This is a genomic window from Halorubrum kocurii JCM 14978, assembly GCF_000337355.1.
GTDB classification, from domain to species: domain Archaea; phylum Halobacteriota; class Halobacteria; order Halobacteriales; family Haloferacaceae; genus Halorubrum; species Halorubrum kocurii.
Genome location: NZ_AOJH01000082.1, coordinates 1 through 54555 on the forward strand (window position 1 = coordinate 1; position 54555 = coordinate 54555).

Sequence of the window (54555 nt, forward strand, 5' to 3'; positions counted from 1 at the left end):
GACCGGCGCCGAGTCGGTCGTCGCCGCACTGGAGGCCGCCGGCGCGCAGACCGCATTCGGCGTGCAGGGCGGCGCGATCATGCCGGTGTACGACGCGCTGTACGACTCGTCGATCCGCCACGTGACGATGGCGCACGAGCAGGGCGCGTCCCACGCCGCCGACGCCTACGGCGTCGTGGCCGGAGAGCCAGGGCTCTGTCTGGCGACCTCGGGGCCGGGCGCGACGAACCTCGTCACCGGCATCGCCGACGCCGACATGGACTCCGATGCGATGTTGGCGTTGACCGGGCAGGTCCCGACCGAGTTCGTCGGCAACGACGCGTTCCAGGAGACCGACACGGTCGGCGTCACCCGCCCGATCACGAAGCACAACTACTTCGCGCACGGCGCGGACACCGTCGGCGACACCGTCGGCGAGGCGTTCGAGCTGTCGCGCGCGGGCCGTCCCGGCCCGACGCTCGTCGACCTGCCGAAGGACGTGACGCAGGCAGAGACGGACGAGACGCCCGGCCCGGCGGCGCCGCCGGCCGGCACCGACCCGGACCCGAACGCCGACCCCGACGCGGTCGAGGAGGCCGCCCGCGCGATCGAGGCGGCCGAACGCCCCGTCTGCCTGTTCGGCGGCGGCGTGATCAAAGCCGAGGCGAGCGACGCCGCGCGGACCTTCGCGCGGACGTACGGGATCCCGGTGACGACGACGATGCCCGGCATCGGGTCGTTCCCCGAGGACGACGAGCTCTGCCTCTCGTGGGCGGGGATGCACGGCACCGGCTACGCCAACATGGCGATCACCCACACCGACTGCCTGATCGCGGTCGGCACCCGGTTCGACGACCGGCTGACGGGCGGGATCGACACGTTCGCGCCGGAGGCAGAGGTCATCCACGTCGACATCGACCCGGCCGAGATTTCGAAGAACGTCCACGCCGACTACCCGCTGATCGGCGACGCGGAACGCGTCCTCGACCAGCTGACGGCGGCGGTCCGCGAGGCGCCCGACGCCGAGGCGTGGCGCGAGCGCTGCGCTGAGTGGAAAGAGACGTACCCCCTCACGTACGTGACCCCCGAGGACGAGCCGCTGAAGCCCCAGTTCGTCGTCGAGGCGTTCGACGAGGCGACCGGCGACGACACCATCGTGACGACCGGCGTCGGCCAACACCAGATGTGGGCCTCACAGTTCTGGACGTACACGGAGCCCCGGACGTGGGTCTCCTCGCACGGGCTGGGAACGATGGGATACGGCGTGCCCGCCGCGGTCGGCGCGCGCGTCGCCGCCGACACGATGGGCGAGCCGGACCGCGACGTGGTGTGTTTCGACGGCGACGGCTCCTTCCTGATGACGATGCAGGAGCTGTCGGTGGCGGTCCGCGAGGACCTCGACATCACGATCGCCGTGTTGAACAACGAGTACATCGGCATGGTGCGCCAGTGGCAGGACGCCTTCTACGAGGGGCGCCACATGGCCTCCGACTACACGTGGATGCCCGAGTTCGACAAGCTCGCCGAGGCGTTCGGCGCCTTAGGGCTCCGCGTCGACGACTACGACGAGGTCGCCCCCGCCGTCGAGGAGGCCCTCGACTACGACGGGCCGGCCGTGATCGACTTCCACGTCGACCCCGAGGAGAACGTCCTGCCGATGGTGCCGAGCGGCGGTGCGAACGGGAAGTTCGCCACCGCGGAGGACCAGCTATGAGCGGCGACTCGCCCGCGTCCCCCGGCGCTCCCGAGGCCGACTCCCGGCCCGCACCGAGCGAGCAGCCCGGACCCGAGGAGCGCGACCACCCCGAGGGCCGACGGAACCTCGAAGGGATCCGCATCGACCCCGTCGTCGAGGCGGAACACGAGTCGCGCCGCGCCGTCATCTCGGCGCTGGTCGAGGACGAGCCGGGCGTGCTGGCGCGCGTCTCCGGGCTCGTCTCCCGCCGGCAGTTCAACATCGAGAGCCTCACCGTCGGGCCGACGACCGTCGACGGCCACTCGCGGATCACCATGGTCGTCGAGGAGACGGACCCCGGCATCGACCAGATCGAAAAGCAGATGGCGAAGCTGAAGCCGGTCATCTCGGTCGGCGAGGTCGCCGGCGACGCGGTCACCTCGGAGCTCGTCCTGTTGAAGGTGCAGGCGGACGACCCGGCCGCGGTTCACGCGGTCGCCGAGATGTACGACGGCCGGACGGTCGACGCCGGCCCGGAGACGATCACCGTCGAGCTCACCGGACACAAGTCCGCGATCGACAACGCGATCGGCGCCTTCGAGCGGTTCGGCATCGTCGAGATCGCGCGCACCGGACCGACCGCCCTCGCGCGCGGTAACACCCCGACTGCGCCCGGAGAGAAGCCCGGAACGGCCGGCGAACCGACCACGCACGACGACTGACACGCGGAGCGACACCGAACTCACACGATACACATGACCGAAGACGACACGCAGACGTTCGATTCGACAGTATACTACGACGAAGACGCCGATGAGGAGGCGATCGCCCACAAGACCGTGGCCGTGCTCGGCTACGGCTCGCAGGGCCACGCGCACGCGCAGAACCTCTCCGAGAGCGGGGTCGACGTGATCGTCGGCCTCCGCGAGGACAGCTCCTCGCGGAGCGCCGCCGAGAGCGACGGACTCCGGGTGGAGGCACCCGCGGACGCGGTCGCCGAGGCCGACATCGTGAGCGTGCTCGTGCCCGACACGGTCCAGCCGGACGTGTACGAGAACGCCATCGAGCCCAACCTGGAGGCGGGCGACACGCTCCAGTTCGCGCACGGGTTCAACATCCACTACAACCAGATCCAGCCGCCAGAGGACGTCGACGTGACGATGGTGGCGCCGAAGTCGCCGGGTCACCTCGTCCGCCGCAACTACGAGAACGACGAGGGGACGCCCGGCCTGCTCGCGGTGTACCAGGACGCAACCGGCGACGCTCACGACGAGGGGCTCGCGTACGCGGCCGCGATCGGCTGCACTCGCGCCGGCGTCGTCGAGACGTCGTTCCGCGAGGAGACCGAGACAGACCTGTTCGGCGAGCAGGCCGTCCTCTGTGGCGGCGTCACCTCCCTCGTGAAACAGGGGTACGAGACGCTCGTCGACGCCGGGTACTCCCCGGAGATGGCGTACTTCGAGTGTCTCAACGAGCTGAAGCTCATCGTCGACCTGATGTACGAAGACGGGCTCGGCGGCATGTGGGACTCCGTCTCCGACACCGCGGAGTACGGCGGGCTCACGCAGGGCGACGTAGTCGTCGACGAGCACGCCCGCGAGAACATGGAGGAAGTGCTTGAGAAGGTCCAGAACGGCGAGTTCGCCCGCGAGTGGATCGCGGAGAACCAGGCCGGACGCCCCTCCTACACCCAGCTCCGGACCGCGGAGAAGAACCACGAGATCGAGGCCGTCGGCGAGGAGCTGCGCGGCCTGTTCGCGTGGCAGGACGAGGGCGAAGAAGACGAGGAGGAGAGCGCCGAGGTGACCGCCTGATGGGCGTACGCGGCGGCGAGAACCGGACGGACGAGACCGCGCGGTCGGCGCGCCACGCGGGTGAGCGCCGATGAGCGAGGGGACGCTGTACGACAAGGTGTGGGACCGGCACAAGGTGACTCGGCTGCCCACCGGACAGGACCAGCTGTTCGTCGGGCTCCACCTCGTCCACGAGGTCACCAGCCCGCAGGCGTTCGGCATGCTGCAGGAGCGCGGGCAGGAGGTCGCGTTCCCGGAGCGCACGCACGCGACGGTCGACCACATCGTGCCGACCGGCAACCGCGACCGCCCCTACCGCGACGACGCGGCCGAGAGCATGATGGCGGAGCTGGAGGAGAACGTCCGGGGCTCCGGCATCGACTTCTCCGATCCGGACTCCGGCGATCAGGGGATCGTCCACGTCATCGGGCCGGAGCAGGGGCTCACCCAGCCGGGGATGACGATCGTCTGCGGCGACTCGCACACGTCGACGCACGGCGCGTTCGGCGCGCTGGCGTTCGGCATCGGCACCTCGCAGATCCGCGACGTGCTGGCGACGGGCTGTGTCGCCATGGAGAAACAGAAGGTCCGCAAGATCGAGGTCACGGGCGAGCTCGGCGAGGGCGTCACCGCGAAGGACATCATCCTCACGATCATCGGGAAGCTCGGGACCGACGGCGGCGTCGGCTACGTGTACGAGTACGCCGGCGAGGCCATCGAGGACCTGGGGATGGAGGGGCGGATGTCCATCTGTAACATGTCGATCGAGGGCGGCGCCCGCGCGGGCTACGTCAACCCCGACGAGACCACCTACGAGTGGCTGAAAGAGACGGACGCGTTCGAGAACGACCCCGAGGAGTTCGAGCGGCTGAAGCCCTACTGGGAGTCGATCCGGACCGACGACGACGCCGAGTACGACGACGTGGTCACCATCGACGGCTCGGCCATCGAGCCGACCGTCACGTGGGGGACCACGCCCGGACAGACGGCGGGTATCACCGAGCCGATCCCGGACCCCGACGACCTCCCCGAGGAGGACCGCGACACGGCGCGACGCGCGCAGAAGCACATGCGCGTCGAGCCCGGCGACACGATGGAGGGGTACGACATCGACGTGGCGTTCCTCGGCTCGTGTACCAACGCGCGGCTGAAGGACCTCCGCGAGGCCGCGGCGTTCGTCGAGGGCCGCGAGGTCGACGACGACGTGCGCGCGATGGTCGTTCCCGGTAGCCAGCGCGTCCGCGACGCCGCGGAGGTCGAGGGGCTCGACGAGGTGTTCAAGCAGGCCGGCTTCGACTGGCGCGAACCCGGCTGTTCGATGTGTCTCGGCATGAACGACGACCAGCTTGAGGGCGACGAGGCGAGCGCCTCCTCGTCGAACCGGAACTTCGTCGGCCGGCAGGGCTCGAAGGACGGGCGCACCGTGCTGATGAGTCCGATCATGGTCGCGGCCGCGGCGGTGACCGGCGAGGTCACTGACGTCCGCGAGATGGAGGAGGTGGCGACCGTATGAGCTCGCCCGAGTTCAGCGCCGGAGAGGCGCCGGCGGAGAAGGTCACCGAAGTCTCCGGCACCGGGATCCCGGTCCGGGGCAACGACATCGACACCGACCAGATCATCCCGGCGCGGTTTATGAAGGTCGTCACCTTCGACGGGCTGGGCCAGTTCTCCTTCTTCGACCAGCGGTTCGACGACGACGACAACGAGAAGGACCACCCGTTCAACGAGGAAAAGTACCGGGGCGCGAACGTGTTGGTCGTCAACGCCAACTTCGGCTGCGGCTCCTCGCGCGAACACGCCCCGCAGGCGCTGATGCGCTGGGGGATCGACGCGGTCGTGGGCGAATCGTTCGCGGAGATCTTCGCGGGCAACTGCCTCGCGCTCGGGGTTCCGACCGTCACGGCCGACCAGGACGACATTGAAGCGCTCCAGGACTACGTCGAGGCCAACCCGGACGCCGAGGTCGACATCGACGTGGCCGCGGAGACGATCACCTACGGCGACACCGTGATCGACGCGGAGGTTCACGACGCGCAGCGGAAGGCGCTCGTCGAGGGCGTCTGGGACACCACGGCGCTGATGGGCGCGAACGAGGGCGCGGTCCGCGAGACCGCCCGGTCGCTGCCGTACGTCCCGGCCGAACACGTCGCGGAGGACGAGGCGTGAGCCACGAGGTCGTCGTCATCGAGGGCGACGGGATCGGTCGCGAGGTCATCCCCGCGGCCGTCGAGGTGCTGGAGGCGCTTCCCGTCGACTTCGAGTTCGTCGAGGCGGACGCGGGCGACGCGACGGAGGAGGCCACCGGCGAGGCGCTCCCAGCGGAGACGTACGATCTCGCGGCCGACGCGGACGCGACGCTGTTCGGCGCGGCCGGCGAGACGGCCGCCGACGTCATCCTGCCGCTCCGGGACGCCGTGGACTCGTTCGTCAACGTTCGGCCCGCCAAGGCGTACCCGGGCGTCGACGCGCTCCGCCCGGAGACGGACGTCGTCTTCCTCCGGGAGAACACCGAGGGCGTCTACTCCGGCCACGAGGACCGCCTCTCCGAGGACCTCTCGACGCTGACGCGGGTCGTCACCTCGTCGGCCTCGCGGGAGCTGGCCGAGTTCGCCTGCGAGTTCGTCGAGGATGGACGTGGTCCCGCGGGCGACCCCGACGAGGGGTTCACCGTCGCGCACAAGGCGAACGTGATGCGCGAGACGGACGGTCGGTTCCGCGAGGAGGTGCTCGCGGTCGCCGAGGAGCGCGGCGTCGACGCCGACGAGGAGCTGATGGACGCGTTCGCGACGAAGCTCCCGCTCGACCCGGGCCAGTACGGCGTGATCGTCTGTCCGAACCTCGCGGGCGACGTGCTCTCCGACCTCGCCGCCGGGCTGGTCGGCGGGCTCGGTCTGCTTCCCTCGGCGAACGTCGGCCACGACAACGCGCTGTTCGAGCCGGTCCACGGCACCGCGCCCGACATCGCCGGCGAGGGGATCGCGAACCCGACGGCCGCGGTCCTCTCGGCCGCGATGCTGTTGGAGTACCTCGGCCACGTCGACGAGGGTCGGCGCGTGCGCGACGCCGTGGAGGGCGTCCTCTCCGACGGTCCGCGCACCGGCGACCTCGGCGGCGACGCGACGACCGAGGCGGTCACGGCCGCGATCGTCGACCGGCTGTAGGCGGCGACCGCCGTCACGTCTCCGCCGCGCGGTTCTGACGCGTGACCGCGGGCGAACCACAAGAAAGGAAACCCTGCGGCCCGTCCGCTCAGGTATGAGCAACTACGAAGTCGCGATGGAAGCAGCCTGGTTGGTCCGTGACGTCGAGGAGACCGACGACGCCATCGGCGTCGCGGTCAGCGAAGCCGGAAAGCGACTCAACGAGACGGACAAGCAGTACGTCGAGGTCGAACCCGGCGTCACCGGCTGTCCGGCCTGCGGCGAGCCGTTCGACGCGGCGTTCCTCGCTGCGAACACGGCCCTGGTCGGGCTCCTCTTGGAGATCGACATCTTCAACGCCGACAGCGAGGAGCACGCCGAGCGGATCGCGAAAAGCGAGGTCGGCGGCGCGCTCCGCGACGTTCCCCTCGAGGTCATCGAGGTCATCGAGACCGACGGCGACGAGGAGGACGCCGACGTCGACGCCGGGCAGTGAACGGTCTGACGGGCGACTGCCGCGGAGGGTAGCCCCGGGAGCCTCCGGTTGGGGCGCGCCGGCTCCGGTTGGGGCGCGCCGATCTCGCGGTTCGATGGGACGACCGTCGCCGCCGCGATATCGATCGTTGCCGAAAGCTTTTCTAATAACCTCTAGTTATTCATCGTATGGAACTCCCGACGCCACAGGACCTCCGCGAGCGGCGGACGACGCTGGAGCTGACGCAGAGCGAGCTCGCGGACGCCGCGGACGTCTCGCAGCCGCTCATCGCGCGTATCGAGGGCGGCGACGTCGACCCCCGGCTCTCGACGCTCCGGCGGATCGTCAACGCGCTGCAGGAGGCGGAGGGCGAGGTCGTCCGCGCGAGCGACCTCATGAACGAGACGGTGATCAGCGTCGCCCCCGACGACGCGGTGCGCGAGGCGGTCGACCTCATGGAGGAGGAGGCGTACTCGCAGCTCCCGGTGCTGCAGAACGGCGTCCCGGTCGGGTCGATCAGTCAGGGCGACGTGGTCCACGCCGGTGAGAACGTGGGCGATCATCCGGTGAGCGACGTGATGAGCGAGTCGTTCCCCACGGTCGCGCCCGGCGCGACCGTCGACGAGGTGCGGAACCTCCTCGACCACTACAAGGCGGTGATGGTGACCGACGGCGGCGAGACGGTCGGGATCATCACCGAGGCCGACATCGCCGCGCACCTCTCGTAGTCAGCTCTCCCGCCGCTCCGAGAGCCGTTCCCAGATCTCCGTACAGCCGGCGCCGTCCTCGATGTCGTCGAGGTGACTCGCGTCGGGCTCCGCCTCTCCCTCCGCGTTCGGCTCCGTTTCCGCGTCTTCTCGCTCCTCGTCGGTGGCCTGAGCGTCGCCTCGCTCGCTCATCGTCGCTCCGGACGGTGAGCGAAGAGTTCGGGCGCCACGTCCGCGGACGCGTGCTGTCGGTGCTCGCAGCGGTCGGGCGGGCTGCTGGTCCGATCGTCGGTGGGGCCGGGAACCGAATTCGTCATCACGACGAGGTACGCAGACGCGATTCATAAGCGTCGGCACACCTGTAAATCGGACCTCCGCTCTCCGATACCGGAGTTCACTTCCGGTACTCCGGAGACCGGTTCCGGGCGATATCCCGGCGCGGTCCCTCGATCGCGCGACCGCGAGGCGTCACCGAAACGGTCGCCGATTGCGACCACCGCCACCCATTGGGTCGCGGCGGGCGAACTGGGGGTGTGACCACTCGACTGCGCGTTCTCGACGACGGGGCGTGGATATCCGTCGACGACAGCCGCGAAGTGCGTGTCAGTGAACTGTGGCGACTCGACGCGCCGGATCTGTGCGAGTGCGCGCTCACCGATCTGGTCGTCGAGAACTTCCAGTCCGTCGGCGTCGACGGCTCGACGGTGGAGGTACAAGTCTACGGTCAGTGTATCGCGTGCGGGGAGGCGGGAACCACCGGCTGGGTTCCGGTCGGGCGGGTACGCGGGGGCGAGTTCGCCGAACTCGCCCGGTCCGCGGTCCGGTCCTCGCGGGCTCGGCCCCCTCGGCAACACGTGCCGGATCGCTGAAGCATCGGGGAACGTTGACTCGAGGCGGTCGCCTATGTGGGCGTCGGGTGTAGGGGCTCTCGATGGTAACGGACGTCGAGAACTGGAAATCGGAGGTGTACGGGAACGAGATCCGCGACCGCTTGTTCGAGTTCGCGGAGGCGGGATTCGACTCGATCCCGGACGACGAGCGAGACGCGTGGTTCGAGCGGTTCAAATGGTGGGGGCTGTACCACCAGCGGAACGGACAGGAGGGGTACTTCATGATGCGGATCGGCACCCCGAACGGCGTGCTCGAACCGGGACAGCTCCGGGTCGTCGGCGAGATCGCCGACGAGTACGCCCGCGGCCCCGGTACGAACCCGATCTTCGGCGACGCGTACGCGGACTTCACCACCCGGCAGTCGATCCAGCTCCACTGGATCGAGCTGTCGGACGTGCCGGCGATCTTCGAGAAGCTGGAGGAACACGATCTTTCGACCCAGCAGGCCTGCGGGGACTCGTGGCGGAACATCGTCGGGAACCCCGTCGCGGGCAAGGACGGGCAGGAGGTGATCGACGCGTGGCCCGTAATCCGCGAGCTCAACGAGACGTTCAAGGGGAACGACGACCACGCGAACCTCCCGCGGAAGTGGAAGGTCTCCGTGACCGGCTCCGCCGACGGCTCCGGACAGGGCGACATCAACGACCTCGCGTTCGAGCCCGCGTACAAGACGGCCGGCGGCGACGGGGCCCCCCGCGGAAGCGAGGCCGGGGACGCCGTCGGCTTCAACGTTCGGGTGGGCGGCGGGCTCGCGCGCAACGAGCCGCGCCTCGCCCGCGACATCGACGTGTGGGTGCCACCGGAGCGCGTTCCGGACGTCGCCGGCGGGCTCTCCGCGCTGTTCCGCGACCACGGCGACCGCGAGGACCGGTACAACGCGCGGGTGAAGTTCCTCGTCGACGAGTGGGGCGCAGCGGAGGTCCGCGAGACGCTCCAGGAGGAGTACGTCGACTTCGAGCTTCAGACGGCCGGCCGCGACGTCCGCGAGGAGTACACCTACAACGCCGGCGAGGGCGAGCGCAACGACCTGATCGGCGTCCACGACCAGAAGGACGGGCGGAACTTCGTCGGGCTGAACGTGCTCGTCGGGCGGATGGGCGCGGACGACGTGCTCGAACTGGCCGACCTCGCCGCGGAGTACGGCTCCGGCGAGGTTCGGCTCTCGCAGCGGCAGAACGTCATCGTCACCGACGTGCCGGACGACGCCCTCGACGAGTTCCTCGACGAGCCCCTCTTAGAGCACTACTCGCCCGACCCCTCGCCGTTCATGCGCGGCTCGGTCGCGTGTACCGGCACGGAGTTCTGCTCGCTGTCGATCGTCGAGACGAAGAACCGCCAGGTCCGGTTCGCGCGCTGGCTGAAGGCCAACGTCGAGCTCCCCGACGACGTCGACGAGTTCCACGTCCACCTCTCCGGGTGTACGGCCTCCTGCGCGCAGCCGCAGATCGCCGACGTGAGCCTGCGCGGCATGAAGACCCGCAAGGACGGGGACCCCGTCGAGGCGCTCGACGTGGGGCTCGGTGGCGGGCTCGGCGAGGACCCGCAGTTCGCCCGGTGGGTCACCCAGCGCGTGCCCGTCGACGAGGTGCCGGGCGCGATCGCGAACCTCGTCGAGCGCTTCGCCGCCGAGCGCGACGCGGGCGAGTCGTTCCGGGCGTTCGTCGCCCGCCACGACGACGACGAGCTGGACGCCTTTGTCGACCCCAAGGAGACAGACTACGAGGACCCGATGATGCACAACACGAAGCGCACGTGGTACCCGTACGCCGAGGACGACGGGATGGAAGACGCGCCGTCGCCGCCGGCGGACGACTGACGATGCGGGCCACGGCCCCGGAGGCGACCCGATGAGCGACCGCCTGCTCCGCGTGAACGCCTACACGACGCTCGACCTCGTCGACGGCCGCGCCCGCGGCCACGAGTTCGAGGCCGACGCCCCGGGCGTCGTGAACGTCACCGCCCCCCGCGAGGCCCCCGACACCGTCACGCTGGAGGTCGAACTCGATAACACCGCGATCGACGACCTCCCCGCTCACGCCGACGAGATCGACCTCTCGCCCGCGCAGGCGCGGACGCTCGCCGAGGCGCTGGAGTCGACGGCGGACCGCGTCGAGGCCGCGCGAAACGGCGACGACTCCTTATAAATGAGCGGTGCGGTGGCGCGTGCCGACGAGCGGCCGACAGGCCGCGAGTCGCACGCGCGAGGGACGCGGTGAGAGAGGGGCGACCGTAGGGAGCCCTGAACGAACCGCGAGGCTGGGGAGGTGTGAGGTGCGGTCGCTGTGCGGTCGGGTGGGACTCAAAGGGGCAGTCACGAGGACGAAGCACGACGACGCAAGCACCGCAGCGAAGGAGCGTCAGCGACTGAGCGAGGAGCACAGCGAGTCGCGCGAGGAGCACAGCGAGTCGCGCGAGTCCTCACGACTGGGGCTTTGGCGGTGTTCACCGTTGATCCGCTATTAACTATTTATAAATGACCGAACGAGAATTCGAAACAGTTCACCGCGCGAGCAACGATTTATGAGTGAACGCCCGGCGCCCCTCCGGATGAGGTCCCCACGCCAGCGCCTATTTATAAGCGATCGGCCACAGTGTCGACAGCAACCGGATTCCCGCCGACAGCGACCATTTATAACTCCAGTCCGCGGATCGCGACGCTCCCCTCGCCGTCCTCACCGTCGCCCTCCTCAACGCGCCCGATCACGCGCCCGCCGGTTTCGTCAGCCAACGATTCGGCCACATCCGGATCGACCGCCGCGACGAACCCCGTCCCCATGTTGAACGTCCGGTGCATCTCCTCGTCGGAGACGCCGCCCTCGGACTGCACGAACTCGAAGACCGGCTGGGGGTCGAAGGCGTCGTCGACGACGTACCGGTTCGCGCCGAGCCGCGTCAGGTTGGTCCAGCCGCCACCGGTGACGTGGGCCGCACCGCGGACGCCGTGTTCGCGCATCGGGTCGAGCAGGTCGGTGTAGATCCGGGTCGGCTCCAACAGCGCCTCGCCGAGCGTCTCGTACCCCTCGAACGGACACGGGTCGGTGTACGCGTGCTCGCGCGTCGCGGCCTCGCGAGCGAGCGTGAGCCCGTTCGAGTGGATCCCCGACGACTCCCACCCGACCAGCGCGTCGCCCGGCTCGGCGGCGCCGTCGAAGACGGCGTCCTTGGCGGCGAGCCCGGCGCAGGTCCCCGCCAGGTCCAGCCCGCGGATCACGTCGGGCATCACCGCGGTCTCGCCGCCGACGAGCTCCATGGCGGCGAGGTCGGCGCCGCGGGCGAGCCCCTCACCGACCTGCTCGGCGAACCGCTCGTCCGGCTCGTCGACGGCGAGGTAGTCGACGAACGCGACCGGTCTAACGCCGGCGGCCACGAGGTCGTTGACGTTCATCGCGATGCAGTCGATTCCGACCGTCGAGTAGTCGCCGAGCGCCTCGGCCACGAGGAGCTTCGTGCCGACGCCGTCGGTCGCCAGCGCGAGGTAGCGGTCGCCGATGTCGAGCAGGCCGGCGTAGTCGCCCTCGCCCTCGCCGACCGCGCCGATCAGCGCCGCGGTGGCGGCCTCGCTGGCGTCGATGTCGACGCCGGCGTCGGCGTAGGTGAGCTCGTCGCCGTCGTCGCTCGTCGGGTCCTCGTCGCCTCCGATCGCGTTCCCGTCGTCTCCGCCGTCGCCCTCGGTCATGTGTGTCGAGGGACGCCCGCGGAGCAAAAGCGCACCGTTCCCGCGGAGGCCGCGGGAACCAACGGCGTCGGTGGCGGTCGGTGGCGGCGACGACCCCCGTCCTCAGAACGGCCCGCCGAAGCCGAGGTTACCGACGAACACGAGTCCGACCGTGAGCAGGACGGAGAGGGCGAAGAAGCCGGCCCACACCGGCTTGCTCCATCCCATGACGGTCTTCCCGTCGAGGGGGCCGTACGGGATCAGGTTGAACGCCGCGAGGAAGACGTTGATCGCAATCCCGCGGGAGCCGATCAGGGTGACCACGGGGCTCCCGACGACGGGGCCGAGAAGCAGCGCCGGCAGGAACACGAGCGTGAGCAGGAGGTTGACGACCGGGCCGGCCAGCGCGATGTGGCCGTGCTCGCGGGGCGTCAGCCGGCCGCGGTGGTGCACCGCGCCCGGCGCGGCGAAGATGAAGCCGAGGAGCGAGCTCATCACGGCCAGGAACAGCATGCCGTTGTCCGCGCGGAACTCGGCGACCTGGCCGTAGTGGACCGCGACGACTTTGTGCGCGATCTCGTGGAGGAGGAACGCGACGCCCGCGGTGAGCAGCCCGACCAGGAGCGGCGGGACGACCCCCGCCGCGAGCAGCCGATCGAAGCCCGCGGTGCCGTTCACGAAGAAGAACGTGAACGCGACGCCGAGCGCGAGCCACGCGACCAGCAGGTCGCGGATCTCGGTCCCGCTGAAGTAGAGGCCGGCGACCCGGCGGCCCCGAACGAGCCCGCTCATGCCCCACCCGTGACCGCGCTCCGGACCAGTTCCGCGCCGGTGCGCGCGCCCTCGATCAGCAGCCGCCCCACCTCGTCGACGCCCCCCACGTCACCGAACATCGCGGGGATGACGTACACCGCGAACAGGAAGCTCGCGACGATGCTGCCGATGTTCGTCATCGCGACGACGACGATGAGCTTGAACAGGGGCACGTCGAGCATCGACGAGACCAGCTCCGAGGGGGACCGCGTCTCGTCGGAGAGCAGCTCGTTGAGCCGGCCGATGTCGCCGACGTTCACCGTCAGGCTCCGGAGCTCGACGTAGCCGGTGAACCAGCCGGGCGCGAGCACCGGGTTGATCGAGGTCATCCACGCGACGGCCCCGCCGACTCCGGCCGAGGTCCAGCGCGCGCCGGCGAGCTTCGCGAACGCGAACGCGAACGCGCCGTTGATCAGGAACCACGCGCCGAACAGCCGGAAGAGGAAGGCGTTCTCCACGCCGGCGAGCGCGAGCAGGAGGAAGAAGCCCACGAACGCGACGGTGATCGCGTAGCCGATCGCCTTCTTCCACGGGAGCCCCCGCCCGCTCTCCTTCCCGACGAGGCCCTCCATCGGCGGGAGCGACGCGGGGTCGGCGAGGTACCCCTCGATCCCCGCGCGGTGGCCCGCGCCGACGACGGCGACCACGTCGTACCCGGACTCCCGGAGCGCGACGAGCCGGTGGGCGATGAAGGCGTCGCGCTCGTCGATGAGCGCCTCCGCGCCGCCGGGTGAGAACTGTCGGAACTCCTCCATCATCATCGTCACCACGTCGGTGTCGGTCAGGTCCTCCATCCCGAGTTCCTCGATCCCGCCGTGTTCGGGCTCGGTGGCTCCCCGCCCGACGACGCTCATCGCGAGCGACGCGAGCACCCCGAGGGTCAGGCCGAGCGAGATCCCGAGCCCGAGGCTCCCGACCGCGCGCACGGTGAACCCGCCGAGGTACGTCGCGACGACCCCGTCGAGCGCGCCGACCGCGGCGGCGGTGATCCCGGACGCGACGCCCAGTATCGCCGCGGCGTAGAGGCGACCGTCGGGCGAGAGCGCGACCTTGCCGACCTGATCGACCGCGATAGCGACCACGACCGCGGCCAGCACGCCGCCGGTGACGCTCGTTAACAGCGCGTCGGAGACGCCGACACTCCCGCCGAAGAGGCCGATCACCGGTCCGGCGAGGATCCCGACGAACAGCCCGACGAGCACGCCGACGACCCGAGAGTCGGTGACGCCGAACGCGAGCCCGCCGACCATCCGAAGCTTCTCCGTGACCGACATCCGGGCCCAGAAGCGCTGGATCGTCGTCTGGATGTCCCGGTCGACCAACGCGACGTCGATGCCGAGCCCCTCGGCCACGTCGATGGCGGCGCGCATGTCGGCGCCCGGCTCGATGTCGAAGCGGTCGCCGAGCTGGGTCTGGACGTACGACAGCATCCAGTACGCGAGGAACTGGAAGACGGTGTTCCCCCGAAGGAGGTCGCTCGCGTCGAGGTCGTCCGGGCTCTCGCCGTTCATCTGCCGGTACCGACCCTCGTCGAGCTCGACGGCGACCACGTCCGGTCGCTCGCGCTCGATCGTCTCCTCGACCTCGTCGACCGACCGCTCGGAGACGTGCGCGGTGCCGACCACGGTCACCGAGCCGGACTCCTCGCCGGAGGGCGCTCCGACCGCGGCGCTCGCGGGGGCACCGTCGTCTCCGGCGGCGGCCGCCGCCGGATCGCTCGCCGTCGGGGGCGGGGACGCGCCGTCGGATCCCCCTGGCGTCTCTGTCATTGCCACGACGTACTCCGTCGCCGCGTTTAGGGTTTGTGAGTCGGTGAGCCGACTTCGCGCCTCGATGATCCAACAAATTTGTATCCTCAGGGGGTGGAGTGGCTGGTATGTCGCGGCTGTTGCCCTCCCTCCCCGACGCGACCCCCGAGGACCGAGAGCCCCGGGTGGTCGGCGTCGACGACGACGACGCGGACGAGCTCATCGCGGCCCTCGGCTCCGAGACCGCGCGCGAGATCCTCACGCGGCTCCACGACGAGCCGGCGACCAAATCGGAGCTCGCCGACGCCGTCGACACCTCGCTCCAGAACGTCCAGTACCACCTCTCGAAGCTCGACGGGGCCGACCTCGTCGACGTCGTCGACACGACTTACTCCGAGAAGGGCCGAGAGATGGACGTGTACGCGGCCGCCGACGAGCCGCTCGTGCTGTTCGCCGGCGGGTCGGAGGAGTCCCACGGGATCAAGTCGGCCCTGATGCGGCTGCTCGGCGGCTACGGGCTCATCGGGCTGGCGGCCGTCGCGGCCCAACAGGTGCTCTCCGTTGCAGGGCCGACCGCTCGCGTGTCGACGAGTACGGGCGGAAGCGGCGGCGACGCCGGCACCGCCGGGACGGAGGACAGCGCGGACGGCCCGTCCATCGAGACGGCCCCGGAGACGGACGGCGGCGGGGGCGGAGAGATCGACGGGACCGTCGAGTACGTCGTCGAGCCACTCGCCGACTACGCCGTCTCGCTGGTCGAGCCCGGGATCGTCTTCTTCCTCGGCGCCGCGCTCGTGTTCACGATCGGCTGGGCGTACTGGTACTGGGGCGGCCGCTGACGGGAGCGCTCGCGATCGTCGTCCGGCCGCGGCGGACCGCGGCCGCGCTCGCGTGGGACAGCTATTCATGCGGCCGCCGCCACGGTCCGATATGGAACACGAAGCCGAGGTCGTCGGGGTCGGAGCGGGCTCCGCACCCGGCGGCGACGTGCCGGCGGTCATCCTCTCCGCGCGCGACGAGTACGTCCCGATATTCGTCAGCGCCGATCAGGCCCAGTCGATCGGGATGGCGCTCGAGGGCGAACCGTTCGACCGACCGCTGACGCACGACCTCCTCGTCGACATCCTCACCGAGTTCGGCGGCGCGATCGACCGCGTCCGGGTCGACGACCTGCGAGACGGCACCTTCTACGCGAAGGTCGACGCCGAGCGGTACGAGGACGGCGAGCCGGAGCGGTTCGTCTTCGACGCGCGCCCATCCGACGCGCTCGCGCTCGCGGTCCGGATCGACTGTCCGATCGTCGTCTCCGACGAGGTGATCGACGAGGCGGGGCGCTCGCAGGACTCGGTCCGGTTCGACGACGAGCCCAGAGGAGGCGAGTGACGGCGGCGGCGGTCAGGCGATCGGAATCTCGCCCGCCGGACAGGCGGTCGGAATCTCGCCAGGCCGGTCACGAGGTTCAAGTCGCCCGCCGCCTCACCGACGACATGGACGAGACGTCGACGCTCGCGAAGTCGTACACCGAGATGACCGAACTGTTGTTGCCGAACGACACGAACAACCTTGGGCGGGCGCTCGGGGGCGCGGTCCTCCACTGGATGGACATCTGCGGCGCTATCGCCGGGATGCGCTTCTCGAACCGGCAGGTCGTCACCGCCTCGATGGACCACGTCGACTTCATCGCGCCCATCGAGATGGGCGAAGTGGCCGTGATCGAGGGATACGTGTTCAACGTCGGGAACACGAGCGTCGACGTGAAAGTCCACGTCAGCGCGGAGAACCCCCGGACCGACGAGCGCCGCCGGACGACGACCTCCTACTTCACCTTCGTCGCACTCGACGAGGAGGGGACCCCGGCGAGCGTCCCGGACCTCGCCGCGCCGACGGCGGAGGAGGAGTCGCTGCGCGACGACGCGATCGAGGGGCGGCGCGAACAGCTCCGGAGCGTGGCCGAGCGGTACGATCTGTAGGCGGCGAAGCAGCTTTTTTCCGGTTCACCGAGTCGGGCCCGCGTCGTCGACCGCCGCCCTGGCCTCGGGACGCACGTCGACCCGACCGTCGGTCCCCGCGACGGCGGCCTCGTGGGCTTCGCGGACCGATTCGAGGAGGTCGGCGGTCGCGTCGGGGCCCGCCGCGAGGTGACTCTCGCAGTCGCAGTCCGACGCGCCGAACCCGTCGACCGGGCCCGCCGGAAGGCGGTCCGCGACCGCGCACTCCACCTCGGCGCCGACACTCCGAACGACGCGGTCGAGCCGGGCGTCGGGGTGACCGAGCAGGTGATCGACGTGCCAGTGGCGAACGTCGTGGTCGCCGCGGGCGGTCCGGCGGTGCCGGTCGACGCGGGCGAACCCCCCGGCGCCGAGCGCGCTCCCCGTGTACGCGTAGCTCCCGGGATCGAACCGGTGCTCGCCGAGCGCGCCGACCTCGATCGCCGCCGGCGCCGCGAGTTCGACGAGGAGGGTGTAGGTGCCGCCCGCGTCGCTCCCCGGACCGGCGTCGCCGCTCGCGTCTCCGCTCACGACAGCGCCTCCGGCCGCTCGCTCGCCGCGGGACGGAGGTCGTCGACGAGGTCGCTCGCGGCGTCGGTCAGCTCGTAGGTGTCGTGCACGTCGGCGGGGTCGCGACCGCGCCCCGAGAGGGTCCCGACGACGCCGGCGATCCGGTCGTAGTTGTCGCGCACGAGCCCGCCGACGATCCCCGGGGTGCCGGCGCGCTCGGCGAGCTCCTGCGCCGCCGAGCGCCCGGCGTACACCCGCCGCTCGCCGGGGTCGACGAGCACCATCGCGAACGGGCGCGAGCCGAACTGCGCGTCGAGGAACGGGCCGACGGGGTCGGCCGCCCACGGGACCGCGACGACGCCCTCCAGCCGCCGGAGCGCGACGGCCGCCACTGAGCAGTACGGGCAGTCGCCGTCGAAGATCAGCACCGGCGCGTCCGGGTCGGAGTCCATAGATATGGTACGCGCTCCGGCGGCTTAAGCGGCCGGCCGGAGCGGCTGCGGTAGTAACAGATCGACCGAGCGGACCGTTCAGTGCGAGTGACCGAGCGCGTCTTCGAGCGACTGGCCGAAGCGCTCCTCGAACAGCTCCGCGGCGGTGTCGTTCATCTCCGCGATGTCGTCCGGGACCTCGCCCTCGCTGTGGTGGGCGATGACGTGCGCCTGCTGGGCCATCGCCTGCACCACCACGTCGCTGACGACGCGGGTCGGCTCCTCGCCCTGCTGGCTGAGCACGTCGACGAGGCCGGCGGGCAGTTCGAACGACTCCTCGTTGCCGTCGGGGTCGGTGACCGTGTAGGTCTCAGTGTCTCCCATACCCCTGGGACGGGGGCCGCACATAAGGCTCTGTGGAAAGCGCGCGCATCGCCCGCACGGGCGCCGCCGAGGCCCGTGGGGTCCGGCGGTTCCACCGCGATCTACTCACCCGTGCGCCGAGATGGCCTTCACCGAGAAGCCCGAGCCGACGATGCTCGCGAGGTACACCGCGATGGCCGTGACGACGATCGACCCGCCCGAGGGGAGCCCGAGACCGATCGAGACGGCGAAGCCGCCGATCACCGACAGCTGTCCGAAGATCACCCCGAGGTACATCGTCTCGCGGAAGCTCCGGGCGATCTGAGAGGCCGCCGCGACCGGGACGACGAGCATCGCGGCGACGAGGATGACGCCGAGCACCTGCATCGCGCCGACGACGACGACCGCGGTCAACACCACGAGCAGGGTGTTGTAGCCGGTGACGTTCAGCTGCGCGACCCGCGCGGCCTGTTCGTCGAAGGTGATGAACAGCAGCTGTTTGTACGTCAGCGCCACGCCGGCGACGACGAGCAGCGAGAGCGCGCCCATCAGGCGCGCACCCTGCGGCGTGACGACGGCGAGGTTCCCGAACAGGTATCCCCGGATGTTGACCCCGGTGAGCCCATCGCCGTAGCTGATGATCAGGGTGCCGACCGCGAAGCTCCCGCTGAGCATGATCGCGATCGGCACGTCGCCGTAGGCATCGGTGCGCTCGGTGAGCCACTGGACCACGAGCGCGCCGAGGATCCCCACGACGAGCGCGACGAGCAGCAGCGAGCCGTTCCAACCGGTCGCGGACGTGACGAGGATGCCGATCGCGACGCCGGCGAAGGCGGTGTGCGCGAGCGTCTCGCCGATCAGGGCCATCTCGCGGTGGACGAGGAACGAGCCCACGAGCGGGGCGACGACGCCGACGAGCACGCCGGTCGCCATCGACTGCCACATGATCGGGTGCCGGAACACGTTCGTGCCGAACGCGGCGTCCATCCCGCGTCCGAGCGAGCGGAACGCGCCGTACAGCTCGCTCGCGACCGGGAGGTCCTGCGCCCAGTAGAGCGCGACGAACCCGAGCATGACGACCGCGACGAGGGCCGTGATCCCGATCCCGACGAGCTCTACGGTCCGCCGGAGTCCCCGGTCGGGCCGCGTTCGATGGCCGCCGTCCGCTGGCGTTTCCCCGCTCATCAGTGGTGGTGGTGGACGACCTGCCCGGTGCTGCCGTACGCCTCCGCGAGAGCGTCGCTCTCGACGAACGACTCCGTGTCCCCGTGGTGGTACAGCTCGGTGTTGATACAGGCGATACGGTTCGCGCGGTCGGTGACGACGCCGATGTCGTGTTCGATGAGGATGATGGTTATCCCCTCGTCGTTCAGCTCGTCGAGGAGGGCGTAGAACGCGTCGCGCGACTCCGCGTCGACGCCGACGGTCGGCTCGTCGAGAGCGAGCAGGTCGGCGTCGCTCGCGAGGGCCCGCGCGATGTACGCCCGCTGTTTCTGGCCGCCTGACAGCTCCGAGACGAGCCGGCCGGCGAGCTCGCCGATACCGACCGTCTCGATCGCGTCGGCGACGGCCTCGCGGTCGTCCTCGGAGAGGCGCCCCCGGCCGGCGTGCGCGAACCGGCCCATGGTGACGCACTCGCGGACGGTGACCGGCATCGCGCCGCCCCGGCTCGTCGCCTTCTGGGAGACGTAGCCGATCCGGCCGCCGTCGTCGAACTCGTCGACCGGACGGCCGAACAGCTCGACGGAGCCCTCGTCGGGCTCGTGGAGCCCGAGCATGAGGTGGAGCAGGGTGGTCTTCCCGGAGCCGTTCGGTCCGACGAGCCCGAGGAAATCCCCCTCGTCGACCGTCAGAGAGACGTCGCTCACGGCGACGGTGTCGCCGTAGGCGAACGTCACGCCGTCGAGATCGACAATCGGAGTCACTGCGTGTGTCCGACGTGGGTCGTCCGCACGTTTAGCTCTTTTAGTCCGTCGTCGCGCCTCAGGTCCGGCCGGCGGCTCGCCGCCCGTCCCGCTCACTGCGCGTCGAACGCCCGCTCGAAGGCGGGGACGTTGATCTCGGTCATCTGCTCGAGGTAGCCGTACCCGGCGTCGTTCCACTCGCGGGTCGTCCCTCCGGCCGGCGAGACGGGGATCGCCTCCGTCGCGTCGCTGTTCTCGACGATCGACTCGGCGAGCGTCGACGACTCGAAGCGATCGTACAGCACCGCGTCGATCCCCGCATCGTTCACGAGTTCGATCGTGTCGGCGATCTCGCTCTGGGTCGGCTCGTTCTGTGGGGAGACCCCGACCGGAGAGTGGAGGCGGAACCCGTAGCGCGCCTCCAGGTACTGGAAGGAGTTGTGTCCCGCCATGACGGCCACGTCGCGCGCGGCGTTCTCGGCGATCGACCGGAAGGCGTCGTCGACGGCGTCGAGCTCCGTCGCGTACTCGGCGGCGTTGTCGGCGTAATCGTCGGCGTTGTCCGGGTCCGCCTCGCCGAGCCCCGCGGCGATCGTGTCGACGACGTCGGCGGCGAGCACCGGATCGACCCAGACGTGGGGGTCGTACTGACCGCTCTCGTCGTGATCGTCCTCCTCGTCGTGGCCGTCTTCCTCGTCGTGACTGTCTTCCTCGTCGTGACTGTCTTCCTCGTGATTCTCTCCCTCCTCCTCGTGCGAGTGGTCCCAGCCGAGGAGGTCGTCTTCCAGCCCGTCGAGCCCGTCGATCACGGCGACCGTGTCGTAGTCGTCTTCGAGCGTCGCGGCGAGGTCCTGCGCCCACGAGAACTCCGAGCTGTCGAGGTAGACGAACGCGTCCGTCGACGCGACGTCGGCCGCGAGATTCCCGTCCGGGTTCCACCCGTGGCCGAGCCGTCCCACGTCGACCGGGTCCTCGAACGTCGCGTGGTCGCCGGCGACCTGATTCGCCCAGTCGTGGAGCGTGAAGAAGGCGGCGTAGCCGGAGTCGAACTCCCCCGACCCGCCGCTCGCGGCGTCGGAACAGCCCGCCAACGACGCCGCCGATCCAGCCACCGCGAGCCCGGCGCCGCGCCGCAGCACCGACCGTCGTGAGTGTGTCATACCGATCGATACCGCGGATTAACAGAAAAAGGTTGTTATTTCACAACTCTAAATTAATAAATCGGGCGCGGAGAGCGCCGCCGATTAACAACTCGGCGTCGGAACTCCGGCGGCACCGCCCCCGGCGGCGATCGCTCGGAGCCGCTCTGCTTTGCGAAGATCTGTCCGGGAGCGACTCGGTCGGCGCTGACTCGGTCGGCACTGACTCGGTCGGCACTGACTCGGTCGGCGCTGACTCGCCCGACGCCGATCCCAATTCAACACGAACGGACGCTCACTCGGTGACGTCGACGACGGTCGCGCCGGCGAGGTCGGCGAGGTCGTCCGGATCGATCGCGAACACCGCGCTCGGCGTCCCCGCCGCGCCGTAGACGGTGTCGTAGCTCGCGAGCGTCGGATCGAAGACCGTCGGGAGCGCGGCGTCGTGACAGACGGGGGGAACGCCGCCGATGCTCCAGCCGACGACCTCGCGGATCCGCCCCGGGTCCGCCATCTCCGCCGAGGCCGCGCCGAACAGCTCCGCGACCGCGTCCAGGTCGAGCCGGTTCGCGCCGCTGGTGATCGCCGCGACGAGGTTCTCAGGCCCCGTCTCCCGCTCCGGCTCCGCGAGCGACACCACGATGGTGGAGGCGATCGCCGCGGTGTCACAGCCGACAGCGTCGGCGGCCGCGGCCGCCGTCTCCGTCCCCGCGTCGAACTCCAGCACGTCGAGGTCGACGCCGTGTCGGTCCCGGGCCAGCTCCGCGAACTCCGCCGCGCGCTCGTGCATGGGAGAAGGGGAACGGGAGCCGGCATCAACCTCCCGGATGCGGTACTATGCCGGTCGGTCGAAAAGCGTGTCCGAACTCGCTCGCCCGCTCAGCGCGTCCGCAGCTCGTCCTTGTCCTTGATCACGCGGGCGTCGCCCTCGCCGGACGTGACCTCGTTGACGAGGTCGTAGAGGTCGTTCTGGAGCCCGGCGGGGAAGGTGAGCACGCCGACCCAGGAGCCGTCGTTCTGCCACTCCTCGCGTTCGAGGTCGCCGAACTCGCGGATCTGTGCCTGTCCGGAGCCCGCGTAGTCGGCCGGGAGCTGGACCGCCATCGTCACCTCTTCGAAGCGGATCGGGATCACGGGGCGGAGCGCTTCGAGCGCGTCGTCGACCTGGTTCTCGACCGGCTCCATCGGGTCGACCTGGAACCCCGCCTCGTCGAGGGCGCGCTCGATGCGCTCGGGCGGATGCGGCGAGTCGTCCATCTGCGGGTTCACGGCGTTGCGCGTGATGGTGGTGACGAGCTGGTTGTGCTTCCGTTCCAGCATCTCCTCGCGCTGCTCGGCGGTGATCTGGATCTCCCCGCGATCGACGACCTCCGGGATGATCTCGAGCGGATCGGTCGTGCCGAACACCGTTTCCAGGTCCTCCTCGGCCGGGCGATCGCCGCGAGACGCGTTCTCGAACACGTCCTCGGCGGCGATCACGTCCTCCAGCTCACCCTCGAACTCTCCCCGTTTCATCGCGAGCGCGGCGTCGGGGTCGATCAGCACCTCGAACCGTTCGCCGTGCGACTCCAGTCGGGCCGTCACGGCTTCGTCGAGCGATATCATACCTCCCGGTACCACCCCCGTCGTGAAAAAGCCTCCCGCGTCGCGGTCCGTCCCACCGCTCCCGCTGGCTCCGGTGGTCAGCGCTCCGCCGACGGCCGCTCGTCCGCCCAGTCGCTTCGACAGGCCTGCGAGCAGAAGTGTCGATGCACCGCGTCGTCACCCTCGACCCACGTCACCGTCCGCCGACCGGAGCCCAGCGCCGGTTCCCCACAGGTCACACAGCGCGGCGCGGACTCCTCGTCGACGTCCTCCTCGAGGTCGGAAGTCGGATCTACCATACCCGTCCGTACACCTCCGGACACTTGAACCCGCGAAGGGCGGCAGTTCTGGCCGTTCGACCCCGGGTCATCGACCGACGGGGCGGCCGCCGCTCCCGTCGGCTCGCCCGCGTCGCCCCCCGGCCGACCCCGTGGTCTGCGAGGGGTGTTCGACCGTGAGCTCCGCGTTCGCGGCCGGGTCGGACAGCGTCCGATCGCGGCCGTCCGGCCACCGAACGTCGACGCGGACCGGGGTCGCCCCGCCGAGCCCGAAGTGCGCCACCGGCTCCGTCTGGCAGAGGCAGCCGCCGCCGGCGTCGACGGTGCGGCGCTGGACGCCGTCGGTCGTCTCGAGCCGGACCACGGCGCCCCGTGCGGGCGCCCCGTGGCGCGTGGTCGGGCGGACGCGGAGCCATCCGGCGGCCGCGGCGGTCGGATCCTCGTACACCGTGATCGGCTGGGCCGCGACCTCGCCGTGGACCACGATCAGTTCGAGGACGCCGTCGCCGTCGATGTCGGCCGCGACCGCGCCGGTCCCGAACCCGTCCGGCTCGGCGGCCGGCCCCGGATCGACCCGGTGCCAGTGCGCGCCGCGATCGCCTTCGGCGTCCTCGCCCCGCGGCGTCTCACCGTCGCGCGCGAAGAGGCGGTTGGGCTCCCCAGAGGCGTTGAAGAACAGCTCCTCGCGGCCGTCGTTGTCGAAGTCGGCGGCGACGACTGTCCGGACGCGACCCGTGTCGCGGAGCGCGGGCGGCGCCGCGTCGACGAACCGCTCATCGGGAGCCCGACGGAGGAGCCGGTTGGGGCCGCTCTCGTTCCCGACCGCGAACGCGAACCGCCCGCCTTCGTCGACGAGGGCGGCCCCCCGCGTGTCGCCGGCCGGGTCGGAGAGTGCGGCGTCGCCGTCGGCGCGGTCGTAGTGGCCGCCGTCGTTCCGGAACAGCCGGTTGGGGCCGCGTTCGACGCCGGCGAACAGGTCCCCCTCGCCGGAGCAGTGCGGGACCGCGAGCAGCGACCGACACCCCCCGTCGACCTCCAGCCCCACCGCGTCGGCCATGTCCGTTATCTCGCCGTCGTCGCCGATCTCGTAGAAGGAGAGCGGCGCCGCGTACCCGGAGACGGCGACGCCGTAGCGGCCGGTCCCGAGGCGGTCGAGCGCGGCGACCGACCGCCCGGCGCGCACCGCGAGCCGGTCCGCGTTCACGTCGAGCGCGAACAGGTCGATCCAGCGGTACCGCTCGGACTCGAGCCGATTCAAGAGGAGGTCGGGATCGCCGCCGCCGTCGACGCCCTTGGTGCAGTTGTGGACGTACACCTCCTCGCACCCGTCGGCGTCGAGGTCGGCCGCGCACACGCCCATCCCGTGGCGAGTCCCGTCCGCGACGATGCCGCAGGCCGTGTCGACGAAGCGGTCGCCGTCGCGCGCGTACAGTCGGTTGGGCTCTCCGTACCCCGCAACGAAGACGAGCGGCCCCTCCCGGCCGGGCGTCACCGCGACGCCGTAGCCCCGAACGGGGTCGTCGTCCGCGACGAGGTCGGACCGCTCCGTGAACATGGCCGTCCGTCACCGCTCGGGGAATAAGAACTCACGGGTCCGATCGGCGACGAGTTTATAACTGCGCTCGCGAGCGAGCGCTGTCGGTCGCGGCGGCCCGCCGGGACTTATAAATCGGCTCGCGCCGCGCTAGCTGAGCACGAACACGAACAGCGCGACCCCGGCAGTGAGCGTCAAGAAGAGGACGCTCCGGCCGATACCGGTCCGGATCTCGACGTCGACGCCGGCGCGCGCGAGCGCCTCCCGCGGGTGCATCCCCGTCCACTCGGCGGTCGCGATCGTCCCCATCACCGCGCGGTCGACGGCGGCCCACAGCTCGGTGACGCCCCAGATCGACCCGCGAGCGAGGTAGAACACCGCCGGGTACGTCACCGCGTCGACGTCCGGCATCCGGTGCGCGAGCCAGCCGAGCGGGCGCTTCAGCGTGAAGAAGCCGACGAACCCGGTGACGAGCAGCGCCGCGCTCTCGGTCAGGTGGCTCGTGCTGTACGGCTTGAAGTACACATCTTCGCCGAGGATGATCTCCGTGAACGGCATCAGCTCGATCAGCTGGTAGTAGAACACCCCGAAGAAGACGCACGCCCCGCCGGCGAGCACCATGCCGGCGGTCTGGAACGGCGTCGCGTCCTTCGGCGTCAGCGTCGCCGAGCCGTGGAAGAACATGTAGTAGCCGAGCTTGATGAACGACATGAACGTCCCCACGCCGCCGAGGATCAGGAGCCACCAGAGCAGCCCGCTGTCCAGCAGGAGCACGTAGTTGTGGACCTCGTGTGCGGAGTCGATCACCATCCCCTTCGAGATGAACCCGTTGAACCCCGGCACGGCGGTAATCGAGGCCGCGCCGACGACGTAGACGAGGAACGTGACCGGCATCACCCGCCAGAGCCCGCCCATCTCCCGGATGTCCTCGACGCCAGTCCGGTAGATCACGACGCCGACCGCCATGAACAGGAGGCTCTTGTAGAGGACGTTGTTGAACAGGTGCGCGAACCCGCCGGTGACGGCGAACTCGCCGCTCGGGGCGGCGAGCGTCGCGAGCCCGAGCCCCGCGAGCATGTAGCCGACCTGCGCCTGGATGTGGTACGACAGCAGGCGACGCGGGTCGTACTGCAGCAGCGCGAAGAAGGCGCCGTAGACGGCCATGAAGCCGCCGAGGTACGCGAGCCACATGCCGCCCTCGGGGAACGCGCGGTACATCACGTACACCGCGGTCTTCGTCGTGAACACCGAGAGGAACACCGACGCCGCGACGTGCGGGCGCGGGTAGGTATCGGGGAGCCACGTGTGCAGGAAGATGAACCCGCAGTTGACGCCGATCCCGATCGCCGCGAGCAGCGCCGCGCTGGCGTGGATCCCGGTCGTCGCCGAGAACAGGAAGGTTCCGGCGTTCGCGAAGTGAACGACCACCGCCCCGAGCAGGAACGTCCCGCCGATCCCGTGGAACAGCGCGTAGCGGTAGCCGGCCCGCACCGCCGCCCCGCCGTACTGCCACACCAGGAGCGTCGAGGTGACGGCCATCAGCTCCCAGAAGAATATCAGGGTGAGCCAGTCGCCGGCGTAGATCGTCCCGACTGTCGTGGCGACGTAGATCAGCGCGAACGACGTCACCCACGTGGGCGCCTCCGTGCCGTACGCGTACAGCACCGCCGCGGTCGCGAGGAAGCCGACGACGACGCCCATCAGCAGCGAGAACTGGTCGACGTTGAACCACACCACGTCGAAGCCGAGGAACTGCGTCGCGAGGTGCGCGCCCGTCCCGCCGTCGCCGAGCAGAACCGCCTGCGCGAAGGTGAACGTCGTCGCCAGCGCGGCCGCCGCGTGGCCGAGCCGGCGCGGAAGCGCGAGCACGGCGAGCGCGGCGAACGCGAGCAGCACGTACGGCGGCACCGACGTGAGTATCGAGTTCACGGCCGCATCACCCCCTCGGGGAGCCGCGTGTCCACGATGAGCTCGACCAGCTCCAGGAAGCCCATCTCGTAGGGGATCACGCCGAGCAACACCGCGAGCCCCATCGCGGTGAGGATCGGCCCGAGCGTGAACCACGTCGACTCGTGACCGCGGAGCGCGTCGAGGCCGTCGATTCGCTCCCAACCGCCCGCGGGCGGCCCGCCGGCGTGACCGTGGTCGTCGTGGTCCGCGTCGTCACGATTCGCGTCGTCGTGGTCCGCGTGATCGCCGGACTCGCCGTCGTCGTGAGCGGTCTCATCGCGGTCGCCGTCGGCGTCGTCCGGCCCGCTGTCGTCCCCCGCGGCGTCGCCGCCGCGACCCACGCCGAACGGCACGTCGGCGTCGGAGGGGCGCGAGTCGACCGCGTAGTCGCCGGTGTCGACGCGCTCCGCGGGCTCGGAGAAGTCCCGGTCGCTCGTGTCGAAGTCCGGGCGGACCACGCCCTCCTCGTCGGTCGGGAGGTCGTCCATCTCCGCGTCGGGGATGTCGGAGTCGTCCGGCACCTCCGCGTCGTCGCCGGCGGAGGTGGCGTCCTCGGCGTCGACCGCCGAGTCGCCCTCGGCGCTCTCGACGACGTCGTCGATGTCGGTCTCGTCGGCGTCTTCCTCTTCATCTCCGTCCTCCGGGCGGCCCCCGTCCGTCGCCGCGTCGTCAGCTGCGCGGCCACCGTCCGTCGCCGGCAGCGTCGACCGCGACTCGCCGCCCAGCCGGAAGTCGACGAGCGGCTTCGCGTCGTGGGCGTCCTCCGCCTCGAAGAAGGCGGTGTAGATCACCGGCCAGAAGTACGCGATGTTGAGCACCCCCGAGAGCAGCAGCGCGCCGACGAGGTAGTAGGCGATCGGCGTGAGCTCGGCGCCCATCCGGATCCCGCCGATCAGCATGTAGTACTTGCTGACGAAGCCGGCGAGTAAGGGGATCCCCGCCATCCCGAGCGAGGCGACGGTAAAGGCCCCCATCGTCAGAGGCATCCGCTTTCCGATCCCCGCCATCTCTGAGATGTAGTCGGTGTGCGTCGAGACGTGGAGGTTCCCCGCGCAGAAGAACAGGGTGAGCTTCATGAACGCGTGTGCCGGGATGTGCAGCAGCGCGCCGACGAGCCCGTACCAGCCGAACAGCCCGAGCCCGAGGATGATGTAGCTCAGCTGGCTCACCGTCGAGTAGGCGAGCCGCTGTTTCAGGTGGTCCTTCCGCATGGCGATGATCGAGGCCGCGGTCAGCGTGATCGCTCCGATGGTCGACAGCACGAGCCCGGCCGAGAAGCCGAAGGGGAGCGAGAGATTAAAGACGAGCTCCGGCCCGAACACGTCGAGGACGACGCGCGAGACGCCGAACGCGCCGGACTTGACGACCGCGACCGCGTGGAGCAGCCCGGAGACGGGCGTCGGCGCGACCATCGCCTCGGGGAGCCACTGGTGGAGCGGCATGATCCCGGCCTTGACGCCGAACCCGATCGCGAGCAGGAAGAAGGCGAGCATCGCGAGGCCCGGGTCGGCGTTCGCCAGCTCCTCGATGCCGCCGGCCGTGAACGAGACGTTGCCGGCGATCAGGTAGACGAGGGCGGTCCCGGCGAGGACGAGCACCCCGCCGCCGAACATCGTGTACGCGAGGTATTTCCGCCCCGCCGCGCGGGCCTCGTCGGTCTCGTCGTGGGCGACGAGCGGGTACGTCGCGATCGAGAGGATCTCGTAGAACACGAAGATCGTCACGAGGTTGCCCGCGAACGCGATCCCCATCGTCGCCGACAGCGACACTGCGAACGCGGCGAAGTACCGGGTCTGGTTCGTCTCGTCGTTGCCGCGCATGTAGCCGATGCTGTAGAAGGAGGTGACGATCCACAGCCCGCTCGCGAGGAACGCGAACAGCATCCCGAGCGCGTCCGCGCGGAGCGCGAACTCGATCCCGGGCAGGAACGTCCCGAGCGAGGTCTCGAACACCGCGCCGTCGAGGACGGCCGGCAGCATCGAGGCGACGATCGCGAACTTCGCGACCGCCGCCGCGATCGTCCACCCCTCGCGGACGTCCGGGGAACGGTGCGACGCGACGATGAAGAACGCCGCGACGAACGAGACGAGAACCGCCAGTAGGGGGCGTAGATCGGTTATGGGTACGTCAGTCATGCGAACACCTCCGTGAGGTACGGGTCGAACCACTCGAACAGCGCGTAGCCGCCGAAGCCGAGCGCGATCGTCGTGAACGCCGCGAGGATCAGGATCGCGAGCGACGCCGGGGGCACGCGGTCCGGCACGAGCCGCGACCGAGGCGCCCCCTCGACGGGCGTGAGGGGGCCGTCGTCTCCGGTCGCCGATTCGCGACCGCCGTCGGCCGCGACGCCGCGGTCGGCGTCGTCGTGGCCGCCGACGTCACCGTGACCGCTCTCGTCGTGTTCGGCGCCGTGGCCGCCCGGCAGACCGACGCCGGCGAAGTAGAACCGCTCTATCACCCGCGCGACGTACGACAGCGTGAACAGGGTGCTGACGAATATCACGGCCGCGATCCCGATTCCGGCGGGGTCGCCCCCGGCCATGCTCGACTCGACCGCACCGACGCCGATGTACCACTTCCCGAGGAAGCCGATCGACGGCGGGATCCCGACGAGCCCGAGCCCGAGCAGGGCGACCGCCCCGGCCGTGTACGGCGCGGAGCGGGCGGCGCTCGCGAGATCGTCGAGTTCGCGGGCGCCGTAGCCGAGCGCCAGCAGCCCGATCCCGAGGAACAGCCCGAACTTCAGCAGGCCGTGACCGACGAGGTGGACGATCCCGCCGAGCAGCGCGGTCTCGTTCGCGAGCGCGATCGCGGCGACGATCATCCCGAACTGGGCGACCGACGAGTACGCGAACATCCGCTTGAGGTCGGACTGCATCGCCGCGAGCGCGGAGCCCGCGAGGATCGACGCGCCGGCGACGATCAGCATGCCCGTCGTGATCGCGTCGTTGGCCGCGAGGAAGTCGACGGTGAAAACGGTGTACGACACCCGCATCAGCGCGTACGCGCTCGCGGTCGACACGAGCGCCGCGACGATCGTCGTCACCGCGTCCGGCGCGCGCTGGTACGCGTCCGGCTGCCACGCGTGGATCGGGAACACGGCGACCTTCAGCCCGAGCCCCGCGACTATCAGCGCGTAGCTCGCGCGTATCAGCGGGTCGGCGTAGCTCGCCTGCTCGACGATCTGCACCTGCATGTCGAGCATGTTCAGCGTCCCCGTCGCGAGGAAGGCGTAGCCGACGCCCAGCAGATACAGCGAGGCGCCGACCGTCCCCACCACGAGGTACTTCAGCGAGGCGTACGCGCTCGCGCCGGACCGGTCGGCCGCGATGAGCGCGTACGTGGAGATCCCGACGATCTCCAGGAACACGAACATGTTGAACAGGTCGCCGGTGAGCACGAGCCCGGTGAGCCCGCCGACCAACAGCAGGTACCCGCTGTAGAACGAATTGCCTCGCGGGCCGGCGACGCGCGCGAACGCGAGCGTCGCCAGCGAGACGACGGCGACCAACGCGAGCACCGCCACCGACAGCTCGTCGGCGACCAGCTCGATCCCGACCGGCGGCTCGTACGTTCCGAGCGCGTGCGAGAGCGCTCCGCCACGCGCCACTTCGAGGCCGATTGCGCCCGTGAGCCCGGCGAGGGCGGTCGTCGCGACCGCCGCCACCGGCCAGCCCGCGCTCTCGTACTTCAGCCCGAGCGCGAGGGGGAGCGTCGCCGCGACGAGCGGGACGGTGATGGCCACCGGGAGGAGCACGTCACTCATCGGCGTCACCTCCACCGACCGCCGGGCGCTCCGGGAGCGACCCCTCGTCGCGCATGAGGCCTCTGAGCACGTCGGTCCGGAGCGTCCCGTACTCGTCGTAGATGCGGATGCAGAGCGCGAGCCCCACCGCCGTGAGGCTCACGCCGACGACGATGGCGGTGAGCACGATCACGTGCGGGAGCGGGCTGACGAACGTCCCCGTCTCGGCCGCGCCCTCGGGGACGATCGGGATCGCGCCCCCCTCGACGTACGCCGAGGTGATGAACAGCAGGAATATCGCCGTCTGGAACAGGTTGAGGCCGATAATCTTCTTCACGAGGTTGGGGTTGGCGATCATCATGTAGAGTCCGATACACAACAGCAGCGCGAACGCGACGTACGCGTGTCTCGTCGTCAACACGTCGAGCGCCGAGGCGGTCGCCGCCCCGGACGCGAGAACCGAAGCGAGGGCGGAGGCGGAGCCGGCCGCGGCGTCGAGAACGGCGCCGGTCATCGGTCACCTCCGGCGTCGGCCGCGCCCTCCCCGAGAGAGCCCCCCTCCTCGATCGGCTCGCTCTCGTCGATCGAACCGTCCTCGTCGATCGAGCCGTTTCCGAACCCGCTCCCCTCGGAGTCGAACCCGCTCGCGAGCAGGAAGAACAGCCCCATGAGCACGCCGCTCACGATGGGGGCGATCCCGATGATCTCCACGCCCTCCATCCCGTACTTGACGGGATCGAGGATCGGGATCGGGAGAAGGTCGTACTGGAGGAACGCCCCGCCGAGCGCGACCGGCACGAGCCCGATGCCGGCGAACGCGAGCGCGCCGCCGACCGCGAGCGCGACCACGACCGTGTTCGCGAGCCAGTCGCGCGTCGCCTCGATGCCGAACGCGAACGCGATCATGAACACCACGGCGGCCATGATCGCGCCGCCTTGGAACCCGCCGCCCGGAGAGCCGCTCCCGTGGAAGGTGATGAAGAGGCCGTAGGTGAACGCGAACGGGGTGACCACCTTCACGGTCGGCATGATGACTTGGCTCTCGGTGTAGGGCGTCCCCTGCCGCGTCTCGGAGTCGAGCCGTCCCGATCGGGAAGCGGCGCGGTGCGGCGGGAGGTCGGGTTCGGTATCGTCCCGGTCGCCGTCCGCGTCAGGGGACTCGTCTGCCTCGCTGTCACCGGTCGGATCGGCAGGTGTGTCGGTCATGTCGGTGTCGTCGACGGCGTCGCTCATGCGAACACCTCCCGGTGAAGCACGATCAGCGCCGCAATCCCGCCGGCGAAGACGACGACCGCCTCGCCGAATGTGTCGAACCCGCGGAACGCCGCCAGCACGGCCATCACGGTGTTTTCGACGTGAGTCTGGGCGTACGACTCCGCGAGGTACCACTGGCTCACGTCCGGGTTCGACCAGACCGGCGCGTCGGGCGACCCGATCGCCGGGATGTCCCCCATGGTGAGCAGGAGTCCGACGAACAGGAACCCGGCGGCGCCCGCGGCGGGAAGGTTCACCGACTCGAAGGCTGCCTCGTGGTCGATCCGGGTCGTCTTCGCGAGGGTCAACAGCAGCAGGAGGGTGGTCACGCCGGCGGAGATCGCGGCCTCCGTCAGCGCCACGTCGGGCGCCCGGTAAAACGTGTACAGCGCGGCCATCCCGAGGCTGTACGCCCCGAAAACGATGACCGCCGCGAGCACGTCGCGGGCGAGCGCGGTCGCCAGCGCCGTGAACACGACGAACGCGAGCAGGCTCGCCTCGACCGCGGTGACCTGCGCGACGACCGGGGAGGCGAAGCCGGAGACCGTCATCGGCGATCGTCCCCCTCGGTCCACGGCACGGTCCCCTCCTCGAAGGCGGCCCGAGCGATCGCGTGGGCCGCCGTCGGATTCGTCACGAAGATGAAGAACAGCAGGAGAACGCTCTTGACGCCGGCCGCCTCCCAGCCGACCGCGAACGCCACCGCGGCCAGCCCGAAGCCGGCGCCGAGCGTGTCCGCCTGCGAGGCGGTGTGCGCCCGCGAGTACACGTCCGGGAGCCGGAGGACGCCCGTCATCGAGACGAACGAGAAGAACAGCCCGAGCAGCGTGAAGGCGACGACGAGCCCCACGCGGGCGGTTCCGAGCGCGTCCATCACAGCACACCACCCCGCTCGACGGTGAACTTCGAGATGGCGATGGCCATCAGGAAGTTCAGCAGGGCGTACACCAACGCGATGTCGAGGAACGTCGGCTCCGAGAGCGCGGCGCTCAGCATGGCGAGGATGACGACGGTGTTCGTCCCGAGGACGTTCACCGCGAGCACCCGGTCCTGCATCGTCGGGCCCTTCACCGCCCGGTAGAGCATCCCGATCGCGAGCACGGTGAACCCCGCGGCCGCGAGCAGCAGGAAGTCGCCGACCGTGTAGCCGGCCACAAGCGCGGCGTCGACGACGCTCACGCGTCGGTCACCTCCGGGGTCTCGTCGTCCTCGTCGCCGCGTTCGCCCGGTGAGTCGCCGTCGCCCGCGGTCGCGGTCTCGCCGCCAGCGCGCGACTCTCCGCCGTCGGCCGCAGCGATCGGCAGCTCTTCGGTCGCGTCCGGCCCCTGTAGGATCGCGCAGTCGTCGCGCTCGCGCGGCGTCGGGAGCCGCGCGGACGCCCGCCCGTAGTAGACGAACCGCGTCCAGCGCTCGAGCGACCCGTCGAAGAGCCCGTCGCGGGCCGACGGGATGAGGGAGTGGACGTAGAGATCGCTGTCCCGGGCGCGAACCGTCAGCGTCCCCGGAGTCAGCGTGATCGAGTTCGCGAGCGTCATCAGCGGGAGCCCGCTGCCGACGATCACGCGGACTCGGTTCATCGACGGCTCTATCGGGAGCCGCGGGTCCAGTATCACGCGCGCGACCTCGACGTTGGCCTTGGTGATCTCGTAGAGGAGGACCGGGACGTAGATCAGACCGCGGAGCATCCGCATCGGCGTCCGCGGCATCGAGGGTTCGACGTCGATACTGACACGCGAGAGGGTGATCGAGACGATCGCCGCGGTCGCGACGCCGGTCACCCAGTCGAACCAGTAGAGCGGGTCGCCGAGGAGGAAGTAGAAGGCCAGCGAGAGGCCGAACATCGCGACGAAGCGCCTCCCGGTCGCCTCGGTCCGGAGCCGCTCGCGTCGACTCGGCCGCGCCACCGGAGCGGTCTCGACCGTCAGCGGAGTGTTCGACAGCGCGAACTCCAACGGCTGGAGCAGCGTGGTGTTGCCGACGGGCGTGTACTCCGGATCGAGCAGCACCGCGTCGGCGTCGTTTCCTTCGGCGTACGCGGCGAGGACATCCACGTAGTCGTCCGGCCCGAACAGGTACTCGTCGGCACCGATCACCGCCGTCACGACCGTCACCGGGGGGCGCTCTCCGTCGATGTCGTCGAGGTCGGAGGTCGCCCACGCCTCGGCGCGCTCGAGGACGCGCTCGGCCGACGCCGCCCGGTCGTCGGTGCCGGGGTCGCCGTTGCGCCACGACGCGATATTAACGAGGTGGACCGCCGAGAACCCCTCGTCGACGGCCGCCTCGACCGCGTACGCGATCGTCGCACGGAGGGTCGGCGTCGGCTCGACGGGCACCACGAGCCCGCCGGTCGGCGCGGGCGGCGACTCGGGTTCCGCGCCGTCGACGGGGTCAGTGTCGGAGCCCTCGCCACCGGTGGCGGCGTCGTCGCCATCGGCGTCGGTGTCAGCCACCCACCACACCTCCGACGGAGCCGACTTTCGCCGGTTCTATGCACATGTGTGTCTCTGTCTCGATCCTTTCCCTACCGCCTCAAAACAGTTTGTATCCGCGACGGTTCCGGGACGGTGAGGGGGGAGACGGCGCCGCAGCGGCTCCGTACGTCCTCACGCGGATCGCCCGAGCTCCGCGGCCAACCGGTCGGCGATCCGCCCGGCGACGGTGTCCTTCGAGCCGGCGGCCTCCTCGACCGCATCCCCCTCGTCGCCGACGAGGAGGACGCGGGTCTCGTCGTCGCCCATCACGCTCGCGTCGTTGGCGACGACGAACGCGAGCCCGACGCGGTCCCGGATCCCCTCCGCCTCCGCGACCATCGCGTCGTCGTCCCCGGAGGTCTCGGCCTTGAACCCGACGATCGGGAGGTCAGGGTACGCCTCCCGAACCGAGTCGATCAGCTTCGGCGTCGGCTCCAGCTCGACCGACAGGGGCGAGCCGGAGCGAATCTTCTCGTCGACCGCGTCGGCGGTGAAATCGGAGATGGCCGCCGCGGAGACCAGCGCGTCGGCGGTGGCCGCGGTCCGGCGACACGCCTCCATCATCTCCGTCGCGGTCTCGACCGCGACCACGTCGGCGTAGGGGACGTCGGGACCGTCCTGGACCAGCGTCACGCTCGCGCCCCGAACGTAGAGCGCCCGGGCGACCGCACGGCCCGTCTTCCCCGACGCCCGGTTCGTCAGAATCCGGATCGGGTCGATCCGCTCTTTCGTCGCGCCCGCGGTGACGACGACGTGGGTCCCCGAAAGCGACTGCGGCGTCGTCGCGCGAGCGACCTCCGTCACGATCTCCTCTTCGGCGGCGATCTTCGCCTTCCCCTCCTCGATCCGAGGGTCCGCGAACCACACGCCCCACGACTCCAGTCGGTCGAGCGCGTCGAGGACGCCCGGGTGGTCGTACATCGGCTCGTGCATCGCCGGCGCCATCACCACCGGCACGTCCGCGCCGAGCGCGGTCGTCGCGCAGGTGGTGACCGGGGTGTCGTCGACCGCGGCCGCGACCTTCCCCGCGGTGTTCGCGGTCGCGGGCGCGAGCAGGAGCACGTCGGCCCACCCCTCCCGACCGCACAGCTCGACGTGTTCGACGTCGCCGGTGATCTCGGTGACGACGGGCTCGTCGGTCGCGAAGTCGACCGCCCACGGGTGGACGATGTTCGTCGCCGCCGGGGACATAACGGCGCGGACGCTCGCGCCGCGGCGGCGCAGTTCGTGGGCGAGTTCGACGACCTTCACCGCCGCGATGCTCCCCGAGACGCCGAGCGCGACGTTGACCCCCTGTAGCATTACCGAGACGGTTCCGCCCCCGGCGGCTTATAAGGTAGCGTTGCGGATCGGTCCCGCGGTCGAGAAACCGGAGCCGGTGCGGTTCACTCGGCGATCTCGACGGTGACCGCGTCGCGCTCGACGGCCAGCCTGAACGTCGGGACGGTCCGGTAGACGACCTCGACGACGTTCTTGCGTTCGAGGCTCCGGAGGGCGCGCCGCACCTCGTCGACGTCGGGGTCGAGGTCGTACGCCTCGCGGACCGCGTTGAGCACGGCCACGACCGACTGCGACCGCTCCTCGGGGCCGGCAACGACCTCGAACACCCGCGCTTCCAGTTCGGGGACGCGGATCGTCTCCGGCGCGCCGCCCTTCGCGACGGCGTCGGCCTCGATCCCGGGCTCGACGTCCACGAGGTCGTTCGCCTCTGCGGTCGACCGGATCAGGCTGTCGTCGTCGCGGTAGTAGTACTCCTTGAGGTGGTTCTCGAGGTATTGGTGGACCTCGCTGCCGCTCTCGAGCTCCCACGCGTCCTGCAGCTCGCCGTTCTTCGTCGGCTGGAGGCGGACGATGTCCGCCAGCCGGCTCCGCTCCTCGTCGGTCAGCGCCATACGTGGTCGTTCACCGGCGCGGGTATGGACGTTCCGGATCCGCGGCGGGCGGGGACGTCTCCGGATCCGGGACGCGTTGGGACGCTCTCGGATCGGCGGTCCCGATCGCCCGACGAACGACCGGTCGTAGTCCTACTCGTCGGCCTCGTCGTCGACCGGCGTCGCTTCGGCCCCCGCGCTCTCGCCGTCGGTCTCGGGACCGGCGACGCGGTCGGCGACGAGAACCGACAGCGGGTCGATCGTCACCGTCAGCCGCGCCACCACGAACACGAGGGGAACGAGCGCCGCGATCAGGAACGCGGCGTCGTAGGTCCACGCCAGCCCGTCGAGGAGCGGCGTGACGACGCCGGCGAGCCCCCGGTGAGCGACTAACACGGCCGCGAGGACGACGAGCCAGTACACCATGGCGCCGGCGTTCTCGGCGACGGTCTCGACGTGCTCGGCGGCGCCGCTGCGGTGGAGGGTCAGCCGCGTCAGCGACGCGAACTTCGGCGCGGCGACGGCCAGCAGCGCGACGGCGGCGACGGTCGCAACCGCGGTCGCGGCCGCGGCGAACGTCACCGGCGTGAACGGGACGATCCGGCGCATCCCCGGCAAGAGGGTGAAGAGGTACAGCACGGCGACCAGCGCGCCCGCCGCGAGGGCGATGCGGCTGGCGGATCGGACCGTGTCTCGGTCGAGCGTTCTCGACGGGTCTGCCGTCGTCGACGGGTCTGTATCAGACATGACGCACCGGGCGAGAAGCGGGCCGGGGACGTAAACCGTCGAGACCGTCAACGCGGTTTTATCCGGATTAACGGTCTCCCGAGGGCGCCCCCTCAGCTCGCGTCTTCGACCGCGCTTGCGGCGCGGATCACCGTCTCCTCACCGAACTTCGGGCCAACCAGCTGGAGCCCCACCGGGAGGCCGTCGGCCTCGCCCGCGGGCACCGAGACCGCCGGGAGGTTCGCGAGGTTCACTGGCGTCGTGTTCGCGTCCGCGAGATACATCCGGAGCGGGTCGTCGAGGCTCTCACCGAGCTCGAAGGGGAGCACCGGCATCGTCGGCGACGCGATCACGTCGACGTCCGCGAACGCGTCCTCGAAGTCCTGTCGGACCCACGCGCGGGCGTCTTGGGCCTTCTGGTAGTACTTGTCGTGGTACCCCGCAGAGAGCGCGTACGTCCCCAGGAGGATCCGGCGTTTGACCTCCGCTCCGAACCCCTCCTCGCGCGTCTCGGCGAACGACTCGTTCCAGTTGCCGTCCGAGTCGGCGCGGTTCCCGTAGCGGACCCCGTCGAAGCGCGCGAGGTTCGAGGAGGCCTCCGCCATCGCGATGACGTAGTACGCCTGGACCGCGTGCTCGACCGACGGCAGCGAGATTTCGGTGGTCTCGGCCCCCTGCGCCTCCAGCTCCGCGATCGCGGCCTCGACCGTCTCGACGACGCGCTCGTCGGCGCCGTCGAACAGCTCGGTGGGGATCCCGATCGTCAGCCCGTCGACGTCGCCGTCGGCGGCTGCGGCGTAGCTCGCGTCGGGGTCCGCGCCCTCAACCTCGCTCAGGTCGCGCGTGGTCCCGTCGTGCGGATCGGGGCCCGCGATGGCGTCGAGCGCGGCGGCCGCCTCCTCGACCGTGCCCGCGATCGGTCCGATCTGTTCGAGGGAGTTCGCGTAGGCGACGAGGCCGTACNAGCGCGGCGGCCGCCTCCTCGACCGTGCCCGCGATCGGTCCGATCTGTTCGAGGGAGTTCGCGTAGGCGACGAGGCCGTACCGCGAGACGAGCCCGTAGGTGGGCTTGATCCCGACAACGCCGCAGAACGCGGCCGGACAGCGCACGGAGCCGCCCGTGTCCGAGCCGAGCGCCACGTCGGCCTCGCCCGCGGCGACCGCCGCCGCCGAGCCGCCGGAGGAGCCGCCGGGGACGCGCTCGGGGTCGGCCGGGTTCCTCGTGGGGCCGAACGCAGAGGTCTCCGTCGTCGTCCCCATCCCGAACTCGTCCATGTTCGTCTTGCCGACGACCGTCGCTCCCGCGTCGGTCAGCCGGTCGACGACCGTCGCGGAGTACGGCGGGACGTAGTCGGCGAGCATCTCGGAGCCGCAGGTCGTCCGGATCCCCTCGGTGGAGATATTGTCCTTGACGGCGACCGTCGTGTCGGCGAGCGGCCCGTCGTCGTCGCCCTCGATCGTCGCCTCCGTGATGAAGGCGTTGTGGTCGGCCGCCATCACGACACCTTCGGCCCGACGAAGTAGCCGTCCTCGGTCTCCTCGGCGTTCGACAGCGCCTCCTCCTGGGTGAGCCCGTCCTCGATCTCGTCCGGGCGCATCACGTTGACGAGCTCCTCCTGGCGGTCGGCCTCGGGGACCTCGTCGAGCGCCTCGAAGTAGTCGAGAATGTCGGCGAACTGTTCGGTGAACGCCTCGACCTCGTCGTCGTCGAGCCGCACTCGGGCCAGTTCCGCGACGTGTCGGACCTCCTCGGCGTCGACGGCGGCCGCGGCGTCGTCGCCCCCGTCGGGCGTCTCCCCCGCGTCGTCCGCCGACTCGGACGTATCGCTCATACGCTGAGGTGTCCCGCTCCGGGAGTAAGGGTTTCGGAACGGTCAGCGCGCCCCCGCGACGAGCGCCCGAAGCAACCTCACTGCACGGCTTCGACGAGGTTCACTGCACGGCGTCGATGAGGTTCACTGCACGGCGTCGATGAGGTTCACTGCACGGCTTCGACGAGGTTCACTGCACGGCGTCCACGAAGGCGAGCCAGCGCTCGTGCCCGTCGAGGGTGGCGGAGCGGTGTTCGTCGCCGAAGTCGGGATGACGGATGGTGTCCAGGGCGTTCAGCGCCCGGTCGATCCCGACGATCTCGTCGGCGAGCGTCTCGGCCGTCTCGCGGTCGAGCGGGTCGCCGGGCGGGTCGGCCCCCTCGCGCTCGCCCCGAAGTCGTTTCATCCGCCGGTCGCGCTCCGCGCGGAGCGTCGTCTTCACCGACGACACCTTGCGATCGACCTCCGGCGGGACCGTCTCGATCGCCCGCGTCTCGACGATGAACTCGGAGAGGTCGACCTCGGTCCCGTCGATAGTGACCGTGTCGGGGACCGACGCGCCGATCGTCGCGCTCTGGCTGGTGACTCGGTCGAGCAGCTCCTCGCGAAGGGCCCCGTCCATACTCTCCGATCGGCCGAGGTGCGAAAATGCGCTTTGGTCGACGTCCCCGTCTCCGGACCCGAGGGGGGACGTCGCTCTCGTCGGCCCGCGCCGTCACTCGCTCTCGTCGGCCCGCGCCGTCACTCGCTCTCGTCGGCCCGCACCGTCACCACCGGCGTGTCCGAGAGCCGCACCACTTTCTCCGTGACGCTGCCGAGCAGGTAGCGCTCGACGCCGGTGCGACCGTGCGTCCCCATCACCAGGAGGTCGACGTCGTGGTCGTCGGCGTACCGCAGTATCACCTCGTGCGGCGTTCCCATCTCGACGGCGGTCGTCAGGTCGATCCCGTCGAGCGAGCCGGCCGAGGCCTCGATGAGCTCTGTCGCGTGGGCGGTGAGCTCATCCTCGATATCGTCCTCGATATCGTCCGAGTCGAGGCGCCCCTCGTGCCCGCCGATGTACCCCTCGTCGGGGGACCGCCCGCTCATCGATTGGTTCTCCTCGTCGAGGAACGCGCCGCTCAGGCCGAGCCCACCCTCGCGCGTGTCGACGACGTGTAACACGTGCACGGTCGCGTCGAACGCAGACGCAAGCGCTCCCACGTGCGCCGCCGCCGCCTCCGAGCCGGCACTCCCGTCCGTCGGGTACAGAATCTTGTCGTACATCGTACCACCGAGTTGAAACTTCGAGGGGGAGTGATAAAAACGCACCGCAGATTCGCGTTATCGGCCGATCCGGTCGCCGATCGGGTCATTCACCGGGCCCGGTCCCGCGTTTATAGGAGGTCGTTCGAGACGAGCCGATCGACGGCCTCGCGCAGGCGCTCCTCGCTTGCGGCGTAGGAGATACGGGCGTATCCCGGCGCGTTGAACGCGCTGCCGGGGACACAGGCGACGGAGGCCTCCTCGATGGCGGCCTCACACCACGCCTGATCGTCGTCCGCGACCGGGATCATCATGTAGAATGCGCCGTCGCCCACGTCGACGTCGACGCCGTGCTCGTCGAACAGGTCGACGAGGAGGTCGCGGCGGTCGCGGAACGCGTCGCGCATCTCCGCGACCGACTCGTCGGTGTTCTCGAGGGCCTCGACGCCCGCGCGCTGGACGAAGTTGACCGCACACGAGACCGAGTGCGAGTGGAGCTTCCCGGCCTGCCCGACGAACCCGTCGGTCGCGTGGAGGTAGCCGAGCCGCCAGCCGGTCATCGAGTAGGCCTTCGAGAAGCCGTTTATCGTGATCGTCCGGTCGGCCATCCCGTCGAGGCTCGCCAGCGAGACGTGTTCAGCGTCGTAGGTGATGCGTTGGTAGATCTCGTCGGAGATCACGGCGACGTCGTGTTCGACCGCGAGGTCGCGGACCCCCTCCAAGGCCGTCTCCGAGAAGACGGCGCCCGTCGGGTTCGACGGGGAGTTGACGACGAGCAGTTCCGTGTCGTCCGAGACAGTCTCGGCGAGCTCGTCGAGCGCCGGTTCGAGCTGGAACCCGTGGGGCGCCAGGTCGACCCGCGAGAGGTCGGCGCCGGCGAGCTTCGCCATCGCCTCGTAGGAGACCCACGCCGGGTCCAGCAGGACGACCTCGTCGCCGTCGTCGATCAGCGTCTGGAACGTCTCATACAGCGCCTGCTTGCCGCCGGGGGTGACGATCACTTCGTCGGCGTCGGCGTCGATCCCGTCGTCGCGGAGCTTCGCCGCGATCGCCTCCTTCAGTCGCGGGATCCCGTTCGAGGAGGTGTATCCGGTGTGGCCGGCGTCGAGGGCGTCCTTGCCGGCCTCGACGACGTTCGCCGGGGTGTCGAAGTCGGGCTCGCCGACGGACAGGTCGACGATGTCCGCGCCCTCGGCCTCCTTCTCCGCCGCGAGGTTCGATATCGCCAGCGTGGCGCTGGGCTCTACGCGTCCGATCCGCTCTGAAAAGTCGTATGCGTCGCTCATTGTGGTGTCCTCCGTTCCGCCTGCGGGTCCGTCATTCGAGCTCCTCCGCGAGGTCGATCGCGGCCGCCGCCGCCTCCGCGCCCTTGTCGACGCGCTCGCGCGCTTCCGCGCCGGACATCCCCGGGCCGCTCACGCCGAACGTGACGGGGGTGTCGCGGTCGAGGCTTACCCGCGTGAGCTTGTCGGCGGTCGCGCTCGCGATCACGTGGTCGTGGTCGGTGTCGCCGGTGACGATGGCGCCGACCACCGCGACGGCGTCGACGTCGTCTCGGCGCGCGAGCCGGTCGGCGGCCAGCGGGCTGTCGTACGCCCCCGGCACGCTCACTTCGTCGACGATGACGGCGTCGCGATCGGCGGCCGCCTCTCGGGCGGCCTCGGCCATCGGCTCCGTGACGGAGTCGTTGAACCGCGCCACCACCAGTCCCAGCGAGACCATACGCCCGCTCACACCGGGGACGGCAAAGGTCTACCGTTCCGGAACGGGATCGCCGGGCGAACGGGTTCGCCAGTGGTGGTGGCGTGAGTAATTGTTGCTTATAAATAGACGAAATGTTGGCGCGCGCCGGTGAGCGCCCACCGGGCGCGAACCGTGCGTGCGAGGGAGTCGGTCGTCCGGAGCAACGCGGAGGACGACCGACGAGGCTGGGGAGGTGTGAGGCTGCGGTCCCGTGAGCGACCGAAGGGAGCGAGCGGGAGCACGGAAGTCGCAGCCCGCGCAGCGAACGCAGTGAGCGAGCAGGAACGTCTTCCGGTGGTTGCCGTGCGGTGCGGGGCGGGACTCAAAGGGGCAGCCGCGAAGACGAAGCACGGCGCAGTTAGCACCGCAGCGAAGGAGCGTCAGCGACTGAGCGAGGAGCGCAACAAGCCGCGCGAGTCCTCGCGACTGGGGCTTTGGAGGTGTTCACTGCGGGGTGGTCAATCGGTCGTCTGCGAGCGGTCGAGGCGCAAAAGGCGTTCGCTGTGGAACCTACCGCTTACTTCGCGACCTTCGCCTCGAACTTCTCGCGGACCTTCTCCATCTTCGGCTTCGCGTGGAAGGTGCAGTAGGCGTCGTTCGGGTTCTTCGCGAAGTAGTTCTGGTGGTGCTCCTCGGCGCGGTGGAACGTCTCCAGGCGCTCGAGTTCGGTCACCACGTCGTCGTCGTACTCCTCGTCGAGCGCGTCGATGTACGCCTCGGCGACCGCGCGCTGGTCCTCGTCGTGGTAGAGGACGATGGAGCGGTACTGGCTCCCCACGTCCGGCCCCTGGCGGTTGAGCTGGGTCGGATCGTGAACCTCGAAGAAGGCTTCCAGCAGCTTGTCGTAGGCGATCACGTCCGGGTCGAACGCCACTTGGACGACCTCGGCGTGGCCGGTGTTCCCGGAGCAGACCTGCTTGTAGGTCGGGTTCTCGACGTGGCCACCGGCGTAGCCGGACGTGACCGACTCGACGCCGGCGAGCTGTTCGAGCGCCGCCTCGGTACACCAGAAGCACCCGCCGCCGAGCGTCGCGGTCTCGAGCTGATCGGACATACACGGAGGAAGGGCTCGGAGACGTATTAATCACGCGTGCTTGCAAATGAGAGATGGTCGGTACTGTGGGTATGCGTTTATAAGCCGATGCCGACGGATCGACGGTGAACACCTCCAAAGCCCCAACCGGGAGGAGGGCGCACGCTCGCTGCGGTCCTCAGTCTGTCACTCACTTCGTTCGTTCCCTCCCTGCGGTCCTTTCGTCGCCTGCGCCCTCCTCCCGGTTGCCCCTTTGAGTCCCACCCGACCGCACGGCAACCACCGGAAGACGTTCCTGCTCGCTCACTGCGTTCGCTGCGCGGGCTGCGACTTCCGTGCTCCCGCTCGCTCCCTTCNGCAACCACCGGAAGACGTTCCTGCTCGCTCACTGCGTTCGCTGCGCGGGCTGCGACTTCCGTGCTCCCGCTCGCTCCCTTCGGTCGCTCACGGGACCGCAGCCTCACGCCTCCCCAGCCTCGTCGGCCTCCCGTCGCTACGCTCCGGTCGGCCGACTCCCTCGCGCGGCGCTGTTCGCGCCCGTCGGGCGCTCACAGGCGCGCGCCACCGCGATCGGTTTATAAATGTCATCTGCACACTCAGTTTTTAACCCGCCGAACACCGACACCGTCCCATGGAAGAACTCGCGGACCTGACCGAGACGTTGGTCGCGATCCCCTCGCACGAAGACGAGACCGCCGCCGGCGACGCGATCGAGGAGTGGCTCCGCGCAGAGACCGACGCGCGGGTCGAGCGCGACGCGGTCGGCAACGTCATCGCTTATAAAGGCGAGACGAACGACTACGACGCCGACACGCTCGCGTTCGTCGGCCACCACGACGTGGTCCCGCCGGCCGAGCGCCAGACGGCCGGCGAGGGGAACGCCGGGGAGTACGTCGTCGAACGCCGCGACGGCCGGATCCACGGTCGCGGCGCGGCGGACATGAAGGGCGCGGTGGCGGCCTGCATGCTCGCGTTCCGCGACGCCGAGCCGACGGCCGGCCGCGAGCTCGCGTTCGCCTCGTTCGTCGGCGAGGAGGTCGGGGGGACCGGCGCGCGACACGCGATCGACGAGGGGTTCGCCCCCGACCGCGCGGTCGTCGCCGAGGGGTCGACGAACTACTCGAAGCCGGGCGTCACCGACGTCGCCGTCGCGCACAAGGGGCGGCGCGCCTCGACGCTCGTCGCGAGCGGCACCGCGGCGCACGCCTCCGAGCCCGAGGCCGGCGAGAACGCGATCTACCGGGCGAGCGACGTGATCGGCGCCGTCCGTGAGCTCGACGCCCCGTCGGCGACCGTCTTCGGCGAGCCCGTCACCGGGTCGCTCGCGGTGACGATGGTCCGCGGCGGGGAGACGTGGAACGTGATCCCGGAGCACTGCGAGGTGACGATCGACGAGCGCACGGTCCCCGGTGACCGCGCCGACATCGGTCGCGCCGCCGAGTCGGTCGACGGCGTCGCGTGGGCGGTCGACCAGGACCTCCCGCCGATGGCCTGCGGCGACGACGCCTTCGCCGACGCCACGCTCGCGGCGGCCCGCGAAGTCCACGACGAACTGGGACTCGACGCGCCCGAACACGTCGTCAAGCCCCACGCGACCGACGCGGGCTGGCTCGCCGAGGCCGGCACCGACCCGCTCGTCTGCGGGGCGTCCGAGCCCGGCGAGGCGCACACCGACGCCGAGAGCGTCGGGATCGACGTCCTCGACCGGTGTTACCGGATCTACAGGAACCTCGGCGAGCGGTCGTTCTGATCCCGGGGAGACGCGGCGTCTCGCGGGCGATCCGCTCCCGCCGAGCGACGCGGTATGGAAGGGGTTTTATGCGCCCCGGGGGAAGTGTGCGCCACTATGGGAGACAAGTCGAAGGCTCAAAAGAAGCGTCTGGCGAAGGCGGAGCGCCAGAACACCCGCGTCCCCGCGTGGGTCATGATGAAGACGGACATGAACGTCACGCGAAACCCCAAGCGGCGCAACTGGCGCCGGAACGACCTGGACGAATAGATGTCGACGAGTGATTTCGAGGAGCGCGTCGTCACCGTCCCGCTCCGCGGCGCCAACGACAAGCCGGTCCAGGAACGCGCAGACTTCGCGATGAAGATCGTCCGCGAACACCTCGCGCAGCACTTCTCCGTCGACGAGGCGGACGTCGTCCTCGACACCTCGGTCAACGAGGTCGTCTGGGCGAACGGGCGCCAGAACCCGCCGAGCAAGGTCCGCGTCCGCGCGGCCCGGTTCGTCGAGGACGGCGAGCCCGTCGTCGAAGCCGAGCACGCAGAGTAACGTGTTACGGGCGACTTTCACCGGCTCGTCGTACGTGGGCGTGTTCGCCCGCGCGATCGACGACATCCTGTTGGTCCGGCCGGACGTCGACGAGGACCTCGCCGACGCGCTCGGCGAGGAGCTGGGCGCAGAACCCCTCCTCACGACCGTCGGCGGCGCCAACACCGTCGGTTCCCTCGCGACCGGAAACGAGAACGGGATTCTCGTCTCCGCGCGGGCCACCGAGCGGGAGCAGTCGCGGATCGCCGAGGCCGCCGACCGCGAGGTGGGCGAGCTCCCCGGCGAGATCAACGCGGCCGGGAACGTCGTCCTCGCGAACGACTCCGGCGCCTACGTCCACCCGGACCTGCCGCGCGAGTCGATCGTGACGATCAGAGAGACCCTCGACGTCCCCGTGGTCCGCGGCGACCTCGGCGACGTGCGGACGGTCGGCACCGCCGCGGTCGCGAACGACACGGGCGTGCTCTGTCACCCCAAGTCGACCGAGTCGGAGCTGCAGGCCGTCGAGGAGGCGCTCGACGTGCGCGCCGACCTCGGGACGATCAACTACGGCGCGCCGCTCGTCGGTTCCGGGCTCGTCGCCACCGACGAGGGGTACGTCGTCGGCGAGGACACCACCGGCCCCGAGCTCGGGCGCATCGAGGAGACGCTCGGCTTCATCGACTGAGGTCGACGGGGTCCCGTCCCGCACACGACTGGGCGGCGCCCGCTCCGCCGATTCCTCCCCCCTTTTAACAATCGACGCCGAGTTGCGGACGGTATGCCCGCAATCGAGTGTCGGTCCCTGACGAAGTACTACGGCGACGTTCGCGGCATCGAGGACGTGTCCTTCGCCGTCGAGGACGGCGAGGTGTTCGGCTTCCTCGGGCCGAACGGTGCCGGGAAGACGACAGCGATCCGCACCCTCCTCGGGTTGCTGTCGCCGACGAGCGGTGGGGCCGCGCTGCTCGGCCACGACGCGACCGACCCCGGCGACTCCCGCGCCGCCCGCGAGCGGATCGGCTACCTCCCTGGGGACCCCGGGCTCGACGCAGACCGCACGGCCGAGGCGTTCCTCGACCACCAGGCCGCGCTCCGGGGCGCCGGGAGCCGCGAGGCGCTGGTCGCCCGGTTCGGGCTCGACGAGTCGCGCCGGATCGGCGACCTCTCGCGCGGGAACCGCCAGAAGGTCGCCTTGGTCGCCGCGTTCATGCACGACCCGGACCTCCTCTTGCTCGACGAACCCACCTCCGGGCTCGACCCACTCCTCCAGGAGGAGTTCGCCGCGCTGGTGCGCGAGCGCGTCGACGACGGCGCGAGCGTGCTCCTCTCCTCGCACGTCCTCGGCGAGGTGGCCGCGCTTTGCGACCGCGTCGGCGTGCTCCGCGAGGGGCGTCTCGCGGCGGTCGAGACGGTCGAAGACCTCCGGTCGCGAGGCGGCAAACAGGTGCGCGTCCGCGTCGCCGAGGACGTCTCTCGCGCCGACTTCGAGGTCCGCGGCGCGATGAACCTCCGGGTCGGAGAGACCGTCTCGTTCACGTGGACCGGCGGGTACGACGCGCTGATCGACCTCCTCGACCGATTCACGGTTCGCGACTTGGAGGTCGTCGACGCCCCCCTCGAAGAGGCGTTTATGACCTTCTACGACGGCGACGTTCCGGGGCCCGGCAGTCGGGGCCGGGCGCGTGGAGCACGCGGGACTCGCGAGACCGGCCGGACCGAGGAATCGGCACCAGCGACCGGGACGGACGCCGCCGGGGGCGACCGATGAGCGATCGTCCCGCGCCGTGGCTGGCGATCGCGCGGTACGAAGCGGCGGGGAGGGCCCGCGGCTCGGTCGTCCTGACCGGGTTATTGTCGGGCTTTCTCCTGTTGTTCTTAGCCTTCTTCCCGTCGATATCGAGCGCCGGGATCGACCTCGACGCCTACGTCGAGTCGTTTCCGCCGGCGTTCCAGGAGGCGTTCGGGATCATCTCCATCTCAACGATCGAGGGGTTCCTCGCGGTGGAGTTCTACCAGTTCGCGTGGCTGCTGTTAGTCGGGCTCTACCTCGCGTACCTGAGCGGCGGAACGATCGCCGGCGACGTGGCCTCGGGCCGGATGGACCTCACGCTGTCCGCGCCGGTGGCGCGCCGGGACGTCGTCTTCGGGCGGTTCCTCGGACTCGTGCCGCTCGTGCTCCTGTTGAACGTCGTCTTACCGGTCGTCGCGTACGTCGGGGTGTTCGCGGTGGGCGAGACGATCGCGGCCGAGCGGCTCGTCGCCGTCCACGCGCTCGCGGTGCCGTACCACCTCTGTTGCATCGCGCTCGGGATCGCCGTCTCGACGCTCGTCTCGCGGGCGGGGGTCGCCCAGCGGGTCGCGCTCGGTGGCCTGTTCGCGCTGTTCATGTTCGAGTCGCTCGCGGCCAGCAGCGAGTACGACCGGGCGGGAGCGATCAGTCCGACCGCACACTATGACCCCTCCGCGGTGCTCGTGAACGCCGAGTACGACGCCGTCGGCGCGGCGATCCTGCTCGCGGCGACCGCGACGCTCGTCGCGCTAGCTGCCCTCTGGTTCCGGCGGGCCGATCTCGCCGGCTGACTATGCGTCCGGGGGCGGCGAATCCGGCCCGGGAGAAAGCGAAACGCGGACCGAACGTCCCGCTCCGTGGCGCTCCGACGACTTCTGTCGCGTTCGTTCCCGTCCCGCTTTTTAGGAAGATACTTCCCTGTCCCTGCCGGATCGGTGAACATGAGTACCTACACGGTGAGTGGACGGTTCCAGAGTCGAGACGGCTTCCAGCCGTTCACCAAGGACGTTGAGGCGGAGAACGAGGACCTCGCCCGCGAGCGCATCTACACCACGGTCGGGAGCCAGCACAACCGGAAGCGCGCCCAGATCGAGATCGAGGAGGTGTCCGCGGCATGATGGGCGGCGGACAACAGCAGCTCCAGCAGCTCTCCCAGGAGCTGCAGGCGCTCGACGAGGAGATCGAGGCGCTCGAAGCCGAGATCGCCGACTACCAGGAGGAGCAGTCCGACATCGACGACGCGATCGAGGCGATCGAGACGCTCGACACGGGCGCGACGGTGCAGGTCCCGCTCGGCGGCGGCGCCTACGTCCGCGCCGAGGTCCAGGACATCGACGAGATCATCGTCTCGCTCGGCGGCAACTACTCTGCCGAGCAGAGCGAGGAAGACGCCATCGACGTGCTCGGCCGCAAGCGCGACGCGCTCGACGACCGCATCGAGGAGACGCAGGAGGAGGTCGACGAGCTCGAGTCCGAGAGCCAGGAGCTCGAACAGCAGGCCCAGCAGATGCAACAGCAGATGCAGCAACAGCAGATGCAGCAGATGCAGCAGGCGCAGGACGACGAGGAGTAACGACAGACCGTGTTCGACGGACTGAAAGACAAGCTCTCCGGGTTCCGCAAAGACGTCGAGGAGAACGCCGACGTCGAGGAGCCCGCGGAGCGAGACGAGACCGAGGCGGCCGAGAGCCCCGCCGCCGAGTCCGCCGAGGCCGATCGGACCGCGGAGAGCGACGACGAGGCGAGTGACGCCGACACCGTCGAGGCGAGCGCTTCCGGCGACGCGACCGCTGACGCCGCCGACTCTTCCGACGACTCCGACGACGACAACGAGCCGAGCACCTTCCAGCGCGCGAAGGCGTTCGCGACCGGTCGGATCATCATCGAGGAGGAGGACTTAGAGCAGCCGCTGTGGGACCTCGAGATGGCCCTCCTCGAGAGCGACGTGGAGATGAGCGTCGCCGAGCGCATCCTCGACACCGTCCGCGAGAAGATGCTCGGCGAGTCGCGGAAGCAGGTCGAGACGACCGGCGAACTCGTCGAATCCGCGCTTCACGACGCTCTCCTCGACGTGATCGCCGTCGGTCAGTTCGACTTCAAAGAGCGGATCGCCGAGGCCGACAAGCCCGTCACCATCGTGTTCACCGGCGTCAACGGCGTCGGGAAGACGACGAGCATCGCGAAGCTCTCGGAGTGGCTCGCCGACCGCGGCTACTCGTCGGTAATGGCGAACGGCGACACCTACCGCGCGGGCGCGAACGAGCAGATCCAGGAACACGCCGACCGGCTCGACCGGGAGCTCATCTCCCACGACCAGGGCGGCGACCCCGCCGCCGTCATCTACGACGGCGTCGAGTACGCCGAGGCGCACGACATCGACGTCGTCCTCGGCGACACCGCGGGGCGGCTCCACACGAGCGACGACCTGATGGCCCAGCTCGAGAAGATCGATCGCGTCGTCGACCCGGACATGACGCTGTTCGTCGACGAGGCCGTTGCGGGCCAAGACGCCGTGAACCGCGCGAAGGAGTTCAACGACGCCGCCGAGATAGACGGCGCTATCCTGACGAAGGCCGACGCCGACTCCTCCGGCGGCGCCGCCATCTCCGTCGCGTACGTCACCGGGAAGCCGATCCTGTTCCTCGGCACCGGGCAGGGGTACGACGACATCACCCTGTTCGAGCCCGAGGAACTCGTCGAGAGCCTGCTCGGCGAGGAGTGAGCGGGCGGTCGCGTCGTCGTTTTAACTACCCTTCCCCGACCATCCGGTCTTCCTCGTCCCACTCGCGCTCGCGCAGCTCGTACTTCTGGATCTTCCCGGTCGCCGTCGTCGGGAGCTCGGCGACGAACTCCACTTCACCCGGCGTCTTGTAGTCGGCGACGCGCTCGCGGACGAACGACCTGAGCTCATCGGGGGTCGCGCCCGCGTCGTCGGGGTCGCCGGTCTCCGGGACGACGAACGCCTTCGGGGTCTCGCCCCACCGCTCGTCGGGCGCCGGGATGACGGCCACGTCGGAGACGACCTCGTGTTCGAAGAGGGTGTCCTCCAGCTCGATCGAGGAGATGTTCTCTCCGCCGGAGATGATGATGTCCTTCTTCCGGTCTTGGATCGAGACGAAGCCGTCCTCGTCGACGACGGCCAGGTCGCCCATGTGATAGTACCCCTCCAGGCGCTCCGAGAACGCCTCCTCGGTGGCCTCGGGCTTGTTCCAGTAGCGGTCCATCACCTGGTTGCCGCGGACGACGATCTCGCCGATCGTCTCGCCGTCGGCGGTCACGTCCTCGCCGTTCTCGTCGACGACGCGCACGTCGGTGCCGAGGTAGCCGATCCCCTGCGTCTTCTTGACCGCGAACCGGTCGTCGGCGTCGGCGTCGAAGTGCCGCTTCGCGTCCGAGGTCGTCACGAGCGGTCCCGTCTCGGTCGCGCCGTACACGTGTTTGAGCTCCCAGCCGAACTCCTCCTCGACGGTGCGGATCGTCGCCTCCGGCGGCGCCGCGCCCGCGGTGGCGGCCCGCACGTCGTTGTCGCCGGTCGTCGCGCCGCCGTGCTCGGCGTAGTGGTCGCCGAGCATGTTGAGCACGGTCGGCGCCGCACAGAAGTAGGACACGTCCTCGGTGCGGATCCGGTCGAACACGGCCTCGACGTCGACGCCGCGCGTGCAGACGTGACGCGCGCCCATCCCCGTGATCGCGTAGATGTGCCCCCACCCGTTGACGTGGAACATCGGGAGCGTCCAGAGGTAGACGTCGTCGTCGGTGATCTCTTGGTGGATGGTGATCAGGTAGGCGTGGAGCGTCTCGGCGCGGTGAGTTCGACAGACGCCCTTGGGGTCGCCCGTGGTCCCGGAGGTGTAGTTGATGGTGATCACGTCGTCCTCGTCCATCTCGGGGCGCTCGTAGCCCTCCGGGTCCGCGTCGGCCAGCGCCGCGTCGAACGACTCCCAATCGCCCTCGACCGCGTCGGCATCGTTCGTGAGGAACGTCTCGGTCGGCACCTCCTCGCGGACCGCCTCGACGGTCGCGGCGTACTCGGCGTCGGCGTAGATGGCGTCGACGCCGGCGTCGGAGAGCATGTACGCGAAGTCGTCAGGCGTGAGCCGGTAGTTCAGCGGGGTGTGGATCGCGCCGACCTGCATGGCGCCGTAGGCGGCCTCCAGGTGGTAGTGCGTGTTCGGGTCCAACACCGCGACGCGGTCGCCCTTCTCGATCCCACGCTCCTGAAGGGCGGCGGAGAACCTGTCGGCGCGCTCCCCCAGTTCGGCGTAGGTGTACCGCGTTCCGTCCGTGGCGAGGACGGCCTCCTCGTCGGCGTAGTGGCGCCGAGCCCGGTCCAGGAAGTCCGTCGTCAGTAGCGGTTTTCGCATCAGTTTATCACTATCTATGATGGATGAAAGCGTTTGCGGCCGAAGCAAAGCGGGCACCTGACCGTCGCGACGCGACCGCCTCGGGTTTTTAATCCGTCCCCCCGAGAGTACCCGCATGAGCGACGGATCCGACCGTTGGCCGATCACCGACGGCTACGTGGTCCCGATCGCCGGACTGATCGCGTTGCTGTTCGCCCTGATGGCCGGGCTGACCGCTCCGCGCGCGCTCTCGGGCGACCCCACCGACGCCCTCCTGCCGATCGGGTTCGCGCTCGGCGCGCTCGCCGCGCTGCGACTCCGCCAGCGGTACGGGGAGACGAACGCCGAGCAGGACGGCGACGCCGCCGACGACGAGGCGGCTTGACTCCCGATCGCGGTCGCCCGGCCCTATATAAATAGTTCGTGGACGAATCGCACACGGGCGACGGGATCAGAACCCTTAACAGTCGCACGCGATTTTGATACGATAGCGGGATGGGATAGCCAGGAGATTCCGCCGGGCTCATAACCCGGAGATCGGTAGTTCAAATCTACCTCCCGCTACTTCTCTTCGACACCAACCGAGCGGAGGACGTTCTCGTACCCAAGCATCGAACTTCGAGACGCCCAGCGCGGCGAGAACTTCCTGTGAATTTCGACGGCGCGGTGCGGACGGGCACTCAGGCTCCCGCCCGACAGCTGACCGATATCGTCCGATTCTCCGTGTCCCCGAAGACGACCGCCTCGACGTCCTCGCCCCGGAGGCGAACCGTCACGGACAGCGGCTCGGCTTCGAAGGTGTCCTCACACTCGAGCTCTGCAACGACGGCTTCGGATCCCGACTCGCCGGGCGACACCGCTGACGGAGGCGATCGGACGGTAACGTTCAGATCGTCGGGTTTCTCCGCGATACTGACCTCGGTGACGGCGACTTCAATGTCGAACCGGTTCGTCACGGCGACGAGCGCCACCGGGTCGCTTCCGTTCACGTCGCTTCCGTTCACCGCGTCCCCGTCGGTATCGACCGCGAGGTCGTCGGGCGAGTCGTAACCGACGTAGGCTCGGTCGTCCTCAACGGTCGCGACTGCCACTCCGCGGTCCGCCGTCGCCGAGGTGAATCCGCCGGTCCCGACGAGGGCGACCACCAGTCCGACCGCGAACAGGCCGACGGCGAGCGCTCGGAGAGCGCCGGTCATGGCGCCGAACGGCGGATCCTCGGTCCCTCGATCATCGATCGACCTCCAGGTCCGAACCCAGCTCGTTCCGCTTGGTGTGTATCGTGTGGACCACGGCCGAGACGCCGAACGCCGCGGTAAGGATCGTCCCGAATCCGGCGGTCGTCAGGTCGCCGAACGGGTACACGCCGAGCCACACGAGGCCGACGACCGTCCCCATGATCGACGCCAGCCCGAGGTAGTGGTAACACCACGGGATGTCGTCCTCCGGGACGTACTCCAGGTGCATCTGGACCTCTCTGACGCCGTCGGCGAGCGCGATCGTGCCCCGTCCTCGGTCGTACTCGACCAGTCCGCAGTCGCTCAGCTTCGGCAGGTGCGTCTGGCGCAGCGAGGAGTACACCCGCTTGCGCTGTTTGTAGCTCACCTGCCCGACGGTGGTGTCGTTCTCGCGGGCGGCGATGTAGTCGACGAGGTCGGAGAGGTCGATCGTCTCGCCCTCGTCGTGGCCCTTCAGGTACTCGATCGCGTACCGCCGCCGACCGTTGCTCAGGACGTCGAAGATGTCGTCGCGATCGAGGTCGGTTTCGCGTGCTGTTCCCGTCGTCGTGTCCCGATCGGGTGTCGTATCGGGATCGTCTGGTTGTTGGCTCCGTCTCTCCTGAATCACGTCGTCTCCCCTCCCCTGCGTCACTGATCCAAACCGCTGTTTCGACCGGTGAGACCAGTCAACGATCAACTGACTCGCCGTCGACATCGACTGTTCCGAGTCGTCCTATTCGGGAGAGTGTCTGCAGTGGATGTATATTGTTATGTCACCCGTTTAACCAAATCTAGACGCTTATTCTTATATTACTACTTCTACCTATTCCCGTATGGTTAGTTTATTATTATATTTATTTGAATAATCAAGGCATCCGACCAGGTTCCCGGTTAAGTCTGTATGACAATAATTTTCTAAATTATTAAATATTCTTGGTACTATTTGGTCACTTAAATTTAGAATATGCCATGCACGCAATTGTAATAAAAGAGACCAGATCTGGCTGATCAGTTGAAACGAAATCGGATTAGTTTATATGAATATTTTATGCTCCCGACTCGTCTGCTACCACCTCAATCGTAGTCGGCAGATCCCCTGCTGAATTATCCTTAAGGAAAATCACAACGTTGACAAAAACTCGTTCCCCGATATCTAGCTGATATGTGTTGCCGGGATCTTCCATCAACGTGCTAAAGTCTGATTTATTATTAGTGTCGGTACCATACCACTCAACTGCGTCATTGCCATCATCGTCGACGATCCAGACTTTGACCGGTTGGTTACCCTGATTCCTTATACTGAAGACGCCAGTGAATGAGTAATCTGAGTCCTTATTTATTCCATCTCCGGTTACAGTTGCGTCGCTATCAAAAGTGAGCGCAAGCTTATCTCCACTTCCGTCCGCATAAGCACTCGTATCGTTGAGTGCTAGGAAGGCACTGCTGTCATCAGTAACATTAACATTCATACCACGCTCAATATTCGCGAAATTGAACGCTCCAGTACCCATTGCAGCCGCCCCGCCAGCGGCGAGCGATCCCAGTCCGGCCAACATCTTGCGTCGTTGCATGGTGTTGTCACCTGTTTGGTGCTCGTCGCCGCCACGCGGTTCGGGCCGAGCGTCGACCGATCGGCAAGCCGTATCGTCGCGTGTTAGCCCCGAGCACTCACGGAACACAAGAGAGGGGACCGTTACTAGTCTGAGCAGCTTGTTGCGCCACCAGTCTGAGGCTGTTCTTCGTCCGGGTCACCGTACGCAACGGTAAGCGGAGATTCCGAAGCGGGAACCGGCGGACGGATTCCGCGAAAGCCGATCGTAACCGCCCGCGAGACGGGACCGTCGACACATTCGATCTTTTTCCGGGGACGGCGTCCGGATACCGCCCTTCGCGGCCGACGAACCAACTCGTAGATCTCGTTAAGAGCGACTTAGACCGGCTTACCGCCGCGCATAGCTAAGCGTCGCGGGAGCAAATCGACCGGTCGTGATCGACGAAAACGAGAGCGACGACTCCGGTCGCCGCCCCGAGAGGCGTCCGGTTCCACTCGGCGCACTCGCGCGACGCGTGCCGGGAGCGGCGGCGAACGCTCCCAAGCGGAACGTCCTCGTCGCGCTCGGCTACCTCCTCGCCTGCGGTCTCCTTGCCGGACTGCTCTGGGCGGCGCTGTGAGCGCGCCGCGGTGGACGGCCCCTCCCGCTCCCGAACCCGGAAGCGATTTCCGTCGCGCCGCCGTCCGCTCCGACATGGACTACGAATCGAGCCTCGACCGCGCGATGGAGGAGGTACCGGACCTCGGCGGCTCCGACGAGCGGCTGTCGGTGCCCGACCCGGAGACGCAGAAGGACGGCGCGTTCACCCGGCTGACGAACCTCTCGGCGATCGCCGACGCGCTGAGCCGCGACCCCGAACACGTCCACTCGAAGATCCAGCAGGAGCTCGGGACCGCCGGCCAGTACGAGGACGGCCGGGCCCGCTACAGCGGGAACT

The 54555-nt window shown here is 69.4% G+C and carries 63 protein-coding genes, 1 tRNA gene and 1 pseudogene (1 of these 65 only partly in view); 27 read left to right on the forward strand and 38 right to left on the reverse strand.

Annotated elements, in window-relative coordinates:
• From ilvB to C468_RS13035, 8 genes are all read left to right on the forward strand, one after another.
• The coding region (ilvB, locus tag C468_RS13000; protein ID WP_008849361.1) for a biosynthetic-type acetolactate synthase large subunit at positions 1 to 1693 on the forward strand (1693 nt) is incomplete at its 5' end.
• Positions 1690 to 2376, forward strand: coding sequence for an acetolactate synthase small subunit (gene ilvN, locus C468_RS13005; RefSeq protein ID WP_008849362.1), 687 nt, complete (start codon positions 1690 to 1692; stop codon positions 2374 to 2376). The genes ilvB and ilvN, both read left to right, overlap by 4 nt.
• 33 nt (positions 2377 to 2409) lie before the next feature.
• Complete coding sequence (gene ilvC, locus C468_RS13010; protein WP_008849363.1) at positions 2410 to 3468, forward strand: ketol-acid reductoisomerase; 1059 nt, start codon at positions 2410 to 2412, stop codon at positions 3466 to 3468.
• A gap of 70 nt (positions 3469 to 3538) precedes the next feature.
• Complete coding sequence (leuC, locus tag C468_RS13015; RefSeq protein WP_008849364.1) at positions 3539 to 4960, forward strand: 3-isopropylmalate dehydratase large subunit; 1422 nt, start codon at positions 3539 to 3541, stop codon at positions 4958 to 4960.
• A complete protein-coding gene (leuD, locus tag C468_RS13020) occupies positions 4957 to 5613 on the forward strand; it encodes a 3-isopropylmalate dehydratase small subunit (RefSeq protein ID WP_008849365.1) in 657 nt (218 codons plus the stop codon). Before leuC ends, leuD begins: the two co-directional genes overlap by 4 nt.
• Positions 5610 to 6608 carry an isocitrate/isopropylmalate family dehydrogenase gene (locus tag C468_RS13025; RefSeq protein WP_008849366.1) on the forward strand — a complete coding sequence of 333 codons (999 nt, stop codon included), beginning with the start codon at positions 5610 to 5612 and terminating at the stop codon, positions 6606 to 6608. Before leuD ends, C468_RS13025 begins: the two co-directional genes overlap by 4 nt.
• 94 nt (positions 6609 to 6702) lie before the next feature.
• The gene (locus C468_RS13030; RefSeq protein WP_008849367.1) at positions 6703 to 7083 is read left to right on the forward strand and encodes a DUF555 domain-containing protein; all 381 of its coding nucleotides are present in this window, start codon (positions 6703 to 6705) and stop codon (positions 7081 to 7083) included.
• A 167-nt stretch (positions 7084 to 7250) separates the two neighbouring features.
• The gene (locus tag C468_RS13035) at positions 7251 to 7790 is read left to right on the forward strand and encodes a CBS domain-containing protein (protein WP_008849368.1); all 540 of its coding nucleotides are present in this window, start codon (positions 7251 to 7253) and stop codon (positions 7788 to 7790) included.
• On the opposite strand, the gene C468_RS18705 is transcribed toward C468_RS13035, so the two are convergent.
• Positions 7791 to 7961, reverse strand: a complete 171-nt coding sequence (locus C468_RS18705) for a hypothetical protein (RefSeq protein ID WP_008849369.1) — start codon at positions 7959 to 7961, stop codon at positions 7791 to 7793.
• Positions 7958 to 8086, reverse strand: coding sequence for a hypothetical protein (locus tag C468_RS19135; RefSeq protein ID WP_275039709.1), 129 nt, complete (start codon positions 8084 to 8086; stop codon positions 7958 to 7960). The genes C468_RS18705 and C468_RS19135 overlap by 4 nt, the downstream gene beginning before the upstream one ends.
• A gap of 216 nt (positions 8087 to 8302) precedes the next feature.
• Between C468_RS19135 and C468_RS13040 the strand changes: the two genes are divergently transcribed.
• The 3 genes from C468_RS13040 to C468_RS13050 all read left to right on the forward strand — a co-directional run bounded on the left by C468_RS13040 (position 8303) and on the right by C468_RS13050 (position 10804).
• Positions 8303 to 8638 carry a hypothetical protein gene (locus tag C468_RS13040; protein ID WP_008849370.1) on the forward strand — a complete coding sequence of 112 codons (336 nt, stop codon included), beginning with the start codon at positions 8303 to 8305 and terminating at the stop codon, positions 8636 to 8638.
• Positions 8639 to 8700: 62 nt separating this feature from the next.
• Positions 8701 to 10476, forward strand: coding sequence for a nitrite/sulfite reductase (locus C468_RS13045; RefSeq protein ID WP_008849371.1), 1776 nt, complete (start codon positions 8701 to 8703; stop codon positions 10474 to 10476).
• A 31-nt stretch (positions 10477 to 10507) separates the two neighbouring features.
• Positions 10508 to 10804, forward strand: a complete 297-nt coding sequence (locus tag C468_RS13050) for a DUF6360 family protein (protein WP_008849372.1) — start codon at positions 10508 to 10510, stop codon at positions 10802 to 10804.
• Between the two features lie 485 nt (positions 10805 to 11289).
• On the opposite strand, the gene purM is transcribed toward C468_RS13050, so the two are convergent.
• The 3 genes from purM to C468_RS13065 all read right to left on the reverse strand — a co-directional run bounded on the left by purM (position 11290) and on the right by C468_RS13065 (position 14897).
• Entirely contained in the window at positions 11290 to 12336 is a 1047-nt protein-coding gene (gene purM, locus C468_RS13055) for a phosphoribosylformylglycinamidine cyclo-ligase (RefSeq protein ID WP_008849373.1), read from the reverse strand.
• A 102-nt stretch (positions 12337 to 12438) separates the two neighbouring features.
• Positions 12439 to 13107: a peptidase M50 gene (locus C468_RS13060; RefSeq protein ID WP_008849374.1), complete on the reverse strand. Its 669-nt coding sequence runs from the start codon at positions 13105 to 13107 to the stop codon at positions 12439 to 12441.
• A complete protein-coding gene (locus tag C468_RS13065) occupies positions 13104 to 14897 on the reverse strand; it encodes a TraB/GumN family protein (RefSeq protein WP_008849375.1) in 1794 nt (597 codons plus the stop codon). The genes C468_RS13060 and C468_RS13065 overlap by 4 nt, the downstream gene beginning before the upstream one ends.
• 107 nt (positions 14898 to 15004) lie before the next feature.
• On the opposite strand from C468_RS13065, the gene C468_RS13070 reads away from it, so the two are divergent.
• The 3 genes from C468_RS13070 (at position 15005) to C468_RS13080 (ending at position 16846) form a co-directional block, all read left to right on the forward strand.
• Entirely contained in the window at positions 15005 to 15715 is a 711-nt protein-coding gene (locus C468_RS13070) for an ArsR/SmtB family transcription factor (RefSeq protein WP_008849376.1), read from the forward strand.
• 91 nt (positions 15716 to 15806) lie between these two features.
• Positions 15807 to 16259, forward strand: a complete 453-nt coding sequence (locus tag C468_RS13075) for a bifunctional nuclease family protein (RefSeq protein WP_008849377.1) — start codon at positions 15807 to 15809, stop codon at positions 16257 to 16259.
• 104 nt (positions 16260 to 16363) lie between these two features.
• The gene (locus tag C468_RS13080) at positions 16364 to 16846 is read left to right on the forward strand and encodes an acyl-CoA thioesterase (protein WP_008849378.1); all 483 of its coding nucleotides are present in this window, start codon (positions 16364 to 16366) and stop codon (positions 16844 to 16846) included.
• A 24-nt stretch (positions 16847 to 16870) separates the two neighbouring features.
• On the opposite strand, the gene C468_RS13085 is transcribed toward C468_RS13080, so the two are convergent.
• The 29 genes and pseudogenes from C468_RS13085 to msrA all read right to left on the reverse strand — a co-directional run bounded on the left by C468_RS13085 (position 16871) and on the right by msrA (position 42477).
• Positions 16871 to 17395: a GIY-YIG nuclease family protein gene (locus C468_RS13085; protein WP_008849379.1), complete on the reverse strand. Its 525-nt coding sequence runs from the start codon at positions 17393 to 17395 to the stop codon at positions 16871 to 16873.
• The gene (locus C468_RS13090; protein ID WP_008849380.1) at positions 17392 to 17826 is read right to left on the reverse strand and encodes a hypothetical protein; all 435 of its coding nucleotides are present in this window, start codon (positions 17824 to 17826) and stop codon (positions 17392 to 17394) included. Before C468_RS13090 ends, C468_RS13085 begins: the two co-directional genes overlap by 4 nt.
• Before the next feature lie 78 nt (positions 17827 to 17904).
• A complete protein-coding gene (locus C468_RS13095) occupies positions 17905 to 18189 on the reverse strand; it encodes a DUF7545 family protein (protein ID WP_008004266.1) in 285 nt (94 codons plus the stop codon).
• A gap of 105 nt (positions 18190 to 18294) precedes the next feature.
• The gene (locus C468_RS13100; protein ID WP_008849381.1) at positions 18295 to 19353 is read right to left on the reverse strand and encodes a metal ABC transporter permease; all 1059 of its coding nucleotides are present in this window, start codon (positions 19351 to 19353) and stop codon (positions 18295 to 18297) included.
• Positions 19353 to 20093, reverse strand: coding sequence for a metal ABC transporter ATP-binding protein (locus C468_RS13105; RefSeq protein WP_008849382.1), 741 nt, complete (start codon positions 20091 to 20093; stop codon positions 19353 to 19355). The genes C468_RS13100 and C468_RS13105 overlap by 1 nt, the downstream gene beginning before the upstream one ends.
• Positions 20094 to 20185: 92 nt before the next feature.
• The gene (locus C468_RS13110; protein WP_049912220.1) at positions 20186 to 21232 is read right to left on the reverse strand and encodes a metal ABC transporter substrate-binding protein; all 1047 of its coding nucleotides are present in this window, start codon (positions 21230 to 21232) and stop codon (positions 20186 to 20188) included.
• A gap of 274 nt (positions 21233 to 21506) precedes the next feature.
• A complete protein-coding gene (locus tag C468_RS13115; RefSeq protein WP_008849384.1) occupies positions 21507 to 22001 on the reverse strand; it encodes a YbaK/EbsC family protein in 495 nt (164 codons plus the stop codon).
• Positions 22002 to 22090: 89 nt separating this feature from the next.
• Positions 22091 to 22816 (reverse strand): ribosome assembly factor SBDS, encoded by a 726-nt coding sequence (locus C468_RS13120; protein WP_008849385.1) that lies wholly within the window; start codon positions 22814 to 22816, stop codon positions 22091 to 22093.
• A gap of 77 nt (positions 22817 to 22893) precedes the next feature.
• Complete coding sequence (locus C468_RS13125; protein ID WP_008849386.1) at positions 22894 to 23094, reverse strand: DUF7576 family protein; 201 nt, start codon at positions 23092 to 23094, stop codon at positions 22894 to 22896.
• Positions 23095 to 23161: 67 nt separating this feature from the next.
• On the reverse strand, positions 23162 to 24628 hold the full coding sequence (locus C468_RS13130; RefSeq protein WP_008849387.1) for a CRTAC1 family protein: 1467 nt from the start codon (positions 24626 to 24628) through the stop codon (positions 23162 to 23164).
• Positions 24629 to 24757: 129 nt separating this feature from the next.
• A complete protein-coding gene (locus C468_RS13135) occupies positions 24758 to 26536 on the reverse strand; it encodes a Na(+)/H(+) antiporter subunit D (protein WP_008849388.1) in 1779 nt (592 codons plus the stop codon).
• Entirely contained in the window at positions 26533 to 28692 is a 2160-nt protein-coding gene (locus C468_RS13140) for a cation:proton antiporter (RefSeq protein ID WP_008849389.1), read from the reverse strand. Before C468_RS13140 ends, C468_RS13135 begins: the two co-directional genes overlap by 4 nt.
• Positions 28689 to 30323 carry a proton-conducting transporter transmembrane domain-containing protein gene (locus C468_RS13145; protein WP_049912225.1) on the reverse strand — a complete coding sequence of 545 codons (1635 nt, stop codon included), beginning with the start codon at positions 30321 to 30323 and terminating at the stop codon, positions 28689 to 28691. The genes C468_RS13140 and C468_RS13145 overlap by 4 nt, the downstream gene beginning before the upstream one ends.
• Positions 30316 to 30816: a cation:proton antiporter subunit C gene (locus C468_RS13150; RefSeq protein ID WP_008849391.1), complete on the reverse strand. Its 501-nt coding sequence runs from the start codon at positions 30814 to 30816 to the stop codon at positions 30316 to 30318. Before C468_RS13150 ends, C468_RS13145 begins: the two co-directional genes overlap by 8 nt.
• Positions 30813 to 31535, reverse strand: coding sequence for an MnhB domain-containing protein (locus C468_RS13155; RefSeq protein ID WP_008849392.1), 723 nt, complete (start codon positions 31533 to 31535; stop codon positions 30813 to 30815). Before C468_RS13155 ends, C468_RS13150 begins: the two co-directional genes overlap by 4 nt.
• The gene (locus tag C468_RS13160) at positions 31532 to 32107 is read right to left on the reverse strand and encodes a DUF4040 domain-containing protein (protein ID WP_008849393.1); all 576 of its coding nucleotides are present in this window, start codon (positions 32105 to 32107) and stop codon (positions 31532 to 31534) included. The genes C468_RS13155 and C468_RS13160 overlap by 4 nt, the downstream gene beginning before the upstream one ends.
• Positions 32104 to 32430, reverse strand: coding sequence for a monovalent cation/H(+) antiporter subunit G (gene mnhG, locus C468_RS13165; RefSeq protein ID WP_008849394.1), 327 nt, complete (start codon positions 32428 to 32430; stop codon positions 32104 to 32106). Before mnhG ends, C468_RS13160 begins: the two co-directional genes overlap by 4 nt.
• Entirely contained in the window at positions 32430 to 32735 is a 306-nt protein-coding gene (locus C468_RS13170; protein ID WP_008849395.1) for a cation:proton antiporter, read from the reverse strand. Before C468_RS13170 ends, mnhG begins: the two co-directional genes overlap by 1 nt.
• Entirely contained in the window at positions 32732 to 34006 is a 1275-nt protein-coding gene (locus C468_RS13175; RefSeq protein WP_008849396.1) for a monovalent cation/H+ antiporter subunit E, read from the reverse strand. Before C468_RS13175 ends, C468_RS13170 begins: the two co-directional genes overlap by 4 nt.
• Before the next feature lie 153 nt (positions 34007 to 34159).
• Positions 34160 to 35329, reverse strand: a complete 1170-nt coding sequence (gene coaBC, locus C468_RS13180) for a bifunctional phosphopantothenoylcysteine decarboxylase/phosphopantothenate--cysteine ligase CoaBC (protein ID WP_008849397.1) — start codon at positions 35327 to 35329, stop codon at positions 34160 to 34162.
• 83 nt (positions 35330 to 35412) lie between these two features.
• Positions 35413 to 35919 (reverse strand): DUF5797 family protein, encoded by a 507-nt coding sequence (locus C468_RS13185; RefSeq protein ID WP_008849398.1) that lies wholly within the window; start codon positions 35917 to 35919, stop codon positions 35413 to 35415.
• A gap of 132 nt (positions 35920 to 36051) precedes the next feature.
• Positions 36052 to 36645, reverse strand: a complete 594-nt coding sequence (locus C468_RS13190; protein WP_049912221.1) for a hypothetical protein — start codon at positions 36643 to 36645, stop codon at positions 36052 to 36054.
• A 92-nt stretch (positions 36646 to 36737) separates the two neighbouring features.
• Positions 36738 to 38121 (reverse strand): annotated as a pseudogene (locus C468_RS17605) (amidase family protein).
• Positions 38121 to 38456 carry an Asp-tRNA(Asn)/Glu-tRNA(Gln) amidotransferase subunit GatC gene (gene gatC / locus C468_RS13205; RefSeq protein WP_008849400.1) on the reverse strand — a complete coding sequence of 112 codons (336 nt, stop codon included), beginning with the start codon at positions 38454 to 38456 and terminating at the stop codon, positions 38121 to 38123. The pseudogene C468_RS17605 and the gene gatC overlap by 1 nt, the downstream one beginning before the upstream one ends.
• A 169-nt stretch (positions 38457 to 38625) precedes the next feature.
• Positions 38626 to 39057 carry a DUF5788 family protein gene (locus C468_RS13210; RefSeq protein WP_008849401.1) on the reverse strand — a complete coding sequence of 144 codons (432 nt, stop codon included), beginning with the start codon at positions 39055 to 39057 and terminating at the stop codon, positions 38626 to 38628.
• Positions 39058 to 39176: 119 nt separating this feature from the next.
• Positions 39177 to 39701 (reverse strand): universal stress protein, encoded by a 525-nt coding sequence (locus C468_RS13215; RefSeq protein WP_008849402.1) that lies wholly within the window; start codon positions 39699 to 39701, stop codon positions 39177 to 39179.
• A gap of 110 nt (positions 39702 to 39811) precedes the next feature.
• Positions 39812 to 40966 (reverse strand): pyridoxal phosphate-dependent aminotransferase, encoded by a 1155-nt coding sequence (locus C468_RS13220; protein WP_008849403.1) that lies wholly within the window; start codon positions 40964 to 40966, stop codon positions 39812 to 39814.
• A gap of 31 nt (positions 40967 to 40997) precedes the next feature.
• Positions 40998 to 41402: a 6,7-dimethyl-8-ribityllumazine synthase gene (ribH, locus tag C468_RS13225; RefSeq protein ID WP_008849404.1), complete on the reverse strand. Its 405-nt coding sequence runs from the start codon at positions 41400 to 41402 to the stop codon at positions 40998 to 41000.
• A 538-nt stretch (positions 41403 to 41940) separates the two neighbouring features.
• Positions 41941 to 42477 carry a peptide-methionine (S)-S-oxide reductase MsrA gene (msrA, locus tag C468_RS13230; protein ID WP_008849405.1) on the reverse strand — a complete coding sequence of 179 codons (537 nt, stop codon included), beginning with the start codon at positions 42475 to 42477 and terminating at the stop codon, positions 41941 to 41943.
• A gap of 610 nt (positions 42478 to 43087) precedes the next feature.
• Here msrA and C468_RS13235 point away from each other — a divergent pair.
• The 9 genes from C468_RS13235 (at position 43088) to ftsY (ending at position 49227) form a co-directional block, all read left to right on the forward strand.
• Positions 43088 to 44206 carry a M20 family metallopeptidase gene (locus tag C468_RS13235; RefSeq protein ID WP_008849406.1) on the forward strand — a complete coding sequence of 373 codons (1119 nt, stop codon included), beginning with the start codon at positions 43088 to 43090 and terminating at the stop codon, positions 44204 to 44206.
• Between the two features lie 96 nt (positions 44207 to 44302).
• Positions 44303 to 44455, forward strand: a complete 153-nt coding sequence (locus C468_RS13240) for a 50S ribosomal protein L39e (protein WP_004050128.1) — start codon at positions 44303 to 44305, stop codon at positions 44453 to 44455.
• Positions 44456 to 44734, forward strand: a complete 279-nt coding sequence (locus C468_RS13245; protein ID WP_008849407.1) for a 50S ribosomal protein L31e — start codon at positions 44456 to 44458, stop codon at positions 44732 to 44734.
• A gap of 1 nt (position 44735) precedes the next feature.
• Positions 44736 to 45401, forward strand: a complete 666-nt coding sequence (locus C468_RS13250; protein ID WP_008849408.1) for a translation initiation factor IF-6 — start codon at positions 44736 to 44738, stop codon at positions 45399 to 45401.
• A 93-nt stretch (positions 45402 to 45494) separates the two neighbouring features.
• Positions 45495 to 46484, forward strand: a complete 990-nt coding sequence (locus C468_RS13255; RefSeq protein WP_008849409.1) for an ABC transporter ATP-binding protein — start codon at positions 45495 to 45497, stop codon at positions 46482 to 46484.
• Positions 46481 to 47296 carry an ABC transporter permease gene (locus tag C468_RS13260; RefSeq protein WP_008849410.1) on the forward strand — a complete coding sequence of 272 codons (816 nt, stop codon included), beginning with the start codon at positions 46481 to 46483 and terminating at the stop codon, positions 47294 to 47296. The genes C468_RS13255 and C468_RS13260 overlap by 4 nt, the downstream gene beginning before the upstream one ends.
• 150 nt (positions 47297 to 47446) lie before the next feature.
• A complete protein-coding gene (rpl18a, locus tag C468_RS13265) occupies positions 47447 to 47623 on the forward strand; it encodes a 50S ribosomal protein L18Ae (RefSeq protein WP_008849411.1) in 177 nt (58 codons plus the stop codon).
• Complete coding sequence (gene pfdA, locus C468_RS13270; RefSeq protein WP_008849412.1) at positions 47623 to 48078, forward strand: prefoldin subunit alpha; 456 nt, start codon at positions 47623 to 47625, stop codon at positions 48076 to 48078. Before rpl18a ends, pfdA begins: the two co-directional genes overlap by 1 nt.
• 9 nt (positions 48079 to 48087) lie before the next feature.
• Complete coding sequence (gene ftsY / locus C468_RS13275; RefSeq protein ID WP_008849413.1) at positions 48088 to 49227, forward strand: signal recognition particle-docking protein FtsY; 1140 nt, start codon at positions 48088 to 48090, stop codon at positions 49225 to 49227.
• 25 nt (positions 49228 to 49252) lie between these two features.
• Here the strand turns inward: ftsY and C468_RS13280 are convergent, their stop codons facing one another.
• A complete protein-coding gene (locus C468_RS13280) occupies positions 49253 to 50869 on the reverse strand; it encodes a long-chain-fatty-acid--CoA ligase (RefSeq protein WP_008849414.1) in 1617 nt (538 codons plus the stop codon).
• A 115-nt stretch (positions 50870 to 50984) separates the two neighbouring features.
• Between C468_RS13280 and C468_RS13285 the strand changes: the two genes are divergently transcribed.
• Both C468_RS13285 and C468_RS13290 read left to right on the forward strand, forming a co-directional pair.
• On the forward strand, positions 50985 to 51233 hold the full coding sequence (locus tag C468_RS13285) for a hypothetical protein (protein WP_008849415.1): 249 nt from the start codon (positions 50985 to 50987) through the stop codon (positions 51231 to 51233).
• A 104-nt stretch (positions 51234 to 51337) separates the two neighbouring features.
• A tRNA-Met gene (locus C468_RS13290) sits at positions 51338 to 51412 on the forward strand.
• A 116-nt stretch (positions 51413 to 51528) separates the two neighbouring features.
• On the opposite strand, the gene C468_RS13295 is transcribed toward C468_RS13290, so the two are convergent.
• From C468_RS13295 to C468_RS17610, 3 genes are all read right to left on the reverse strand, one after another.
• Positions 51529 to 52044 carry a hypothetical protein gene (locus C468_RS13295; protein WP_008849416.1) on the reverse strand — a complete coding sequence of 172 codons (516 nt, stop codon included), beginning with the start codon at positions 52042 to 52044 and terminating at the stop codon, positions 51529 to 51531.
• 31 nt (positions 52045 to 52075) lie between these two features.
• Positions 52076 to 52693, reverse strand: coding sequence for a DUF7344 domain-containing protein (locus C468_RS13300; protein ID WP_206536746.1), 618 nt, complete (start codon positions 52691 to 52693; stop codon positions 52076 to 52078).
• A 418-nt stretch (positions 52694 to 53111) separates the two neighbouring features.
• Entirely contained in the window at positions 53112 to 53636 is a 525-nt protein-coding gene (locus C468_RS17610) for a DUF1102 domain-containing protein (protein WP_080510640.1), read from the reverse strand.
• 415 nt (positions 53637 to 54051) lie between these two features.
• On the opposite strand from C468_RS17610, the gene C468_RS13305 reads away from it, so the two are divergent.
• Together C468_RS13305 and C468_RS13310 are read left to right on the forward strand one after the other, a co-directional pair.
• Positions 54052 to 54237, forward strand: coding sequence for a hypothetical protein (locus C468_RS13305; protein WP_008849418.1), 186 nt, complete (start codon positions 54052 to 54054; stop codon positions 54235 to 54237).
• Positions 54238 to 54311: 74 nt separating this feature from the next.
• Positions 54312 to 54555, forward strand: the beginning of a protein-coding gene (locus C468_RS13310; protein WP_008849419.1) for a translation initiation factor IF-2 subunit beta. It continues 368 nt past the right edge of the window; the window shows 244 of its 612 coding nt (coding positions 1–244); it begins with the start codon at positions 54312 to 54314; its stop codon lies beyond the right edge, outside the window.

Bases quoted from the DNA above. Each gene is read 5' to 3' on its own strand.
- ilvN (WP_008849362.1), top strand. From the start codon at position 1,690: ATGAGCGGCGACTCGCCCGCGTCCCCCGGCGCTCCCGAGGCCGACTCC.
- ilvC (WP_008849363.1), top strand. From the start codon at position 2,410: ATGACCGAAGACGACACGCAGACGTTCGATTCGACAGTATACTACGAC.
- leuC (WP_008849364.1), top strand. From the start codon at position 3,539: ATGAGCGAGGGGACGCTGTACGACAAGGTGTGGGACCGGCACAAGGTG.
- leuD (WP_008849365.1), top strand. From the start codon at position 4,957: ATGAGCTCGCCCGAGTTCAGCGCCGGAGAGGCGCCGGCGGAGAAGGTC.
- C468_RS13030 (WP_008849367.1), top strand. From the start codon at position 6,703: ATGAGCAACTACGAAGTCGCGATGGAAGCAGCCTGGTTGGTCCGTGAC.
- C468_RS13035 (WP_008849368.1), top strand. From the start codon at position 7,251: ATGGAACTCCCGACGCCACAGGACCTCCGCGAGCGGCGGACGACGCTG.
- C468_RS18705 (WP_008849369.1), bottom strand. From the start codon at position 7,961: ATGAGCGAGCGAGGCGACGCTCAGGCCACCGACGAGGAGCGAGAAGAC.
- C468_RS19135 (WP_275039709.1), bottom strand. From the start codon at position 8,086: ATGACGAATTCGGTTCCCGGCCCCACCGACGATCGGACCAGCAGCCCG.
- C468_RS13045 (WP_008849371.1), top strand. From the start codon at position 8,701: ATGGTAACGGACGTCGAGAACTGGAAATCGGAGGTGTACGGGAACGAG.
- C468_RS13050 (WP_008849372.1), top strand. From the start codon at position 10,508: ATGAGCGACCGCCTGCTCCGCGTGAACGCCTACACGACGCTCGACCTC.
- purM (WP_008849373.1), bottom strand. From the start codon at position 12,336: ATGACCGAGGGCGACGGCGGAGACGACGGGAACGCGATCGGAGGCGAC.
- C468_RS13060 (WP_008849374.1), bottom strand. From the start codon at position 13,107: ATGAGCGGGCTCGTTCGGGGCCGCCGGGTCGCCGGCCTCTACTTCAGC.
- C468_RS13065 (WP_008849375.1), bottom strand. From the start codon at position 14,897: ATGACAGAGACGCCAGGGGGATCCGACGGCGCGTCCCCGCCCCCGACG.
- C468_RS13070 (WP_008849376.1), top strand. From the start codon at position 15,005: ATGTCGCGGCTGTTGCCCTCCCTCCCCGACGCGACCCCCGAGGACCGA.
- C468_RS13075 (WP_008849377.1), top strand. From the start codon at position 15,807: ATGGAACACGAAGCCGAGGTCGTCGGGGTCGGAGCGGGCTCCGCACCC.
- C468_RS13080 (WP_008849378.1), top strand. From the start codon at position 16,364: ATGGACGAGACGTCGACGCTCGCGAAGTCGTACACCGAGATGACCGAA.
- C468_RS13090 (WP_008849380.1), bottom strand. From the start codon at position 17,826: ATGGACTCCGACCCGGACGCGCCGGTGCTGATCTTCGACGGCGACTGC.
- C468_RS13095 (WP_008004266.1), bottom strand. From the start codon at position 18,189: ATGGGAGACACTGAGACCTACACGGTCACCGACCCCGACGGCAACGAG.
- C468_RS13100 (WP_008849381.1), bottom strand. From the start codon at position 19,353: ATGAGCGGGGAAACGCCAGCGGACGGCGGCCATCGAACGCGGCCCGAC.
- C468_RS13110 (WP_049912220.1), bottom strand. From the start codon at position 21,232: ATGACACACTCACGACGGTCGGTGCTGCGGCGCGGCGCCGGGCTCGCG.
- C468_RS13115 (WP_008849384.1), bottom strand. From the start codon at position 22,001: ATGCACGAGCGCGCGGCGGAGTTCGCGGAGCTGGCCCGGGACCGACAC.
- C468_RS13120 (WP_008849385.1), bottom strand. From the start codon at position 22,816: ATGATATCGCTCGACGAAGCCGTGACGGCCCGACTGGAGTCGCACGGC.
- C468_RS13125 (WP_008849386.1), bottom strand. From the start codon at position 23,094: ATGGTAGATCCGACTTCCGACCTCGAGGAGGACGTCGACGAGGAGTCC.
- C468_RS13130 (WP_008849387.1), bottom strand. From the start codon at position 24,628: ATGTTCACGGAGCGGTCCGACCTCGTCGCGGACGACGACCCCGTTCGG.
- C468_RS13140 (WP_008849389.1), bottom strand. From the start codon at position 28,692: ATGACTGACGTACCCATAACCGATCTACGCCCCCTACTGGCGGTTCTC.
- C468_RS13145 (WP_049912225.1), bottom strand. From the start codon at position 30,323: ATGAGTGACGTGCTCCTCCCGGTGGCCATCACCGTCCCGCTCGTCGCG.
- C468_RS13150 (WP_008849391.1), bottom strand. From the start codon at position 30,816: ATGACCGGCGCCGTTCTCGACGCCGCGGCCGGCTCCGCCTCCGCCCTC.
- C468_RS13155 (WP_008849392.1), bottom strand. From the start codon at position 31,535: ATGAGCGACGCCGTCGACGACACCGACATGACCGACACACCTGCCGAT.
- C468_RS13160 (WP_008849393.1), bottom strand. From the start codon at position 32,107: ATGACGGTCTCCGGCTTCGCCTCCCCGGTCGTCGCGCAGGTCACCGCG.
- mnhG (WP_008849394.1), bottom strand. From the start codon at position 32,430: ATGGACGCGCTCGGAACCGCCCGCGTGGGGCTCGTCGTCGCCTTCACG.
- coaBC (WP_008849397.1), bottom strand. From the start codon at position 35,329: ATGCTACAGGGGGTCAACGTCGCGCTCGGCGTCTCGGGGAGCATCGCG.
- C468_RS13185 (WP_008849398.1), bottom strand. From the start codon at position 35,919: ATGGCGCTGACCGACGAGGAGCGGAGCCGGCTGGCGGACATCGTCCGC.
- C468_RS13190 (WP_049912221.1), bottom strand. From the start codon at position 36,645: ATGTCTGATACAGACCCGTCGACGACGGCAGACCCGTCGAGAACGCTC.
- gatC (WP_008849400.1), bottom strand. From the start codon at position 38,456: ATGAGCGATACGTCCGAGTCGGCGGACGACGCGGGGGAGACGCCCGAC.
- C468_RS13210 (WP_008849401.1), bottom strand. From the start codon at position 39,057: ATGGACGGGGCCCTTCGCGAGGAGCTGCTCGACCGAGTCACCAGCCAG.
- C468_RS13215 (WP_008849402.1), bottom strand. From the start codon at position 39,701: ATGTACGACAAGATTCTGTACCCGACGGACGGGAGTGCCGGCTCGGAG.
- C468_RS13220 (WP_008849403.1), bottom strand. From the start codon at position 40,966: ATGAGCGACGCATACGACTTTTCAGAGCGGATCGGACGCGTAGAGCCC.
- ribH (WP_008849404.1), bottom strand. From the start codon at position 41,402: ATGGTCTCGCTGGGACTGGTGGTGGCGCGGTTCAACGACTCCGTCACG.
- msrA (WP_008849405.1), bottom strand. From the start codon at position 42,477: ATGTCCGATCAGCTCGAGACCGCGACGCTCGGCGGCGGGTGCTTCTGG.
- C468_RS13235 (WP_008849406.1), top strand. From the start codon at position 43,088: ATGGAAGAACTCGCGGACCTGACCGAGACGTTGGTCGCGATCCCCTCG.
- C468_RS13240 (WP_004050128.1), top strand. From the start codon at position 44,303: ATGGGAGACAAGTCGAAGGCTCAAAAGAAGCGTCTGGCGAAGGCGGAG.
- C468_RS13245 (WP_008849407.1), top strand. From the start codon at position 44,456: ATGTCGACGAGTGATTTCGAGGAGCGCGTCGTCACCGTCCCGCTCCGC.
- C468_RS13255 (WP_008849409.1), top strand. From the start codon at position 45,495: ATGCCCGCAATCGAGTGTCGGTCCCTGACGAAGTACTACGGCGACGTT.
- C468_RS13260 (WP_008849410.1), top strand. From the start codon at position 46,481: ATGAGCGATCGTCCCGCGCCGTGGCTGGCGATCGCGCGGTACGAAGCG.
- rpl18a (WP_008849411.1), top strand. From the start codon at position 47,447: ATGAGTACCTACACGGTGAGTGGACGGTTCCAGAGTCGAGACGGCTTC.
- pfdA (WP_008849412.1), top strand. From the start codon at position 47,623: ATGGGCGGCGGACAACAGCAGCTCCAGCAGCTCTCCCAGGAGCTGCAG.
- C468_RS13280 (WP_008849414.1), bottom strand. From the start codon at position 50,869: ATGCGAAAACCGCTACTGACGACGGACTTCCTGGACCGGGCTCGGCGC.
- C468_RS13285 (WP_008849415.1), top strand. From the start codon at position 50,985: ATGAGCGACGGATCCGACCGTTGGCCGATCACCGACGGCTACGTGGTC.
- C468_RS13295 (WP_008849416.1), bottom strand. From the start codon at position 52,044: ATGACCGGCGCTCTCCGAGCGCTCGCCGTCGGCCTGTTCGCGGTCGGA.
- C468_RS17610 (WP_080510640.1), bottom strand. From the start codon at position 53,636: ATGCAACGACGCAAGATGTTGGCCGGACTGGGATCGCTCGCCGCTGGC.